The sequence below is a fragment of the Segatella copri genome (genome assembly GCF_002224675.1).
Lineage (GTDB): Bacteria > Bacteroidota > Bacteroidia > Bacteroidales > Bacteroidaceae > Prevotella > Prevotella copri_U.
In genome coordinates, this window is the sequence record NZ_NMPZ01000016.1 from 1 (window position 1) to 57,671 (window position 57,671).

36 protein-coding genes (1 of these 36 running past the window's edge) are annotated in these 57,671 nt (G+C 46.8%); 15 read left to right on the plus strand and 21 right to left on the minus strand.

Annotated elements, in window-relative coordinates; all coding sequences use genetic code 11:
- The first annotated feature begins 485 nt into the window (after window positions 1-485).
- Window positions 486-791, plus strand: a complete 306-nt coding sequence (locus tag CFT61_RS10380; protein ID WP_089544424.1) for a helix-turn-helix domain-containing protein — start codon at window positions 486-488, stop codon at window positions 789-791.
- Between the two features lie 862 nt (window positions 792-1,653).
- On the opposite strand, the gene CFT61_RS10385 is transcribed toward CFT61_RS10380, so the two are convergent.
- On the minus strand, window positions 1,654-2,067 hold the full coding sequence (locus CFT61_RS10385) for a PD-(D/E)XK nuclease family transposase (RefSeq protein ID WP_089544362.1): 414 nt from the start codon (window positions 2,065-2,067) through the stop codon (window positions 1,654-1,656).
- A 415-nt stretch (window positions 2,068-2,482) separates the two neighbouring features.
- Here CFT61_RS10385 and CFT61_RS10390 point away from each other — a divergent pair, with 415 nt between their 5' ends.
- Complete coding sequence (locus CFT61_RS10390) at window positions 2,483-4,924, plus strand: alpha-L-arabinofuranosidase C-terminal domain-containing protein (protein ID WP_089544363.1); 2,442 nt, start codon at window positions 2,483-2,485, stop codon at window positions 4,922-4,924.
- A 161-nt stretch (window positions 4,925-5,085) separates the two neighbouring features.
- Here the strand turns inward: CFT61_RS10390 and CFT61_RS10395 are convergent, their stop codons facing one another.
- From CFT61_RS10395 to CFT61_RS10455, 13 genes are all read right to left on the minus strand, one after another.
- On the minus strand, window positions 5,086-6,390 hold the full coding sequence (locus CFT61_RS10395; protein WP_089544364.1) for an NCS2 family permease: 1,305 nt from the start codon (window positions 6,388-6,390) through the stop codon (window positions 5,086-5,088).
- 241 nt (window positions 6,391-6,631) lie between these two features.
- Window positions 6,632-7,564: a family 43 glycosylhydrolase gene (locus tag CFT61_RS10400; protein WP_254918944.1), complete on the minus strand. Its 933-nt coding sequence runs from the start codon at window positions 7,562-7,564 to the stop codon at window positions 6,632-6,634.
- Window positions 7,565-7,835: 271 nt separating this feature from the next.
- The gene (locus CFT61_RS10405) at window positions 7,836-9,530 is read right to left on the minus strand and encodes an arabinan endo-1,5-alpha-L-arabinosidase (protein ID WP_089544366.1); all 1,695 of its coding nucleotides are present in this window, start codon (window positions 9,528-9,530) and stop codon (window positions 7,836-7,838) included.
- A 126-nt stretch (window positions 9,531-9,656) separates the two neighbouring features.
- Window positions 9,657-11,396 carry a hypothetical protein gene (locus CFT61_RS10410; RefSeq protein WP_142990613.1) on the minus strand — a complete coding sequence of 580 codons (1,740 nt, stop codon included), beginning with the start codon at window positions 11,394-11,396 and terminating at the stop codon, window positions 9,657-9,659.
- Window positions 11,397-11,481: 85 nt separating this feature from the next.
- The gene (locus CFT61_RS10415) at window positions 11,482-13,239 is read right to left on the minus strand and encodes a RagB/SusD family nutrient uptake outer membrane protein (protein WP_089544368.1); all 1,758 of its coding nucleotides are present in this window, start codon (window positions 13,237-13,239) and stop codon (window positions 11,482-11,484) included.
- 49 nt (window positions 13,240-13,288) lie between these two features.
- Window positions 13,289-16,492 (minus strand): SusC/RagA family TonB-linked outer membrane protein, encoded by a 3,204-nt coding sequence (locus tag CFT61_RS10420; RefSeq protein WP_089544369.1) that lies wholly within the window; start codon window positions 16,490-16,492, stop codon window positions 13,289-13,291.
- A gap of 319 nt (window positions 16,493-16,811) precedes the next feature.
- Entirely contained in the window at window positions 16,812-19,781 is a 2,970-nt protein-coding gene (locus tag CFT61_RS10425) for a two-component regulator propeller domain-containing protein (RefSeq protein ID WP_089544370.1), read from the minus strand.
- Window positions 19,782-19,900: 119 nt separating this feature from the next.
- On the minus strand, window positions 19,901-21,826 hold the full coding sequence (locus CFT61_RS10430) for a glycoside hydrolase family 13 protein (RefSeq protein WP_089544371.1): 1,926 nt from the start codon (window positions 21,824-21,826) through the stop codon (window positions 19,901-19,903).
- 52 nt (window positions 21,827-21,878) lie between these two features.
- Entirely contained in the window at window positions 21,879-23,849 is a 1,971-nt protein-coding gene (gene pulA, locus CFT61_RS10435) for a type I pullulanase (RefSeq protein ID WP_089544425.1), read from the minus strand.
- Between the two features lie 145 nt (window positions 23,850-23,994).
- Window positions 23,995-26,130 carry a glycoside hydrolase family 97 protein gene (locus CFT61_RS10440; RefSeq protein ID WP_089544372.1) on the minus strand — a complete coding sequence of 712 codons (2,136 nt, stop codon included), beginning with the start codon at window positions 26,128-26,130 and terminating at the stop codon, window positions 23,995-23,997.
- A 217-nt stretch (window positions 26,131-26,347) separates the two neighbouring features.
- The gene (locus CFT61_RS10445) at window positions 26,348-29,026 is read right to left on the minus strand and encodes a 4-alpha-glucanotransferase (RefSeq protein WP_089544373.1); all 2,679 of its coding nucleotides are present in this window, start codon (window positions 29,024-29,026) and stop codon (window positions 26,348-26,350) included.
- A gap of 143 nt (window positions 29,027-29,169) precedes the next feature.
- Window positions 29,170-30,483, minus strand: coding sequence for an MFS transporter (locus CFT61_RS10450; protein ID WP_089544374.1), 1,314 nt, complete (start codon window positions 30,481-30,483; stop codon window positions 29,170-29,172).
- 26 nt (window positions 30,484-30,509) lie between these two features.
- Complete coding sequence (locus CFT61_RS10455) at window positions 30,510-31,535, minus strand: LacI family DNA-binding transcriptional regulator (RefSeq protein WP_089544375.1); 1,026 nt, start codon at window positions 31,533-31,535, stop codon at window positions 30,510-30,512.
- 283 nt (window positions 31,536-31,818) lie between these two features.
- On the opposite strand from CFT61_RS10455, the gene CFT61_RS10460 reads away from it, so the two are divergent.
- The 8 genes from CFT61_RS10460 (at window position 31,819) to CFT61_RS10500 (ending at window position 45,871) form a co-directional block, all read left to right on the plus strand.
- Entirely contained in the window at window positions 31,819-34,860 is a 3,042-nt protein-coding gene (locus CFT61_RS10460; RefSeq protein ID WP_089544426.1) for a SusC/RagA family TonB-linked outer membrane protein, read from the plus strand.
- Between the two features lie 20 nt (window positions 34,861-34,880).
- Window positions 34,881-36,566, plus strand: coding sequence for a starch-binding outer membrane lipoprotein SusD (susD, locus tag CFT61_RS10465; protein ID WP_089544376.1), 1,686 nt, complete (start codon window positions 34,881-34,883; stop codon window positions 36,564-36,566).
- 38 nt (window positions 36,567-36,604) lie between these two features.
- On the plus strand, window positions 36,605-37,795 hold the full coding sequence (locus CFT61_RS10470; RefSeq protein ID WP_089544377.1) for a SusF/SusE family outer membrane protein: 1,191 nt from the start codon (window positions 36,605-36,607) through the stop codon (window positions 37,793-37,795).
- A gap of 17 nt (window positions 37,796-37,812) precedes the next feature.
- On the plus strand, window positions 37,813-39,207 hold the full coding sequence (locus CFT61_RS10475; protein ID WP_089544378.1) for an Outer membrane protein SusF domain-containing protein: 1,395 nt from the start codon (window positions 37,813-37,815) through the stop codon (window positions 39,205-39,207).
- A 569-nt stretch (window positions 39,208-39,776) separates the two neighbouring features.
- Complete coding sequence (locus tag CFT61_RS10485) at window positions 39,777-41,030, plus strand: ATP-binding protein (protein WP_089544380.1); 1,254 nt, start codon at window positions 39,777-39,779, stop codon at window positions 41,028-41,030.
- Between the two features lie 808 nt (window positions 41,031-41,838).
- Window positions 41,839-42,954: a PDDEXK nuclease domain-containing protein gene (locus CFT61_RS10490; RefSeq protein WP_089544381.1), complete on the plus strand. Its 1,116-nt coding sequence runs from the start codon at window positions 41,839-41,841 to the stop codon at window positions 42,952-42,954.
- 208 nt (window positions 42,955-43,162) lie between these two features.
- On the plus strand, window positions 43,163-43,369 hold the full coding sequence (locus CFT61_RS10495; RefSeq protein WP_089544382.1) for a hypothetical protein: 207 nt from the start codon (window positions 43,163-43,165) through the stop codon (window positions 43,367-43,369).
- A gap of 474 nt (window positions 43,370-43,843) precedes the next feature.
- Entirely contained in the window at window positions 43,844-45,871 is a 2,028-nt protein-coding gene (locus CFT61_RS10500; RefSeq protein ID WP_089544383.1) for an alpha-amylase family glycosyl hydrolase, read from the plus strand.
- Window positions 45,872-46,152: 281 nt separating this feature from the next.
- Here CFT61_RS10500 and CFT61_RS10505 read toward each other — a convergent pair whose 3' ends face one another.
- A complete protein-coding gene (locus tag CFT61_RS10505; protein WP_089544384.1) occupies window positions 46,153-47,043 on the minus strand; it encodes an NAD kinase in 891 nt (296 codons plus the stop codon).
- A gap of 87 nt (window positions 47,044-47,130) precedes the next feature.
- Between CFT61_RS10505 and CFT61_RS10510 the strand changes: the two genes are divergently transcribed.
- The 5 genes from CFT61_RS10510 to CFT61_RS10530 all read left to right on the plus strand — a co-directional run bounded on the left by CFT61_RS10510 (window position 47,131) and on the right by CFT61_RS10530 (window position 52,184).
- A complete protein-coding gene (locus tag CFT61_RS10510) occupies window positions 47,131-47,703 on the plus strand; it encodes a DJ-1 family glyoxalase III (protein ID WP_089544385.1) in 573 nt (190 codons plus the stop codon).
- 20 nt (window positions 47,704-47,723) lie between these two features.
- Window positions 47,724-48,395: a 2-C-methyl-D-erythritol 4-phosphate cytidylyltransferase gene (locus CFT61_RS10515; protein WP_089544386.1), complete on the plus strand. Its 672-nt coding sequence runs from the start codon at window positions 47,724-47,726 to the stop codon at window positions 48,393-48,395.
- 88 nt (window positions 48,396-48,483) lie between these two features.
- Window positions 48,484-50,580 (plus strand): ATP-dependent DNA helicase RecG, encoded by a 2,097-nt coding sequence (recG, locus tag CFT61_RS10520; RefSeq protein WP_089544387.1) that lies wholly within the window; start codon window positions 48,484-48,486, stop codon window positions 50,578-50,580.
- Window positions 50,581-50,613: 33 nt separating this feature from the next.
- Window positions 50,614-50,967, plus strand: a complete 354-nt coding sequence (locus CFT61_RS10525) for a hypothetical protein (protein ID WP_089544388.1) — start codon at window positions 50,614-50,616, stop codon at window positions 50,965-50,967.
- Window positions 50,968-51,236: 269 nt separating this feature from the next.
- Window positions 51,237-52,184, plus strand: a complete 948-nt coding sequence (locus tag CFT61_RS10530; protein WP_089544389.1) for a M23 family metallopeptidase — start codon at window positions 51,237-51,239, stop codon at window positions 52,182-52,184.
- A 100-nt stretch (window positions 52,185-52,284) separates the two neighbouring features.
- Here CFT61_RS10530 and rseP read toward each other — a convergent pair whose 3' ends face one another.
- The 6 genes from rseP to tsaB all read right to left on the minus strand — a co-directional run.
- A complete protein-coding gene (gene rseP, locus CFT61_RS10535) occupies window positions 52,285-53,667 on the minus strand; it encodes an RIP metalloprotease RseP (protein ID WP_089544390.1) in 1,383 nt (460 codons plus the stop codon).
- 89 nt (window positions 53,668-53,756) lie between these two features.
- Entirely contained in the window at window positions 53,757-54,920 is a 1,164-nt protein-coding gene (locus CFT61_RS10540; protein ID WP_089544391.1) for a 1-deoxy-D-xylulose-5-phosphate reductoisomerase, read from the minus strand.
- 46 nt (window positions 54,921-54,966) lie between these two features.
- Window positions 54,967-55,488: a ribosome maturation factor RimM gene (gene rimM, locus CFT61_RS10545; protein WP_089544392.1), complete on the minus strand. Its 522-nt coding sequence runs from the start codon at window positions 55,486-55,488 to the stop codon at window positions 54,967-54,969.
- A 31-nt stretch (window positions 55,489-55,519) separates the two neighbouring features.
- Window positions 55,520-56,830 (minus strand): UDP-N-acetylglucosamine 1-carboxyvinyltransferase, encoded by a 1,311-nt coding sequence (gene murA / locus CFT61_RS10550; protein WP_089544393.1) that lies wholly within the window; start codon window positions 56,828-56,830, stop codon window positions 55,520-55,522.
- A 48-nt stretch (window positions 56,831-56,878) separates the two neighbouring features.
- Window positions 56,879-57,484, minus strand: coding sequence for a DUF4290 domain-containing protein (locus CFT61_RS10555; RefSeq protein WP_089544394.1), 606 nt, complete (start codon window positions 57,482-57,484; stop codon window positions 56,879-56,881).
- An 80-nt stretch (window positions 57,485-57,564) separates the two neighbouring features.
- A protein-coding gene (gene tsaB / locus CFT61_RS10560) for a tRNA (adenosine(37)-N6)-threonylcarbamoyltransferase complex dimerization subunit type 1 TsaB (protein ID WP_089544395.1) crosses the window boundary here: on the minus strand, window positions 57,565-57,671 show its final stretch. The gene runs 586 nt beyond the window's last position; the window shows 107 of its 693 coding nt (coding positions 587-693); its start codon lies beyond the right edge, outside the window; its stop codon occupies window positions 57,565-57,567.

Sequence of the window (57,671 nt, forward strand, 5' to 3'; positions counted from 1 at the left end):
CAGCGGATTGCAAATCCGCTGGGACGCCTAGCGGAAGACAGCCACCTCACGCATTGCAAATTCGTCGGGACGCCTAACGGAAGACAGTCACCTCACGCATTGCAAATTCGTCGGGACACCTAGCGGAAGAAAGGAAGATTTAAAATAAATATCCGCCCACCAGCTGTTGTGCGGCTGGAGAGATAGGCTTTTCCGGCTTATACTATTAGTTCTTCTGGCAACAAGTAAAGGTTACTCCGAAGACTATTTACGTTAAATCGATGCAGCAACGATAGTACTTACAGGGCACAGCGATAGTACTTACAAGATGCAGCGATAGTACTTACAAGATTCAGTGATAGTACTTACAAGACAGCAACAAACGAGATAACTTCGAAAAATAGGAAGATAGGATTAGTATAATTTTCATTAAAAAAGCAACCTAAAAGTTGCAACAAATCGTTTTTATTCATATCTTTGCATTATACACTATGCTGCATAAAAATATGAAAGAGAAAACATTAAGATTCTTAGAGGCACATGAAAGCCATGAAGCCTCTTCATTTGTAGATGAAGCCAAGTGGAGACAGGAAAACAATGCCTGGATAAGATGGTCGCAGAGCATTGCGCTAAAAATTGTCGATTTCATGCAAGAGAACAATTTATCAAGAGCTGATATTGCTGAGCGGTTGGGATGCACTCCACAATACGTAAGCAAAATTTTGTCCGGAAAGACTAACTTCTCGTTCAAAACCATCGCAGAAATTGAACGCCGACTTGGTATTTCTTGTATGGAAAAAGCTTTTGCATAATGCCTGAAAACTCTCGCAACCCACTCTTCACCTGAATATTTTTTCATCGGATTACGCTGAGTTAACAGAGCATTCTTGTTCCACGGATTACGCACGGATTCCGTCAGGCGTCTGTCTTCCGTGAGGCGTCCCAGCGGATTTGCAACCGTCAGGCGTCCCAGCGGATTTGCAATCCGCTGTAAAAAAACGTTCGACCTATGAAACCGGGGGATTTGCAATCCCCCCTCAATCTATAAACAGCTAGCGAAAAAATCTGGGGTGAAGAGTGGTGAAGAGTCGAGCGCACTCTTCACCCTACCAAATCAGCTCATACACAAATACTTACACCACTCCGGTGAAGGGTGAAGAGTATTTTTGAAATTGGCGGATAATCATTACAAGTTACAGCGGATTACAAATCCGCAAAGAAAAGGTCGAACATTTTTTAACAGCGGATTGCAAATCCGCTGGGACGCCTAACGGAAGACAGCCACCTCACGCATTGCAAATCCGCTGGGACGCCTAGCGGAAGACAGCCACCTCACGCATTGCAAATTCGTCGGGACACCTAGCGAAAGAAAGGAAGATTTAAAATAAATATCCGCCCACCAGCTGATTTCCACTTGCACAACAGGTGTTGGGCGAGCGCATATCAGCTGTTATGCAAGCGCACAACAGCTGTTGTGCGGCTGGAGAGATAGGCTTTTCCGGCTTATACTATTAGTCCTTCTGGCAACAAGTAAAGGTTACTCCGAAGACTATTTACATTAAATCGATGCAGCAACGATAATACTTACAAGGCACAGCGATAGTACTTACAAGATGCAGCGATAGTACAGTTATCTATCGCCTGGCTTATGGGGAGAACTTGTATCTGATAATTTTATGATTTCAATTGATGCAATTGCTCATGGGTTAAGCCTGTCAGTTCCATGATAGAGTCATCATCCATACCCTTTAATAGCATTTTCTTCGCTATATCAAGACTTTTGTGATAACTACCTCTTGCTTCACCTTTGGCAAAACCCTTAGCTTCTCCTTCATCAATACCATTCATGTAATAGCTCATTAAGACACCATAGTAATCATCGGCGGCCTTTAAGCTTTCATCATATTTCTCTTGCTCTTCCTGACTCAGACAGCGGGAATCTGCCAGTTCAGCTAGACGCTTGAAAATCTTCTTCTGTGCCGTAAACGGCATTCTCTCTAATGCTTCCATATGCTTTAATACATAAATCCATTTGTCAAAATCACTTTCACATTCTTCAGCCTTCTTGTCAAAGAAAGGAAGAGACAAGTAGATGTGAAGGGGTTAATATATTTACCCATGGCAAAATATTGAGATAATTGATATCTGATGGCAAATTTACGATTTTTCTCTGAAAACTCCAAGAAAAAAATGCAAAAAATTGAAAAACCATAGAATTTACCTCTATTGAATAACAAAACTATTCCGCCTCGCCGGATATGTCGTTCATCCACGTAATCCGATGAATAATGACACACCCTCACAGAGGATAAAAAGGTGGATTTTCAGCAGAAAATCCACCTTTTACACTATATTCTCCGTTTTGTCCACCTCTTTTCCGTGTATTTTGTGTACTTTTGCGGCTGTGTATGAATCGCAGCAGGAAGTAACTTCCAAAAGCTGCGGCTTCATGCTACCAGCAAATAACAAGCAACAAAATAAAAACAAGCCTAAAGAATAAACAATGAATAAGAAAAGACATTTTTTACTCTCGGCTGTGCTCGCCACAACATTGGCAGCCAACGCCCAAGTAACCATCAACGTAGATGCCTCTAACCCAGGCGTCAAGGTTTCACCTAATTTATATGGTATCTTCTTCGAGGATATCAACCATGCTGCCGATGGCGGACTCTATGCCGAACTCATCAGCAACCGCTCCTTTGAGGATGACGACAAGAACATCCCTACTTGGAAAACTTCCGCTCAGGAAGGCGCAAAAATCCAGACACAACTCATCAACAAGGGTCTGCTCAACAAGGCACAGGGCAAGGCTCTCCAGCTTACCATCGCGGCAAAGCCTGCTGCCACAGCCTCTCTCATCAACGAAGGCTTCTGGGGCATCAACGCCGTTCAGGGCAGAACCTACAAGCTCTCTTTCTGGGCAAAGGGTAGCTACAAGGGCGGATTGAAGGCTCGCCTCACCAACGCAAAGGGCGACAAGGTTTATGCAGAAACATCCCTCAATGCCAAGGTGGGCAAGAAGTGGACAAAATATACAGCTGAACTCACAGCCAATGCCAACGATGCGAAAGCACAGTTTGAACTCGTAGCCAACGGAAAGGGTACCATCGTTCTCGACGTGGTTAGCCTCTTCCCTCCTACTTTCAAGAATCGCGAAAACGGCTTGCGCCCTGATTTGGCTCAGCTTCTCTATAACATCCATCCTAAGTTCGTCCGCTTCCCAGGCGGTTGCTACGTAGAGGGACAGGAATCTCCTGAGAATGCATTCCACTGGGAGAAGACCATCGGTCCTATCGAGGAGCGTCCGGGACATAAGAATGTGAACTGGCGCTATCGCACCAGCGACGGTATGGGATTCGACGAGTATCTGCAGTTGGCTGAGGATTTGAATGCCAAACCGCTCTATGTAGTAAACGTAGGTTTGTGGCATGGCGGTATGACTCCTGTGGATAGCATCCAGCCTTGGATTGACGAGTGCATGAATGCCCTGGAGTATGCCAATGGTCCTGTTACCTCCAAGTATGGTGCGCTGCGTGCCAAGAACGGTCATCCGGAACCATACAACATCGAGTATCTGGAGATTGGTAATGAGAACAACCAGCCGGATCCTGCGGCTCAGAGCGACCACTACTACGAGCGCTTCAAGAAGTTTAAGGATGCCGTTCTGGCGAAATATCCTAAGATGCACCTCATCGGCAACGTGGTGGCTTGGGGCGATGATAACCCTAAGTGGGAAAGCAACGAGAGCGTAGAGCTGCTCGATGAGCACTACTACAGAAACCCAGCCTGGTTTGCAGAGAACTTCAACAAGTATGACAACTACAACCGCAAGGGCAGCGAGATTTATGTAGGCGAATATGCCGTAACCCAGGGCTTCGGCAATATGGGTTCGCTCGATGCAGCACTCGGTGAGGCTGTCTATATGATGGGCATCGAGAACAATTCTGATATTGTGACCATGGCATCCTACGCTCCTATCTTCGCCAACCTCAACAACCGTATGTGGGCACCGGATATGATTCAATATACATCTGATAAGGTATTCGGAACTCCATCCTACTACGTCCAGAACGTGATGGCGAACAACATCGGTACCCGTGTATTGAAGGTGAACCAGGAGAATCCATACAAGTATGATCAGGCTCGTGTAAAGCCAGCCATCTGCCGTGTGGGCATGGGAACATGGGGCACCCAGGTTTCTTTCGAGGACAAGGGCTACAGCGATGAGAACGGCAAGGCGCTGCCAATGACACTCCAGGAACTGCCTACCGATATCCATGGACAGTGGAAGGCAGACGGCAGCCTCATCAAGCAGACCAGCAACGAGGAGAGCTGCATCCGTCTGAACCCAGGCGAGATTACCAGCAACGGTTATATATATAAGGTACGCGCGAAGAAGGATGCCGGCAACGAAGGTTTCCTCATCATCTTCAACTACGTGGATAAGAACAACTACTGCTGGTTGAACCTTGGTGGCTGGAACAATACCCAGCATGGTGTGGAGTCTATTGTGAATGGTGCCAAGAGCCAGATTGCTACCTGCCCTGGCAAGATTGAAACCGGCAAGTGGTACGATATCGAGCTGAAGGTAGTAGGCGACAGCATCTTCGCCAAGTTGGATGGCAAGGAGGTATTCGCTACCAAGCTGAAGGCAAACACCCTTCCTGGCATCTTCTCTACAGCCACACTCGATGAGAAGACTGGCGAGGTAATCCTGAAGATTGCCAACACCAGCACCGAGCACACCACAGCGAAGATCAATCTTCAGGGCAAGGAGATTAAGGCTGGCAAACTCATCCGCCTTTCTGCCAAGAACGGTCTGGAGGAGAACACCATCGACAACCCTACCAACATCTATCCTGTAGAAAACTACGTAACTACAGAGAAGAATGGTGCTACGGTAGAGATTCCTGCCAGCTCGCTGAACATCATCAGATTGAAGTAGAAAGATTGAAACAAGAAACAAGCTACATCCAGGGCATCAGCCCTGGATATACCCAATATATTGATACATTTTTGAATAGTTGATAGAAAAGTTAGTTAGAAAATGGAAGGCGGCAACCTGCGTGATGCAGATTGCCGCCTCGTTGTTATCTATCGCTTCATTTAGCTGAAAACATAATTGAAGAGCAGGAAGATGCTCAGAATATAGAGCGTAAGATTCAGATCCTTGAACTTACCCACCATCATCTTGATGAGCACATAACTCAGGATGCCGAGGCAGATGCCATCGGCGATGCTGTAACAGAGCACCATCGTAATCATCGTGATGAAGGCAGGGAACGACTCGGAAATATCCTCCAACTCAATCTTCTTGAACGAATCAATCATCAATACACCCACCATTACCAGGGCACCACTGGTGGCTGCACTCGGAATCAGCAGGAAGATAGGAGCCAGGAAAATGCTCAGGATAAACATCAAACCCACAAAGAAAGATGTCAAACCCGACTTACCGCCCTCGGCAACACCCGAAGCACTCTCCACATAAGTGGTAATGGTAGAGCTGCCCAGCAGGGCACCCGCCGTGGTACCGATGGCATCACTCATCATCGCCTCCTTCACACCAGGAATCTCACCCTTCTCATTCTCCTTGATACCCAACTTGGAAACCAATCCCAACACCGTTCCGATGGTATCGAAGATGTTGACAAGCAACAGGGAGAAAACCACCATAAACATCTTAGGTGTAAAGAAGCCCGAGAAATCGAACTGGCAGAAGATTGGAGCAATGCTGTGAGGGGTAGATACCGGCATCCAGTTGTCAGAGAACTGGGTTACGCCCATCGGAATACCTATCAAGGTAGAGATGATGATGGCGATGAACAGGGAGCCCTTCACTCTTCTCGCCATCAGACAGCCACAGAGCAGGATGCTGATGAGACCCAGGATGCTGACTGGCGTAAACTTGCCGAGCTGCACGAAAGTATCAGCATTGGCTGTAATGATGCCCGCATTCTTCAAACCGATAAAGGCGATAAACATACCGATACCTGCCGATATGGCAAAGCGGAGGTTTTTCGGAATGCACTCCAATATCTTGTCACGGATATTGAGGAAGGTGATGGCCAGGAAGATGATACCCTCTACGAGCAATACTGCCAAAGCCTGCTGCCAGGTCAAGCCCATTGCCTGACAAAGGGTGAAGGCGAAGAAGGCGTTCAGTCCCATGCTAGGAGCCTGGGCAAAAGGCAACTTTGCCATGAAAGCCAGCAGGAAGGTGGCAATGGCAGAAGCGATGGCTGTGGCAGTAAAGAGAGCCCCCTTGTCCATGCCTGTGGTGGCAAGGATGGTAGGGTTTACTGCCAGGATGTAACACATGGTCAAGAAGGTAGTCATACCAGCTATCAATTCCGTCTTGACCGTAGTAGTCTTCGGGTCGAAGCCCAATAATGCTTTTAATTTATTCATTTCTTATATTGCGATTGTTATTTCTCTTTTTTTCTCTATTTTCTCGTCCCCATTTCCACAACCCAATCCCATTGTTTTTTCGGGGCGAACAAAGATAAGAAAAAATAATGAAGAATGCCTTATTTTACATGTTTTTAACTACACAGAACGCCTTATTTTACAAGTTTCCGGATTTTAATATGCTGCCATATCATACAGAAGGCAAGCGACTGGTAAAAATCGGTATCAGCTTCGACATATCTTATTCCAGCGTCAACCAGCCATCTTTTGTCCAGTTGATTTTCTTCTGAACCAGGATGCTGGCACCATTCTTCGGCACGCTGTAACCATGGCAGAAGAAGAAATCGCCATCAGGGAAGGAGTAGGCAGAACAATGACCCATCGCCTCATATTCCTTCTTGTCGCCTTCCAGCAGCAGGGTGCCACCGCCATTGCGCATATCCTTGCCTTCTTTATCCAGATAAGGACCAGCCACCTTCTTGCTTCTGCCTACAGCAACACGGTAAGTACTCTTCATACCCTGGCAGCAGTAATCCCAACTGACGAAGAGATAGTAATAACCACCATGCTTCATGATGAAAGGAGCCTCGATGGCATTGGTGCCGGCATCACGGGAAGTAGGATTGGTAGGCACATCCATCTGATTGAGCGCATAACGGCGGGCAATGGTCTGAGGCTTGGCGCCCTTCTTCACATGCATCGTCTTCTTGTCTAAAGGAATAAGCTGGATACCATCCCAGAAAGAACCCCAGGTAAGCCAAGGCTTTCCCTTCTCATCAATCACAAAATTCGGATCAATGGCATTCCAGTTGTCTCTACCACCCTTTGAAGATATGAGGCAGCCCTCATCCTTCCATCCATCAGTATCGGCGAGCGAAGAATTGCTCAGCAATCCGATGGCAGAAGTATTCTTGCCAAAGGTAGAACAGGAATAAGCCATATACCACTTATTCTTATACCTGATGACATCCGGTGCCCAGGTATGACTCTCATAACCCGGCACACTATCATGGGTCCATGCAGGAAAAGCACCACGAGCCTCATCCTTCAATACACCCTGCGGATTCAGGGTCCAGTGCTGGCGGTCGGTAGAAGTCATCTGAGCCACTCCATGCCCCGTACAGTAAAGATAGTACTTGCCATTCTCGTAAGCCATCACGGGATCATGAACCATTGGTGAATCCACCACAACCGGCTGTGAAAGAGCCGTCTGCGCCTTTGCGGAAACGGCGGAAACGGCACAAGCCGCCACTAAGGGTATAGAGAGAACCCATACTCTTATATCTTTAATCAAAAAATTATTCATACGTCTTTTTGTTACTGTTTATAGGATTACTTACTAAGTTGAGTTATTAAAAAAGGGAGCTGAATGCTTCACAGCTTAGCTCCCCTTATGACTGTTAAAAAACCGCAGATGCGGTCATATTTAAAACTAACTAAAGATCTTAATTCTTCTTTCCCCAATAGCTTCTGTTGCCACTCACTCCCGAGTAAACGATGGTAACCTTGCGAGGACTTGCCTCCCAATCTACCTCACGCTGAACCTTCAGCTTGGTAGTACCGATGGTCAATGTGTTGGAAGAAGCATCGAAGCTCCATGCCTTGACATTGCTCCAGGCAGAACCACCCTCCATCACGCCATTGCTGCTGAGCTTGAAGGTCTTGCTGGTCTTCTGCTTGCCATACTCATAAGAGAGTTCGATACCTTCCCAGGTTCCCTCCAGTTCGCTGGCGGTGATTTTCGCCTGTGGAACAGCTCCATAACGCTCAGGCATCACGACTGGCCATCCGTTGCTATCCCACTGGATAGAACGCACACCACCCATCATGATGGCATTGCTGGCTGCAATACCTGCAACATTGGCAGGCATACGCTGCTGGGAAACATAATACCAGTTGCCTGCACCATCATCGAATACGGCACAGTGACTGATACCTACCCAACCGCTTCCTGCGCTGAACTTGTAAGGATGAGTCAGCACGGTAGGTTCCTCATTGGCACCCTTGGCAGCATCGGTAATCTTACCATTCATGGTCTCATACGGACCATCCACGTTCTTGGAACGGAGCACACGGGTATTGTAAGGAACATCCAGGGCATCGTAAGCAACGAAAAGATAATAATAGCCATCATGATATACAATCTCCGGAGCCTCGGAACCCTGCCAACGGTTATTCAACGTACGGGTAAAGATGGTCTTTCCGTAAGCAGCGATATCATCGGCTGTACCCCATGGGTTAGGCAAGGCAGCCTTGGTCTTACCCGTATTGGCATCAAGCTCCACAGCAGCGAAACCACTGTGCCATGAACCATATATCAGCCAATGCTTTCCTTCTGGAGTGATGACGTAAGTAGGGTCGATGGCATTATACTTGAAATAGCAGTTTGCCCAATCATTTGATTTTACCTTGTAATTCAATCCCTTGTCAGAAGCGTTGGTGATGACATATCCCTTATCTTCCCATTTGTTGGAAGCCGGATCGCTGGTCTCCATCAGTCCGATGAAGGCACGTTCACTCCAGGTTCCGTCACCATTGATGGTGCCAGGACAGGTGATGGCATAATACATACGGTAGAGATGGTCGTTGACCTTGCGCACGCATGGAGCCCAGAAACCGAAGTCCAGGTCATTGGCGAAATAGCTGTCAGGACGTTCAGCCACTCCCATACCCTTGCGGAATTCATTGAGTTTTGTCTTTACCCAGGAAGGCAAGCCCACCATGGTGGCTCCTACAAATTCCCAATCTACAAGATTCTTGGAACGACGACAGAAGAAGTGTCCGTGCTTGTTGCTGTTGCGGATATCCTTCTGATGTTCATTGCCATAGCTGGCATCAGTCTGATACATATAATAATATCCATCAGATGCCTTCACCACCGTAGGATCGTGCATATTGGCAAGATTCCACTTCGATCGCTGTATCCAGGCAGCCACCGATGTATAATTATCACTATAGGTAGGACATTTGTAATTAGCCAGATCCTCTGCTGTCTGATCACCAGGAGTTGGGGTAGGAGTTGGAGTCGGTGTAGGAGTTGGAGTTGGATTCACAGGAATCTCCGGATCATCACTGCTACTGCTGCATCCTACCGCCAGCGTACAAGCCAGCAAAAGGGCAAATATATGAAGCTTTTTCATTTTTCTTTTCGTTTAGTTAGTTTTATGATCTTCTTTTCTGAAAAAAGGCAGACCTATGGGAATGTGTTTCCGCATAGGTCATGCCTTTATTGTTTTCAAATATCTACATGAACCACGTTTTATGTTTTATCTGCGGTGAGCACGTGTATAGTGCTTGCGGGCAGAAGAAGCTGCATTAAACTTCAAGTGGCTGCTATCAACGGTGAAGGCTACATTCAAATCGCTAGGATTAATGGTGTTGATACCCAAGTAGCTCTGGGTAGTCACGCTACCATCATTACCTGTAACGATGGCCTGAATATCGGCAGTACCATTGTTACAGTTGGTTACGAACAGCTTCACCTTTGCACCGTTCATGGTTGCGAGCCAGGTAGCCAAATCACCCTGTGTTCCGATAGGAGTACAAGCTGCATAACCATCACCCCAGCCATAGTTATCGGCACGAACCACTGCATATTCTGCCAAATCAGCCTTGCGGAGGATGACCACATAGTTGTTCCAGTTGTTTGCACCGCTAGAATAGTTGGTGAAGTTGAACTCGAATGTCTCACCAGCAGGAATCTTCATATCCTTTGTAAATTCTGTCCACCAGGCAGTAGAGCAGTCCGCTGCACCAAGAGAAACCGGACTTGGAGTAACCGCCTTGACAGCAGACTTAGCCACATTTACTTCTACGGTAGCAGTACGGCCATTCTCTGTAGTGATAGTCACCTCGTGCTTACCCGCAGTAGCAGGGATTCTTGAGAATGTCAACTTAGAGTTATCGAGAACAGCATCCTCGCCTTCCACATACTTGGCAGTAACCTCCATACCTGTAGGATCGAAAGCCAAGGTGTGGTCAACGCCCTCAAGAGCAGAAGAGTTGAAGAAGTAGTAATTGGTATGTTCAGGAGCCTTGGTTACGGTAATGCTCTTAATACCAGCCACAACGCTGAACTTAGCATTGGCACTGATGGTCTTATCAGCAGCCTTGCCCAAAAGGGTCTTGTTCAATGTTGCAACAACATACTTCTCTCCCACCGTCTTCATATCAGGAACAACGATGAATTCAAGATCACTGGCAGGAACTTCCTTGACAGCGCCATCAGAGTAAGTAACCTTCGCCTTCAATGTAGAAGTGAATTCCTTCACAGAAGTTCCCTTGTCAACTTCGGCTGGAACATCAAGCAATTCCATTGACTCAGGCTGCTGATCCTTTACATCAGCCACATCCATCTCTGCCTTGTCGAATACATAGTGACAACCATCGGTAGTGAAGTCGAGATAGAGGTCTGCACTCTCAACTGGAATACCCAGATATTTCTGGGTAGAAGTCAATCCTTCAGTACCGGTAACCTCAGCTACAACATCTGCTGTATTATCACCATAGTTGGTTACGGTTACGGTTACCTTGGCACCATTCATCTGAGCCAGCCATGCTCCCCAATCATCTGATGCCGAGTTACTATGGGTAATAAGAGGACCACCATTTCCACCAACAGCATCACCCCAACAATAATCATCAGAACGCATTACTGCATACTCTGTCTTATCAGCCTTGCGAAGTACTACAACATAGTTGTTATAGTTATTTGCACCAGAAGTATAGTTGGTAAATGTCGTAGAATAAGACTTATTACTTTCAATCTTGACATCAGCATCCAGGTGAGATGTCCACCAGGCATCGCTATTATCAGTTGCACCAAGGGTAGTTGGCGAGATGGTAGGCGCAGTACCTTTGTTGCTATTGGCGATTGAATCTATCTTTTCAGAAAGCCAATCAGGTCCATTGACACTAAACATGTCACTTCCCTCGCATCCTGTCAGTGTAGTCAAGCCCATGGCTGCCACGCAGAAGACAGATGCTAATTTATTTAGGTGTTTCATATTTTATATATTCTATATTGTAAATATATGATTTTTAGGTTATCTCATGGGCAGGAGATGCTGCACCATGAGATAAGCCATATTGTTATTTGCCCAAGTTTACTACTGGGTGAACTGTCCAACCTCTTCCGAAGAAATCAGTAGAGTTGTCTGTATTGGTATTCGCAGAGTTACCAGTCAGGTTAGGGTTGTCGTTCAACAAGCCCTGATAGATTGGCAGGAACTCATGACCCGGTACGTATGTATCGTAAGAACTCTTCACCTCAGGATCAACACCTACCAAAGAGTAGCTGACTGCTTCCTTAGCCTTGTATGGAGAACGGCGGAAAGTTCCGTGTTCCTTCAACTGAGCCAAACGACCCTGATCATAGAAGAATCCCCAACGAATCAAATCGTAACCACGACCATACTCACAACCGAACTCCTTAGGACGCTCTACATTGGCAATCTGCTCGAAGAGCTTATCCTTGCTATTGAAGTCTGAAAGCTTCAAGTCTGCCAGGTTAGCACGCTCACGAACCTGGTTAATCCAGTCGATAGCCTGCTGTGTTGGACCATTCACCTCGTTCTCACACTCTGCAGCACGAAGCAATACATCTGAGTAACGCATCATACGGAGGTTGATACCGCAATGCAAACCTGTTGTCACTGTACTGTAAAGATTGGTACGGAAGTTAGTCCACTTAGCGATAGGAAGACCTCCATAGTTGTTATTCGTTACAACTGTATCATTAGGAGTCATCTGGGTGGTATAAGCCACGTTACCATTTTCGAATCCTTCCCAATCACTCTCGTAAGTACCGATGGTCCAATAGAGTCGTGGATCCAACTTACCTGCTGTGGTTCGCTCCTGCTTGAAGAGGTTGTACAACCATGGAGATGCAGAAAGGTCTGCCCATCCACCGAATCTACCTGGAGCGAAGTTAGACTCTACGGCATGACCCTGTGTAGCGTTAGGACTGGTATTGACTGGAGTCCACTCATCATCCACACCCTGTGAACCATAGTCGAGATACTGAATCTCGAAGAGGCTCTCGGCATTATTCTCGTAAGCAGAACCCTCACGGAAGTTGTCGCCATAGTTAGCCATCAGCTTGTAAGAGCCATACTTCTTGTTCATGATGTCCTTGAGTACGGTGAGCGCATCGCTATACTTATGGCGCTGCATCAGAGTACGGGCATAGTAACCGGCAGCGGCACCGCAGGTAGCACGACCCTTGGCCCACTCACCACCCTCATCACGGGATGGGAGGAGCGTCATCGCCTCAGAGAAATCCTTCTCCACCTGATCGAGCACCTCATCATAAGTACTGTTCTTGCCATAGAGACCATCCAGAGTAGAATAGTTGGCATAATCAGTAATCAGCGCAGGATTCTGGTAATATCCTGCCAATGTATAGTATGAATAACCGCGGAGGAAGAGAGCCTGTCCCTTGATTCGCTTCATGCTTTCGCTGAGCGAAGCATCATCACCTGTGGTACGTGAAAGGATGAAGTTACATACATTAATAGTATAGTAAGCCTCACGCCAAGGCCACATGGAGATTTCATCTGTCACTGGGTCGTCCATGTCATCGAATGGCATGTACCATACCTGTGATGAGTTCCATACCTCATCGCCACGTGTCACATCGAGGGTATAACCCACACGTGCCGAAGAACCTTCCATACGAATATGGTTGTATGCTGCAATAACGCACTCTTCCAGATCATCAGCATTGAAACCGAAGGTTCCGGTGGTCTGCTGGTTAGGATTGGTAACATCCAACTTGTCCTCGCATGAGGTGGTAGCCATAGCACCGAGGCCAAGGAAGAGAGCTAATGATAATTTATATAGTTTCATATCAAATGTTCTTTTAAATAATGATTCTTATTCTTGTCTATTCTCATTATTAGAATGTGAAATGGAGACCACACATAAACGTTCTGGCACTTGGGAAAGAGCAGAAGTTGTAACCTGGGGTAAAGGTACCGCCGGCGTAGTCTACATTATATCCATGATAGCCTGTGAAAGTGTAGAGGTTCTGTGCTGATACATAGAGACGTACGCCACTAACATATCCACCAAACCACTTGTCTGGGAAGTTGTAGCCCAATTCTACGTTGGCAATCTTCCAGTAAGCAGCATTCTGAATCTTGCGAGAGCTGAAGAGGTCGTTCCATGCCAATGTTGCATTGTTGGCAGCGTAGGTACGTGGAACACTTGAAAGGTAGGTACCATCCTCTGACCAGCGGTTGGCATCCAGCATGCCTACTTCCTTGTTACCATAACCGTAGCAAGAGTTCAAGCTATTATAGATATCATCTGATACATGATAGTTCAAAACTCCGTAGGTAGAAATGTTGAGGTCGAAGCCCTTATACTCCATGTGGGTGCTCAAACCGAAGTTAACCTTTGGAAGACCACTGCCCAATACGGTCTGGTCGTATGCATCGATTACACCATCAGGAGTTCCTTCTGGACCAGAAATATCCTTATAGAGGCAATCACCTACATTAGCACCCTGCTGAGTTGCGTGGTTGTCGAGATCTGTCTGTGTACGGGCGATTCCCTCGTAAACCCAACCATAGAACTGACCGATCTCCTGACCTACGTAGGTAGCGTATGCACCAGAGATGTAAGAGTCCTTACCGATACCCAGAGAAGTTACCTTGTTCTTCAAGGTACTCAAGTTGGCACTGATGTCATACTTGAAGGCGTGGTCACGGTTGCGATAGGTTGCGCTGAACTCGAAACCACTGTTCTCCATTGAGGCAGCGTTCATGGTTACAGAGGTGTTGGATACACCAGTCTGTGCAGGAACAGGAACAGAGTAAAGCAAGTCTTCTGACTTGTTCTTATACCACTCGGCTGTGAACTCCAGGCGGTTGTTGAACATCGCGAGGTCGATACCCACGTTGGTGGTCTTCTTCTTCTCCCATGCGATATCGTTGTTCACGAAGGTAGAAACGGCAGAACCGGTTACAGGACTGTTGCCGAAGCTGTAAGTCATGTTGTTACGGTTCATGGTAGCCATATACTGGTACTCACCGATATTCTCGTTACCGAGCTCACCATAGCTGGCACGAATCTTGAACATGTTAACGATATCCTGACTGATTGGGAAGAACTTTTCCTTATCGAAGCGCCAGCCCAAAGATACAGATGGGAAGGTTGCCCAACGGATGTTCTTGCTCAAGCGGGAGCTACCATCACGACGTACTACTGCAGAAATCAGGTACTTCTCTGCATAGTTATAGTTCAAACGGCCAACGTATGATGCCAGACTATGCTTATACTCGTATGACTCTGAGTAAGTGTTCTTGGCATTCTGAAGCTGGAGGAAGTAAGGCTCTGTGAAGTTGATACCCCAACCTGTCAAGAGGTTGGTGTTCTCTTCCTCGTAAGTCATACCAGCGAGCAGGTTGATGTTGTGCTTACCGATTGTTCCATTGTAGGTAATGGTATTCTCAACCAAGGCGTCGCTGTAGTTGCGTGAGCCCTTGGTAAGGCGCTCATTCTCCTTGGCAAGATATACACGGTTGCTCTGAATCCAGGAAGGAATCCAGGTCTTATCCTTTGCCTCTGTCTTGCTGTAAGAGAGGTTTACATTATAGTGAAGACCATGGTTCTTGCTCTTGATACCTACCATACCCAACAAATCTACGTCGGCAGAAGCGGTACCTACGAAGCGGTCAACCAAGGTGTTGCGCTGCAGGAGGTTATTAACCAGCAATGGGTTGGATGCAGAGATGTCACCATGTACGCTGTCATAGTAAACACCATAACCGTATGCATCGTAGCGATAACCGTTGGCTGCACCTACCTTGTCATCGAGAACCCATGTTGACTTATCGTAAGCCTTGATAGTTGGCTGCATCAGAAGTGTACCACGGAGCACGTTGGTTACATCACCATAAAGACCCTGAACATACTCTGAGGCATTAGAAAGACCCATGTTGTCCTGGTTGGAATGAGAATAAACCATGCTGGTGCGGAATTTCACGAACTTGGTGTCCATGGTGTTGTTCACACGGGCTGTATAACGCTCGTAGTTAGGACCTGCACCCTGCAATGTACCCTTCTGGTTATAGTAGTCGAGAGATACATTATAAGTACTGTGAGAGCTACCACCGCTGAGGGCTACGTTGTGATTCTGGCGGATACCAGTCTTGAACACTTCGTCAAACCAATTTGTATTGGTAGCATCCTGGAAGTGATACTTGCCATCCTCGCCCATCTTGTAACCACCAGGCAGAGGAGTGTTGGAGTTTGAGCAAGCCTGACCCAGATAGTTGCTATACTGGTCGGCATTCATCACGTCATATACATCGCCAGGAATCTGGTCAACACCGAAGTAACCAGAGTAGTTTACCTTCAGAGGCTGGTCTTTCTTACCATTCTTGGTAGTGATGATAACGACACCATTAGCTGCACGAGAACCATAGATGGCACCCGCAGAAGCATCCTTCAAGATCTGGATGGTCTCAATATCATTAGGAGAGAAATCACGGATAGTGGTACCCATTGGCACACCATCGATGACATAAAGAGGAGCTGTGCTACCGAAAGAACCGATACCACGGATACGTACGCTTGGGTCGGCACCTGGCTGACCATCGGATGTAATCTGCACACCAGCTACCTTACCTTCGAGCATGGTAGAGATGTTGGAGTTAGACACCTTCTTCATCTCCTCTGCATTGACGATAGCTACAGAACCGGTAAGGTCTGCCTTCTTCTGGGTACCATAACCCACTACGACAACCTGTTCGAGCAACTGATTGTCTGAAGAAAGCTGGATAGGTTCAAGGATAGCGCGTCCGCGAACGGCAATCTGGCGCTCCTTGAAGCCCAAATAGCTAACCAAAAGAGTAGCGTTAGCTTTTACTTTGATCTCGAAGTTACCATCGAGGTCAGTTACAGCACCGGTCTTGGCATCCTTGGTCTTCACTGTTGCACCAATCAGAGGTTCGCCCTGATCATCTACAACCTGTCCCTTGACTGTAATCACCTGATCCTGTGCTACAGCAGCCATAGCGGTCATCGGGGTTACGAAAGAAGCACCACCGACTGCACCTAGGCATAGCATCATAGAGAATAATTGTTTCCTCATTGCTTAAAACTTTTTAGGTTTATGATTTTGTTTATTCTAATTTTCTATGGTTTGTTAATTTTCAAACGGTTTGTTTGTTATCGCAAATCGGTTTGATCGTTAATTTTCGGTGGCAAAAGTACAATTAATCACTATCAAGCAGGTGGACAAACGTAAATAATAGGTGGACAAAACGCATAAACAGTAGATTTTTCCGTTTATTACGCACTTATCCACTAGTTGTGCTCCCACACATACAAAACAAGGAGTTGCTTGACTTAAATCAAGCAACTCCTTGTTGTATTTCGGTTTCTTAACAATTATATACTTCCAAACACACCTACTCGTCGAGCGAATCCTTATAGGAAGAAGGCGACACACCATACTGCTTGGTAAAGCAACGGGTAAAATACTTCGGATCATTGAAGCCCACACGATAGGCTATTTCCGTGATGTTCCGGTTTGCCACTTTTTCTGTAATCATCTTCTTCGCGATGTCGAGACGATAGTTGCGGATAAACTGGGCGGTAGGCTGACCAGCCTCAGCATTCAGCATCTTACTGAGCACACTGCGGTTCATACGCATTTCATCAGCCAACTCCTGTACACCGAACTCCGAGTTATCGTAGTTCTTCTCCATCACCTCCATCACGATATCCATAAACGGTCGCTCCTTTTCGGCTACCTGTTTCCTGTCAGCTTCTATCGACTTCTTCTGACTATCCTGATAGCGTTTCTGGTTCTCCAGAATCATCTGGATGCGACTCTGCAACTTGCCCGGTTCATCACTATCCTTCAGAGCTGCCTCTATCGGACGATAGAGTTCCTCCACCTCGCGTTCGCGCATCTTCTCCAGTCTGCTGGTATAGATGTAGAGCAGGAAGGCGATGAAGGCTATCACCATCAAGGAGACAAACCACCAGCTCTTCCAGAAATAAGGAGTCACCTTAATATCTACGGATATAACCTGCTCCTTATCGGAATCGAAGGAAGGAATATACTTCACTTCAAACTGATAGCTGCCCGCCGGCAAGGTAGAATAGCGCACACTGTGCTGCCCCGGTTTCAGCTGAACCCAATCGTTCTCATATCCCTTCATGCGATAGAGATATCCCCCCTGACTCTCGCTGCCATAGTTCAAGGCTGAAAAGAAGATCGTAAACGACTTGTCGCTCTCATGGATGCACAACCTTTTGGCAATGGATATATCATCGTCCAGATAATCACTGCCGGCAAACACCGGCTGGTTATCTACCAGAAGTTCGGTAAAACGCAGTCTGGCTAAGTTATGAACCGCATGGTTCACACCCGTAACCGCCATCAATCCCTCATCGGTACCCAGGTAAATCTTACCCTTGGCATCACGGATGGCACCATTGAAATAGAACTGCGAACTGAGCAGTCCGTCCTCACGGGAATAACTGCTGAAAGTCTCAGTCTTCGGATTGAAGATGGAGAGTCCATTATCCGTGGCTATCCATAACATACCCTGGTTATCCTCTACAATACCCTTCACGGTATTGTTGGCTAATCCATTATTCGTGGTGAAGGACTTCACGTATGTCTTTCCCTCCTTATTATAATTATAGCAATACAAGCCGTAGCCATTGCTGCCCAGCCAGATCTTGCCATCCTTCGCCAGACAGAAAGAGAGAATCTTGTCTATCACGCCACTCTCTGGGGCATCCAACTTATACGGATGATATTCGACGGCAAACTCGCCCTTTCCACGAGAACGGGACTTCAGATTGATCTCCACCATACCCTGCACACATCCCATCAGGAGCTTTCCATCTGGTGTAATCAGGTTTCCGATGCAGCCACGCACATCCAGACAGCCCTTGAAAGGCTCTATCAACTGCTGACGCTTCAAATCGTAGAAGAAGAGACCATCATTGGTTCCCAGCCACATACCATCATTGATAGGATCATACACCAGTGCTCCTGCAAAATTCAGAAAATGCTGATGCTTGGCATCTACCACAAGAGGAATGATCCTGCCCGGCTGCTGGAGATTCATCACAGCCATGCCCATACCCCAGGTGCCTATCCACAGATTCCCCCGGTTATCGGCAGCAAGCGTGGAAACACTGTTGTGGGGCAAACCGGAATTTGCCGTCGTATAATGGGTAAAGTTCCTGCTACCAGGAGCCAGAGCATTGAGTCCGCCCTCTACGGTTCCTACCCACAGGGTGCCATCCGGGGCTGCATACATCGAATTCACCGCATTCGGAGAAAGACTGGCAGGATTCGCTGCATCGTGCTTGAAAAATTCCAGCTGCAACTGGCGTGGTGCCAACTTGGTGATACCACCCGTTTCGGTACCTACCCAGATCTGTCCATCCTTAGACAACAAGCTGTTTACAAAGTTACTACTCAACGGATTCACACTGCTACAATTCCAATGCTCGATCGTACCAGTCTTATCATCTATAATATCCACACCACAGAGAGTACCCACCAGAAGCTTATCATCCTCTGTGATGGCAAGACTCGTTACCACCTCATGCTGGAGTGAATGAACTGTGCCTGAAGCATGAAACTCCTGCTTGGCACTATTATACAAGCCACGGTTGGTTCCCAACCAGATTTTTCCATGATAAGAAATGACGGCTCCCGCATATCGGTAATCAAGCGGTAAGAACATAGAACTGATGTTCTTTGCCACCAATCTGTTGTTTTGAACAGAGAATTCACTCACTACTCCATTATTACACATCACCACCGTGCCATTGCGATACACATCGCAAAGACCGAGATCAGGAGCATTGTAAGGGTATCTGACAGACAAGACACTATTCACCTCGCCCTTCTCATTGAAGGAGAATCGGGTTAGGAGATTGATGGATACCATCCATACATTTCCCTTGGCATCACAATACATTCGGGTGCAAAGATTCTTGAGTGCCTTGTTGAGCTGAGCTTCTACTTTTTCATTCTCACAAGGTGGAATGACGGGCTGCATCGTTTTGAGGTCGAGCACCTGCGGACCTTCCTCGAAAGCTATCCAAAGGCGCTTGAAATGATCTTCATAGACATTGCGACAGCTATTGCTTCGCAGACTGATACCGGATGAGCCCAGATTGAAGTTCATATAATTGAATCCATCATAACGTACCAGTCCACCACCATGCGTACTGATCCAGACGAAACCGTATGAATCCTGGAAAATATCATCCGCAAAATTATTAGGCATTCCTGCCGCCATATTGAGATAGCTTACATTAAAGCGACTAGGAAGGCTGCCTTGCGCAAAACTGCTCAAGGTTATGAATAATGCTGCTATGATGGAAAAAATGTATCTAATCATTTGTTCTATATAGGTTCTGCTGCAAAAGTACGAAGAATAATCGAAACAAAAGAATAAATACAAGAAAAAAGTGCCTATCAGTGTAAAAATACACCGTTAGGCACTTTCTTGAGTTTTTTCTAGAATTCGAGTATCATAGTCTGGCGAGGACGAAGCTTCACGTTCTTGTTGATCAGAACGGTACGGCCATTCGTTACATCCGTAGCCTTCTCGGCATTGCCGATAATCTCTGCATAGCGGGAAACATTCAGTTCGTTGGCTTCCTTCTTGCCATTGATGATGGTCATCACGCTCTTTCCCTTATACTGGCGGGCAATGACATACACACCCTTCTGCGGACAGAACTGGGTCTGCTTACCTTTGGTGATGACCTCGTTGCCCTGGCGCCAATGCAATAATCGGCTGAGCCAGTCGAACATCTGGTTTTCAGCCTGAGTTCTTCCTTCGGCAGTAAAGGCATTGTGCTTGTCACCAGCCCAACCTCCAGGGAAGTCCTTGCGGACATTGCCATCGGTTACGCTCTTGGTACCATTCATCAGCACCTCGGTTCCGTAATAGAGCTGTGGGGTGCGGTTGACGGTGAGGAGAAGTGCCAGCGCCTGCTTCAATGCCAGGGTATCCTTGCCTTCACCCAGGAAGCGGTCGGTATCGTGGTTCTCTACGAATGCCATCACGCTCTTTGGGTTCGGATAGAGATAGTCGTAGCAGAACACGTTGTAGATGCGGTTCATGCCGTTCCACCAGTCATCAGTCTCCTCGTTCTTCGCACTGTTGATGCGGTCGAAGAAGGCGAAATCCATCACGGTAGGCAGATAACTGTTCTTTTCTGAGAGCTTGCTATCCTTTTGCCAGGCAGCAGTATAGGCAGGTTCGGTTACCCAAGTCTCGCCCACGGTATTGAAGTGAGGATACTCTTCGCCCAGCACCTTCATCCAGTGTGCCATCGCATCACGGTCGGCGTATGGATAGGTATCCATGCGGATGCCGTCGATGCCCACAGTCTCTATCCACCACTCACTGTTCTGAATCAGATATTTGATGACGTGCGGATTGCGCTGGTTCAAATCTGGCATACTTGGCACAAACCAGCCATCTACGGTTTCTGTAAGATCTACCTTGCTGGCGTATGGGTCGAGCACAGGAGTCAACTTATAACTGGTCTGCAGATACTTGTCGTTTACCTTGGCAGCACCATCCACGGTACCTATCTTCTTCTGATGTTCCGGTGTCTGGTTTTCCGGAGCAAGCCATTCTGGAGCATTGAACCAATCCTTTGATGGCATATCGGCTACCCAAGGATGATCGAAACCGCAATGGTTGAAAATCATATCCATCACCACCTTCAATCCCTTCTTATGAGCCTCAGCAGTAAGCTGCTTGTACTCCTCGTTGGTACCGAAGCGTGGATCTACACGATAGTAATTGGTGGTAGCGTAACCATGATAGGTACTGTTCTTGCCATCATTAGGACTGTCATTCTCCAAGACCGGAGTAAACCACAGGGCGGTTACGCCCAACTGGTTGAAATAATCCAGATGCTGGCGGATTCCCTCCAGGTCGCCACCATGACGAAGACTTGGTGCCGTGCGGTCGCAGGTCTTGTCACGCATGTTCTTGAATGCATCGTTCTTCAGATTGCCATTGGCAAAGCGGTCGGGCATCAGCATGTAGAGCACATCCTCGTTAGAGAAACCGATGCGCTTGTCCCCCGCCATCTCGCGGTTTTTCAACACATACTTCACCTTCTTCGACTGCTTGCCCTGCTTGAAGTTGAGTGTCATCTCTCCTGCCTTGGCACCATCGAGATTGAGATACACCAGCAGGTAGTTAGGAGAATCGAGGCGGGCGATGCTATCCACCTTCACCCCCGGATAATCTACCGTAACATCGGCATTCTTGATATCCTTGCCATACACCATCAGCTGGAGCGAGGCATCCTTCATGCCCACATACCAGTCGGTAGGTTCAATGCGGCTTACATTGACTGCCGCATTCATACTTATTGCGCTACCCATAAGCACTAATGAAGCTATTATCTTTTTCATATTTACACCTTATTATATATATAGACTATTCTTACACATTATTATATATAGACTATTTCTGATAAAGAATCAAGGCAGACTGAGGGGCAACCTCTACTTCCTTGCCAGAAATGAAGCCCAAACCTTCCTCGTTGATGACACCATTGCAGCAAGCCACGGTGTAATTGCCCTCAGGAATCTGCATCTTCTTTGCCTGCTTGTTGAAATTATAGATGACTACAATATGCTTCCAGGCATCAATGCCCTCCAGGCTCTTGAGCTGGAAACCAACGAGGCAAGTCTGCTTGTTGCCATTGGCATCCTGACTAGGCAGGAACTCCAGATGCTGACGCACCTTATCGCCTGTAGAAAGACGGAAGGCTGGATGGTTCTTGCGAAGCTGAATCAGATTCTTATAGAAGGTGAATGCCTGTGGATACTTCTGCAGATTGGTCCAGGTAAACTGGTTGATGCTGTCTGGAGAATTGAAACTGTTATGCACTCCCTTCTTGTCGCGAAGCATCTCCTCACCGGCAAGGATGAAAGGCACACCCTGCGAAGTGAACACGCAGGTCTGGGCAAGCTGGTCGATGCGGAGCAATTCGGCAGTACGCATCTCTTCAGAGATTTTCTTGTCTGTCAGGGATGGGATGCTCGCTTTCAATCTATCTACCAAGCACATATCATCGTGGCAGCTTACATAGCTGATCTGCTCGGTTGGGTTGTTGGTCCAAGGCTTCTTGTCATAGTTCACCTTGGTCATATCTACCTGCGGATGAGCAATGCCACCCACGATACCGAACTTCAGACTCTCCTCCTCGCCAGGAAGACCAGCCAGGAGCGCACCCTTATGGTCATCAGAGAAAGGACCACGAAGAGCATCACGCATATCATCGCTGAATGCACCGATACCCTTCAACTGATGGGTATTCGCCTTCATGGCAAGTTTCTCGGCAGGATAAGCGCAGCTGCCTGCACTCCAGCCCTCACCATAGATATAGATACTAGGATCGATGCGGTTAACCATCTCACGGATAGCCTGCATGGTCTCGATATCGTGAACACCCATCAGGTCGAAGCGGAAGCCGTCGATATGGAATTCATCAATCCAGTACTTCACGCTCTCCAGCATAAACTGGCGCATCAAAGGCTTTTCAGAAGCTGTCTCGTTGCCGCAGCCTGAACCATCGCTATACTTTCCATCTTTATTCTTGCGATAATAATAATCAGGATAAGTACGCTGGAAGTTGCTGCCGTTGATATCGAAGGTGTGATTATACACGGCATCGAAAATCACTCGGATACCAGCCTTGTGAAGTGCCATCACCATCTCCTTGAACTCCTTGATACGGGTTCCTGGAGAATATGGATCGGTGCTATAGCTGCCTTCCGGCACATTATAGTTCTTCGGATCATAGCCCCAATTGAACTGAGGCTTGTTGAGCTGGGTTTCATCTACGGATGCGTAATCGAACACCGGCTGGAAATGGATGGCATTGATGCCGAGGTTCTTGAGATATTCGATAGCCTTAGGTTCGGTAAGGGCGAGATACTTGCCCTGATACTTCAAACCCGATGTAGGAGAAATGGAGAAATCACGCACGTGAAGCTCGTAGATGACGAGGTCGGCTGGCGACTGGATGGCAGGACGCACATCCTTGTCCCATCCCACAGGGTCAGTATCATAGAGATCAACGATAGCGCCACGGTTTCCATTCACACCTACCGCCTTGGCAAAGGTTCCCGGCGTTTCGCCCTTACCGATATCGAAGGTATAGAACTTCCCCTTCAGATCGCCCTTCACGGTAGCCCCCCATCGTTCATCGCCCATCTTCTTCATCTTCAGCGTCTTGTAAGCCTTACCTTTTTGTCCATCCTTATAAAGACGGATGGTAACAGAAGACTTGCCGGCTGTTGGAGCATTGAGAACGAACATGGTTTTCTCCTTGGAATACATCATCTCATTGAATGTCTGCTGAGCACTCAATGAAGTTGGTAATATCGATGCTGTCAATGCTGCAATTATTAGTTTCTGAATGTTCATATTATTTAAGTTCTTGTTAGTCATTAAACTATAGTTATAAAACTGTAGTTTTAAAATGGGAAAAGGAATTCAAGAGAAATCAGGAAATCATCCTCATAACACGAGGTTATGGTCTTATCCCTGACATCTCTCAAATTCCCAAAAATTATTTAGCGAGCAGTGAGATGGCGAAACCACCACCACGTGCTTCATTAATCTTCAAGACATCACCCTTCTTCACAGTCTTGTGGATGATCTGGTAAGATTTAGGATTTTTCTCGTAATCTGCATTCTTGCCGTCCTGATAGATGGCGCAAGCATACTTCTTTCCCTTATCGAGGAAGTCGAGCTTTACTACGGATGTGCGGGCTGCATCAGTCTTGCCACCAACAAACCAGTTATCGGTACCCTTAGCCTTGCGGGCTACGGTGATATACTTAGCTGGCTCTGCCTCCAGGTACTTGGAGTCGTCCCAGTCGCAAGCTACGTCGCGGATGAACTGGAAGGCATCGTCGTACTTCTCATAATGCTCTGGAAGATCAGCTGCCATCTGCAGCGGACTGTACATCACGAGATAGAGAGAAAGCTGACCACAGAGTGTGGTATGAACATAGCTCTTGTTGTTGCTCCACTCAGAAAGCTTGGTCTCGAAGATACCAGGAGTGTAATCCATCGGACCACCCTGCAGACGGGTGAATGGCAACATCACGGTGTGATAAGGCTTGCTGCCGCCAAATGCCTCGTACTCTGTACCACGGGCACTCTCGTTACCCACCAGGTTAGGCCAGGTGCGGCAGATACCAGTAGGACGGGTTGCCTCGTGGGCATTTACCATGATATGATGCTTGGCAGCTGTTTCAACCACACGCTGATAGTGATTGTTCATCAACTGGCTATAGTGATACTCACCTCTTGGGATGATATCGCCCACATAACCGGTCTTCACGGCATCATAGCCATATTTGTTCATCAGATTGAAAGCATCCTCCAGATGGCGCTCGTAGTTGAGAGCAGCAGAAGAGGTCTCGTGGTGCATCATCAGCTTCACGCCCTTGGAATGAGCATAGTCGTTGAGCATCTTGATATCGAAGTCAGGATATGGAGTTACGAAATCGAAGACATCGAGCTTCTGATGGCCGAACCAGTCTTCCCATCCTTCGTTCCAGCCCTCTACCAGCACCTCCTGCAAACCGTTCTTGGCTGCAAAGTCGATATAGCGTTTTACTTCCTCGTTGGTTGCACCATGAGTGCCATTAGGCTTGCACTTGCTGTAATCTGTTACACCGAGGCGAACAGATGGCAGGTCGTTGGTATAGCTCCAGGTCTTGGTGCCAACTATCATATTCCACCATACACCGCAGTACTTGGTAGGATGAATCCATGAAGTATCCTCGATCTTGCAAGGCTCATTGAGATTCAATGTCAACTTGCATGAAAGCATATCACGGGCATCATCGCTTACCATCACGGTACGCCAAGGTGTATTGAATGGAGTCTGGATGAATCCCTTTCTGCCTACGGCATCAGGAGTCAACCAAGACTCGAAAGTCAATGTCTTTTCGTCGAGGTTGAGGTGCATGGTTGGATAATCCAGACAGGCAGCCTCGTGGATATTGATATAGAGACCATCCTTGGTCTTCATCTGGAGAGAGGTCTGAACGCCGGTATCCGAGAAGACGGTAGTAGATGAATTGCTCTTGTAAGATTCGCGGTTCTTGGCGATGATTGGACGGATGCCGGTCAATGGAGTAATGTTGTAGTCATACTCCTGGGTATCGTAATCACCAGGAATCCAATAGGCAGTATGATTGCCTGCCATGGCAAACTGTGTATGTTCCTCCTGAATCACGAAATAGTTAAGGCTTTCCTGCTGAGGGAACTCATAGCGCAAACCCATACCATAATCATATACGCGAAAACGGATAGTGATGTTACGCTTGGAAGATGCCTGATTCAGGTTTACCTCCATCTCGTTGTAATGGTTGCGGATGGTAGCAGTCTCACCCCATACAGGCTTCCAGGTCTCATCGAAGGTCGATGTCTTGCTACCGGTCTCTGTGAAACCATCCATCAGACTGGTTTCTTCCATGCCCTTAGAGGCATGCTTATCCTTAGCCAGCTCCAATCCGAGATGAGATGGCTTACATACAGTCTTTCCCTTATAGCTCATCTCGTAGGTAGGCTGTCCCTTTTCGGATAAAGAGAAAGTTACCGAGACGTTGCCGTTAGGCGACTTGACGGTCTGGGCTGCTGCCAACATCGGGAGCAAGAGACCCATCACTAATAAATTCAGTTTCTTCATTCTGTTTACCTATTGTTTATTCTTTAGTTTATTCGTTAGACTATAGGATATAGCAGCACCGGCAATCAGGAAAACAGCTTCCGTTGCACGCACTTGCATTATTGCTTGCAAAGATACGAAAAACAAAAATACCCTCCTAAAAATAGAAGGGTATTTTGATGTATAACAATGTGCAAACGGTTGCACACCTTTATTCCTTGTTTGAAGAGTCACCCGCTTAATTGCGTCCGCCCTGTGCCACAAGCTCTGTAATGTTAGCCATAAACTCCCTGTTGGCAGCCAACTCCTCCAGACTGAGGTGCATGCGATAGCGCCAGTAGTGCTTTGGATTGGCAGGAATGTTGATGCGCTCGGCTTCAGCATCCGGCAGACGGAGCTTCTCATCAATGGCGAGCCAATCCTGTACGCTCAATACGCAGAGCATGGATGGAGAGGTCAGGTGACGGGCGATGATGTCTCTTGCCAACCAACCTGGGAGCGGATGAGGAGCTGGTCCCTCACGATAGAGCATCGTGTTGTAATACTCCTGGGTGCGGGAGATGTTCTCGTCCCACCACATACGCAAGGTTGGCATATCATGGCTGGAGATGGTGCAGACTGAGCGGTATGGATTACGGCTCAGATGACCGAACTTAACCGTTGGGTCCTTTGGCATGCTCTGAAGCTCCAGGCTCAGAATCTTCAACTCGTTCATCACCCATGGCACGCAATCAGGTACCATACCCAGGTCTTCAGCACAGACCAGCATACGGGTAGCCTGAACCAGCTTAGGCAACTTCTTCATCGCCTCGCCATACCAGAACTGGTTGTTGCGACGGTAGAAGTAGTCGTTGTAAAGGCGATTGAACGCAGCCTTGTCGTTATCATAGAGCGACTCGTAGATGAAGTCGAGCTGTGCAGAGATACGTGGGTGGAAGAGCTCAGGATCCTTACGGTCACGCACAAAGAGCACATCGCTGATCAGGGCATACAAGCCATCACGCAACCAGATTTCCTTCTCATCAGTTACATCCTGGAAGAGAGCCTCTACCTTGCGCTGGGTATCTACCTCAGGCTTCATCTGATAGCGCTCATCATCCAGACGGTCGAGATATTTCTCCTTCACTTCGTCGGCACGCTCATGGAACATACGGTCCAATACCCAGTCTGTAATGAACGGACGTGTGAAGCGGTCCTCCTGGAAGTTCAAGCCGTAACTCTGGATCTCACCACGGGTCATGGCGAGAGCTGGCGCAAACTGTCCGAGCAAGCCATGCACGCTATGCACAGGGATTTCCCAAATTCGGAAGAAGCCGAGCACGTGGTCGATGCGGTAAGCATCAAAGAACTTCGACATATTCTGGAAGCGGCGGGTCCACCAGAGGCAGCCGTCCTTCAGCATCTCATCCCAGTTGTAGGTAGGGAATCCCCAGTTCTGTCCATTGACAGAGAAATCATCCGGTGGAGCACCCGCCTGACCATTCAGGTTGAAGTACTTAGGCTCCATCCACACATCACAACTATGGCGATGCACACCGATAGGAATATCACCCTTCAGGATGACACCCTTAGCCTTGGCATGCTCGTGTGCCTCCTGCATCTGCTTGTTCAGAATGAACTGCACGAAGTAGAAGAACTCCACGTTCTGGTATGCCTCGGTTTTTGGGTTGGTCAAATCCTTGCGCTCAGCCTCATCCCAGACATTATGGTCTGGCCACTGAGAGAAGTCGGCGGTGCCATTCTTGTCGCGCAGGTACGAATACTGTGCGTAAGGCACGAGCCACTGTTGTGTTTCCTGAAAGAAAGCCTTGAAATCGGCTCCCGACATCATCTCTTTACCTTCCTGTGCAAATATCTGTTGCAGATAATCCTGCTTGAAATCATTCACCTTCTCATAATCAATCTGATGCAAGGCATTGAGCTCCTGGCGGGTCTTCTCTGCCTTCTCGCAAGCCTTCTTGTCCTTCAATGCAGGTAAGGCATTCAGATCGGCATACATCGGATGGATAGCAAAGACGCTGATGCAGCTATATGGATAGCTGTCCGTCCAGGTATGGGTAATGGTGGTATCATTGATAGGCAGAAGCTGAAGAACCTTCTGACCGGTAGTTGCCACGAGATCAATCATCGTCTTGAGATCGCCGAAATCGCCCACACCGGCACTTTTCTCACTGCGCAGAGAGAATACCGGCACCTGTGTTCCGGCAAGCTTGCGGTTGTAAAGGGCGAAGAATGCCTGATCCAGTTCGTAAGTGATGGCATCACCGGCTTTCATCTCAGGAAGGTCGATGGTGCGGTTCATGGATGTTTCCCAGATCAGCGTATCCTTCTTTTCATTGTAAGCCACAAACTTGAATTCCATGTGGCGAGTCTGCAGATGGGCAGCATCCAGTTCTGCAACCCATTCATTATAAGAGTGCTGAGTCATCTTCAGCATCTTCTTGGCATTCCATGCGCCCAACAGGTTATCAGCGCCCACAACACCTAAGCGATCACCGTCGCGAAGTTGGGGAGCACGCACCACGAGGCGCACGGTCTTGGCATTATTCTGCTCCTTCATCTCTTCTGGAGCCTGATGATTGATACAGTCTGTAAAGGCACTGCTATAGAGATATGCATCCTCTGGAATCACCTTCCAATGATCATACTGGGTCAGATTATTAGCCTTCAGGGCTGTAAGTTCCAGACGATGCTTCACGAGAAGCCACTCGGTCTTAACCACCACGCCATCGCGCTCTACACTATAATAATAGGTATAAGCTTTGGCGGGTTGTTTTACACACCAGTCAACCGACCACTCCTTACCATTGAGAGTAGCCATCGGAATTTTCAATTCCTCTTCATCATCCTCCTGTATGTTCAAGACGAGTTGCTCGCCGAACATTGTTCCGTATTCGATATGAAAATGTATCGTCATAAGAGTTCGTTAGAAGTTAGTTTATATTTAATTTTATTATTTTCAGTGCGAAATTAGCAAAAAAAATCGTAAGTATATAGTTTCTATTTGCACAATTTCAGATAAAACCAATGCAAACGTTTGCATAGGTTTTATCTATACACTTATTCATGACCTTTGATAATGCCGACAGACAAAGCTCCGGCGATAAGCAACACGCCAGCCACAATCATCATATCGCTCTGATGAGAACCAACCAGACCCAGAATAGTACCACCGCAGATGGCAGCCACAATCTGAGGAATACAGATGGTTCCGTTGAACAAGCCCAGGTAAGCGCCCATGTGCCCATAACCCTGCAGAGCATTGGTCACGAAAGTGAAAGGCATCGCCAACATGGCAGCCCAGCCGGCACCAATCATCAGGAATGGAATAAACTGCAGATACTGATCATGCAGGAATGGGATGAGAGCGAAGCCCACACCACCTATAATCAAGCTCACACTATAAGCCATCTTGGTATTCTTGAACTGAGGAAGAACCACTGCCCAGAGCACACTACCTACTGCCTGAACGGCAAAGAGGATGCCTACCCAGTTGCCTGCCGCCTGGAACTCTGCCGACTTAGGATCGGTGGTATTCCATACAGTCTCGGCGATGGCACCTGTAGAATAGTTCCAGAGATAAAGGAAAGCAGCCCAACAGAAGAACTGAACCAGTCCTACCTTCCAGAAAGTAGAAGGTGCGTTTTTCAAGAGGGTAATCCAGTCTGCCTTGCCCTCTTCTTCCTTTTCTACCTCGCCAGCTACACCATTATAGGCAGCATACTGCTGAGGATTCCACTCCTTCACCTTCATCGTGGTATAGATGACACAGAGGATGAGGATAGCGGCACCTACATAGAATGACCAGATGACGGAATCAGGCACCACGCCTTCTTCGGCTACATTCTTGATACCCAGGAAGGTAAAGAGGAATGGGAAGATATATCCGGCTACAGAACCGGCATTGCAGAGGAAACTCTGGATAGAGTAAGCCTTTGCCTTCTGCTTCTCGTTTACCATATCGCCTACCAGCATCTTGAAAGGCTGCATCGCCATATTGATGCTCGTATCGAGGAACATCAGGGCAATCAAGCCGAAGAGCATCGCTCCGCTTACCGTCAGACCGAGAGAACCGGAATTCGGCAGCAGGCACATCACGAGTACGGCTATCGTGGCTCCCACAAAGAGATAAGGGATGCGGCGACCAAAACGGCACCAGGTCTTGTCACTCAATGTGCCGACAATAGGCTGTACAAGGATTCCCATCAATGGAGGGAGAATCCAGAAATAACTCAAGTTGTGTGGATCAGCACCCAACGTTGCAAAGATTCGGGAGATGTTGGCGCTCTGAAGAGCGTAGGCAATCTGCACTCCGAAGAATCCGAAGCTCAGGTTCCAGAGCTTCCAGAAACTTAAATCAGGTTTTTGTGTCATATTGTTGTTATTTAAATATTTCAATTTTATCTTGTTGTTCCTCGAACCACCAGACGAGTTCTTACCACTCGTTTCTCAACGTCATGCGTAGGGGTGGATCCTTCCACCTGTCCGATGAGAATATTGGCAGCCTCTTCGCCTACTGCCACTCCACGCTGTTCTACCGTAGTGAGCATCGGATCGCAAGCCTTGGCTCTGTCGCCATTGGTAAAGCCGCAGATACTGATGTCATTCGGCACATCGAAGCCCATTCGCTTGGCAGTATAGAGAATGCCTATCGCCGTATCATCATTGATGGCGAAGAAAGCATCCGGATGATTTTCCTCCCTCAATATCTCTGGTGTAAGCACCTCTGCCTGGGCACGGTTATCACAGATTCTCACCCAGTCGGGGTTCTCCGTCAATCCGTGCTTCACCAGTGCATCATGATAACCGTTATAACGGTTCTTGGAGATTTCCAGATTCATCGGCGAACCGTAGAAGGCTATCTTCTTGCAGCCCGTATCCACCAGATGGGTAACGGCGGTAAAGGCGCCCATATAGTCATCTACTACCACTCGGGAGCAGTTCACGCCCGTACAGATTCTATCGTAGAAGACGAGAGGCACGCCATTGTTCATCAACTTCTCGAAATGTGCGTACTGCTTGGTATCCTTCGCCTGTGATACGATGATACCGCATACCTTATTCTTATAGAAGTCCTCGCAGATGGCCACTTCCTTGTCGTATCTTTCGTTACTCTGTGCCACCATCACACGATATCCGCGGGCTCTCGCCTCCTCCTCTATGCCCGAAAGGACGGACATAAAATAATAATGTACGAACTCCGGCACAATGACTCCGATGACCTTCATCGGCTGTACCTTGCTATGGCGCAAAGCCTCACCAAGCATGTTCGGAAAGAAATTATGTTCACGTGCAAAAGTCTGAATACGCTCCTTCTGGGCAGCACTGATTCTAGGACTGTCCTTCAATGCCCGGCTCACTGTAGCAACACTGACTCCCAGTTCGCGAGCTATATCTTTCATTGTTATGTTGTTATTTTCGTTCATGTTGTCTTAAATCACACTGCAAAATTAGGCAAATATCCGCTATTTTGTACCTTTTTTGTTGACCTAAATCAAGCAAAAGGAATGCAAACGTTTGCGCACAAGAAATAACGGAATTAACTGAAAAATAGTACATCGTATCGAAAAAGACTTTAATTTTGCACCCAGAAAGAATAAACAATTAGACAACTCGACCTCTTTACATAAACAGGCCAGAGACTAAAAGCAGAATATTCATTTTAAGAATAACAATAGTATAAACATAAACTTAAAAATCGAGCAAATGATGAAGCAGGTAAAAATTAAATTGCCTCTCAGAGCGTTGACCCTAGCAAGCGGTCTGCTTCTGACGGTGAGTTCCTTTGCGCAGAGTAATGCAATTAAGGGACATGTGAAGGATGCTTCCGGTGAGCCTATCATGGGTGCTACCATTACAGTTAACGGTAAGGCAGTGGGCATTACCGACATGGATGGTAACTTCTCAGTTGATGCAGCGCCAGGTGCCAATCTTACTTTCACTTATCTTGGAATGACACCAAAAACAATCAAAGCAACATCTAACATGATGATTACCTTGGTTGACGACCAGAAGTCTTTGAACGAGGTCGTTGTCATCGGTTATGGTCGTGCTAAGAAGAACGACTTGACTGGTTCTGTTACAGCTATCAAGCCAGATGAGATGTCAAAGGGTATCACAAGCAGTGCCTCTGATATGTTGGTAGGTAAGATTGCCGGTGTTGACGTACAGACTGGTGGCGGTCAGCCTGGTTCTGGCGCACAGATTCGTATCCGTGGTGGTGCTTCTCTGAGTGCTTCTAATGACCCTCTCTACGTAATCGATGGTTTGGCTATTGATAACAACAACCTTACTGGTACAAGTAACGTCTTAGCGATGATAAACCCTAACGATATCGAGAGTTTCACCGTATTGAAAGACGCTTCCGCTACCGCTATTTATGGTTCTCGTGCATCTAATGGTGTCATCATCATTACAACCAAGAAGGGACGTTCTGGACAGAGACCAACTGTTACCTATAATGGCGATGTTACAGTATCTACCATCCAGAAGAAATATGAGGTAATGAATGCCAGCGAATACAAGCAGGCTCTTACCAATCTGGGTATTGACACTAGCGGTTTGGGAACTGCCGATACGGACTGGCAGGATGAGATTTTCCGTACAGCCATCTCTACCAAGCATAACCTCAGTATTCAGGGCGGCTTGAAGGATATGCCATATCGAATTGGTTTAGGTTTCGATGACAACAATGGTATCGTCAAGACTACTTGGATGAAGCGTTTCAATACTTCTGTCAATTTGGCTCCTTCCTTCCTCGATAAGCACTTGAACGTCAACTTCACAGCGAAGTATATGTTCGAGAAGGATCGCTATGCAAGTTTTGGTGATGCCATCGGTAATGCACTGACCATGGATCCTACACAGCCTGTTCGTGTAAGCGACCCTATGTACAATTGCGTAGGTGGATATTTCCAGTATCTGGACAATGCGGGTAACACAATTACTGATCCTAACTGGACAAAGATTGCCAAGGCTCAAGTACCTCAAAACCCTGTGGCTCTCCTCGACAACCAGAAGATAATGGCCAACACCAATGACATTTCATCAAATCTTGAGGTGGACTATAAGATTCATGGTTTCGAAGACTTGCATTTACATGCTGCTATAGGTGCACAGTACACAGATGCCAAGCAGCACAATGATATAAACAAGTATTCCTCTTCTAATAACTATTTTGGTTATTACAAGACAGACCATCAATACAAATACAGCATCGAAGGAAAAGCTTTTGCCGAATATGCCCACAAGTTTGGTGTACACGACATCGACATCATGGCAGGTGCTGAGCAGAGCCACTTCCACAGAGTAAGCTATAACTTCGGAAGCGGTATTGATGAGTACTTGAGAGATAAGGATCCAAAGATGGTTGATGGTGAATGGAACTATGTAAATAACCCTACATATCAGAAGAACACCATGTGGAAGAGTCACAACTCTTTGGTATCTTACTTCGGACGTTTCAACTATAACCTGTTAGATCGTTATCTGCTTACAGCTACATTCCGTGCCGATGGTTCTTCTCGTTTCAGAGATGGCAAGAAGTGGGGTTACTTCCCAGCTGCAGCTTTTGCATGGAAAATCAACAACGAGCCTTTCCTCAAGAATGTAAAATGGATTGACGAATTGAAACTCCGCTTGGGCTGGGGTAAGACAGGTCAGCAGAATGGTATTGATGACTTCTACTATGCTCCTGTATATACAGTCAGCGATACTTATGCACAGTATCCATTTGGTGACAAATATTACACAACAATGCGCCCATCCAAGTACAATCCAGACTTGACATGGGAGAAGACTACAACTTACAATGGAGGTCTCGACTTCACCGCTCTCAATGGCCGTTTCGGCTTTAATGTAGATGGTTACTATCGTAAGACTACCGACCTTTTGGCAACCGTTGCCATTGCCGGTGGTACCAACTTTGGCGACCAACTCTTGAAGAACATCGGTTCTGTAGAAAACTATGGTGTAGAATTGGCATTCAATGTAAAACCTATCGTTACCAAGGACTTCTTGTGGGATGTAACCTACAACGTAGGATGGAACCACAACGAAATCACTAAGTTGGAGGCTGGTTTACAAGACTGGACTTGGACAGGCAGCAAGGTGTCTCGTGGTAACAACACATTGGTACAGGTAAACAAGGTCGGCGAACCTCTCAATTCTTTCTATGTTTTCCAGCAGGTTTACGACGAGAACGGCAAGCCTATCGAGGGATTGTATGTTGACCGTGACGGTAATGGAAAGATTGATAATGACGACCGTTATTGCTACAAGAACCCTGCTCCTGATGTAATCATGGGTTTCACCACTAAGTTCATCTATAAGAACTGGGACTTCAGTGCAGCTTTCCATGCTTCTATCGGCAACTATGTGTATTACGATTTCCTGAACTCCAAAGCTGAGTTGATGAAAATCAATGAAACTAACCTCTTCAGAAACACAACTGCAGAAGCCGTCGAACTTGGCTTTAAGGGTACAACTGATCTCACGACCAATGCCAGCGACTACTTCGTACGCAATGCGTCTTACCTGAAGTGTAGCAACATGACTTTGGGATATAGCTTCCCTGCATTGATCAAGGCTGGTGCCGAGAAGATTTGCAGCGGACGTATCTACTTCACAGTTCAGAATCCATTCATCATTACCAAGTATAAGGGTATCGACCCAGAGGTAAGCAACGGTATCGATAGCAATCCTTACCCACGTCCAATAAGCTTCCAGCTTGGTTTGAATCTTAACTTCTAAAAATAAAAAAGGAGACAATTATGAAAAAAATATTTATAACGACTGCAATGGCAAGTATGTTGTGCATGGGCTTTGTCTCTTGCGCAGACGAACTGAATATCAAGTCCATTGACCCACAGTCTTCCCCAACATATACTGTAGAAGGTCTCTTGGCTAAACAGTATGCAACCCTTGGTCTTACTGGTCAAAAAGGCCCAGCAGGTTCAGCAGACTTGAGTGGCGACGAGGGTGAAAGTGGATTCATTCGTACCATTTTCAACCTGCAAGAGTTAATGACCGACGAGACAGCATGGGCATATCAGAACGATAATGCTATTGCCCCTATCACCAACTTCAGTTGGAATAGTGGTAATGACCGTGTGAACTGGGCATATCAGCGCCTCATTTTCGACATCACACTGTACAACCAGTTTATTTTCGAGCAATCAGGTAGCTTGAGCGAAGACAGAATCGCAGAAGTTCGTTTTCTCCGTGCTCTGAACTACTATTATTTCCTTGACCTGTTTCGCAAGGCTCCATTCAAGGACACTTTCGACAACAATCTCCCTACCGAGAAAAGCGGCAAGGATCTCTATGAGTGGTTGGATAATGAGTTGACCACCATCGAACCTATGATGGCTGAGGTGGGTGCTTATAATAACAGTGAGAATTTCGGACGTGCCGACCGTGGCGCAGCATACGCACTCCATGCCCGCTTGGCTCTTAACTCTGAAGTTTATACCGATGGTCAGGTAAAGGACTACCAGAAGGCTATTCATTATTGCGACGAGATTATCAACAGCGGTAAATACGATCTTTGTCGTGCAGAAAAGAATGGCTGGAGCGGTTATCAGCAGCTGTTCATGGGCGACAATGACTGCAACCCTGAGGCTATGAAAGAAATCATCTTCCCTATCCGTCAGGATGGTTTGAAGGCTCGTGCGTATGCAGGTACCACATACCTCGTATCAGCAGCTACTATAGGTGGTATGCCTTACGCAAGCACACAAGACCCATGGAAATGTATGTTTGCCCGCGAAAACCTTATTGAGAAGTTCTTCCCTAACAAGGACATCCCAATGGCTAAAGTTGATGATGTTTTGAGCAATCCTACACAAGAAGAGGTGAGAGCTAAGGATAGCGAGAAGGGCATCGGTACAGCAGACGTAATCGCAAAGGCTGGAGACGACCGCGCCCTGTTCTATATGGGTGTAGGTGGCTGCGAAACAGGAAAAGTTCGTACTATCAATCCAGGTGAGAACATCACAGGTCCTCTGAATGGTGCATCTTTTGTAAAGTGGAGCAATCTCCATGCAGATGGTTCCACACAGCACGATCAGAACTATTCAGATACAGACTTCCCTATGTTCCGTTTGGCAGAAATCTATCTGACCCGTGCAGAGGCTAAGTACCGTCTCAACGGCAGTCACAGTCAGGAAGGTTTGGCTGATATCCAGTATGTTCAGGACCGTGCCCACCGTCAGTTAAGAGCTACATCAGTAGATGAGCAGACCCTTATCGATGAATGGTGCCGCGAGTTCTTTATGGAAGGTCGCCGTCGTTCAGACTTGGTTCGCTTTGGCTTGTTCACAGGTTCTAAGTACCTCTGGAGTTTCAAGGGTGGTGTAGAAAAAGGTGCTGGTACTCCAGCATACTACGACATCTATCCAATGCCAGACAATGAGATCAAGAACAACCCTAACTTGCATCAGAACCCAAAATACTAAATTGTTAGGAAACAAGATTTAATTTAAAGAAATCAATTATGAAAAAGATATTCAAATTAATGTTGCTGCCAGCGTTGGTACTTCCTTTGCTCTTTACATCCTGTGATGAAGACAGAGACAGCAACCCAACATTGGATCTGAGTCATCTTGCTGAGGGATTTGTATTGAACACTCCTGCTCTTGCAGAAAACAATACCTATGATCTCAAGAGTGCAAAAAACCTTGTGCTTACATGCTCTCAGCCAAATTATGGTGATGCACCTTACGCAGTGAAGTACTATGCACAGGTTTCTATCGACCCTGCATTCGCCAATGATCCTACAACCACTCATACAGAGTTGGCGACATACGCAGAGAATGCAAGCAACTTGGAATTTAATGCATCCGAAGCAAACGATGCTATCGTATCACTCTTCCAGGCAGCCAATCCAGACACAAGCGTTCCTGAGGAAATGCCTATTTACGTCCGTCTTCGCGGAGTCATTAGCGGTACTTTGAATCAAACCTTGGGCGAGACCTATTCAAATGTCATTACCCTGCCTTCTGTCAAGGCTACCTACGAGGCTCCTGACGCTAAGTTCACAGATAACCTCTTCTTGATTGGAAGTTCTATCCAGACTCCATGGCAGAGTTGGAAAGCTATTCCTAAGGTAGAAGGCTTGGATGGCAATTACTATGGTATCATCTACGTGCCAGCTGGTGGCGAATTCAAGTGGGGTACCGAGAACAATGACTATCGCGGCATCAACCGTATCACCATAGACGATCAAGCCGAAGCAGGTATCTCTGAAGGTGAAAACCAAAACATCAAGGTGGCCAACGCAGGCTGGTACACACTCCACTTCAAGGGTAAGATTACCGAAGATAAGAAGAACATCGAATGGACAATGACTATTTACAAAACTCAGGTTTACCTGATTGGTGGTTGTATTGGTCAAAGCACTTGGGGCCATGCTGACGAAAATGCTCTGACTCCTCCAGCTGAACCAACTGGTGAATGGGTTTCTCCTGCATTCACAGCCAGTGAAGAGCTTCGTGTTTCAGTCAAGGTCGGTAGCATCGACTGGTATCGCACAGAGTTCACGGTTCACAATGGCGATGTGTTCTGGCGTAAATATAATATGCCAAACAACTGGGCTGAAACCATGGGTGCAGATTACTCTGTTAAGCCTGCCGTTGGCACGAAGTTGTATGTCAACTTTGATACAAATAAAGCAGAAGTTAGATAATTTAAGATCAAAGCAAAATGAAAAAGACATTTTTATATAGCTTAGCAGTCTTGGCAAGTTTAACACTTGCCAGCTGCAACGGCGACTACGATGATTGGGCTCAACCTCAGACCAATCCACAGGAGGCCTCAGCTGCCAAATACGGAATTACTTTCGCAGCAGGTACTGAAGCTGAAAGTAGCTTGCCAGACAATGACGGTATTATCAATCTCGTCACAGTCAATTCATCAGATGCAGATGTTACAGGTTTCACACTCAAAGACTTGAAAGTAAATGGCGAAGCCATTAAAGGCGAAATCAACGGTAACAGCATTCAGGTAGACGCAACAGAATTGGAGAAGATTCTCTGCAGCCAGAACAAATCACGCGCAAGCGTTGCTCGTGACATCAACGTTGAGTCTAAGGTTTCTGTCAACTTGGCATCAGGTGATGCCGTTGCCATCAATACCGTAGGTACGACTACAGCCAAACTTAAGCCATCCCCAACTCCTGCTATTGATGAGAAAGGTTACTACATGCTCGGTGAAGTTAATGGCAATGGATGGAAGCCAACAAAACCTGTATGGATGAACAAAGTGTCTGATGGTGTTTACCAGCTCAAGGTCACCACAGAGAAAGATAAGAACTATTTTAAGTTCTACGAAGGTAGCAAGTGGGATGAAACCGGCAACTGGGATGTTATCAACACAGGTGTCTTGGGTTGCGAGAAAGACGGTAGCGAAGATGCTTCTGGTACAATCTATTATACTGGCGACAGCTGGGGTACTCCACAGACAATGGTTATCGCAGGTACGGGTACATGGATTGTAACTCTCGACATGAACAATCTGTCTTACTCTGTAGGCAAGCCTATCCTCTATATGGCAGGTGATGCTAATGGATGGGCTACAAATGACTACCTCGCAGGTGAGGATGGTGTACACTTTACTGGTTTCATGTTCTTGAACCAGAATGGTTTCAAGTTCTGTACTCAGCCAGAGTGGAAGGGCACCAACTATGGCGCGAACTTCGACACAGCTCCTGATGCAGCCAACATCACTATGACAGAAGAAGCCGGTTACTACAAGGTAGATGTTGATTTGGGAAGCAAGAGCTATGTTCTGACTCCTATCACAACTATCGGTATCATTGGTAGCGCATCACCTAATGGTTGGGATTCTGACGTAGATATGACATATGTTCCTTACAATGCAGAAACCAAAGAACTTGGCTACTGGGAAATCAAGGACGTAACATTTACATCTGGCGAAATCAAGTTCCGTGCCAACGATGACTGGGCAATCAACTGGGGTGGCGATACAAATGCTCTCACCCAAGGCGGTGATAATATCTCTGTAGAAGCTGGCACCTACGACATCAAGCTCTATGCATGGGCTAATGGCTATGCAAAGTGTGAACTGATCAAGAAGTAAGTATCTGTTTCATCATAACAAACACATCATAATAATAGGCGACTCTCCATTCGAGAGCCGCCTATTTTCGTTTCATCCTCCAGTATTTCAACGTAAGCCATCGGCAGAAAGAACTATATGTTCTGTGGAAACCACGATGGGGCTGAGCAGCGGGTGCAAAGGTACTACTTATTTGAATCCACCAATTTTTAGGGGGATAAATTTGCAGAAAATATTTAAGGTGAATCATAAATCTCCTTTCACGGAATGTGGATTGTATTGAAAATAAGAGAGTTAAGTATGAAAGGAAAAATCGGTTCAGGGGAGATTGTCCATGGATAGACAATCTCTTCTGAACCATTTATGTCATTTTTTGGGAACTAGAAAATGGGAAAGTGACGAAAAGTGGTAAAACTACCACTTTTTGCTTGTAAATCATGGTAAAAGCCTTCGTTTGAGCCTTTTTAGTGACGAAAAACGGTAAGTTTACCACTTTTTGATAATAAAGTTGCGCATTCTTAGATATTTTTTGTATCTTTGCAGTGACGAAAAGTGGTAATGTTGCCACTTTTTGATAATATAGTATAATTATGGATATTAAAAGACAACAATATTTAGACCAACTTATCGCAAGCCAAAGGAATGGCTTGATTAAGATTATTACAGGTATCAGAAGATGTGGAAAGTCATATCTTCTGTTCAAGTTATTTCATGAGTATCTAAATTCGCAAGGGATTTCAGATGACCATATCATAGAGGTTGCCCTCGATGATCGTACCAATAAGGAACTGCGTGATCCTGATAATCTGTTGAAATACATCAAGGAGCAGATAACAGACAAAAATCTCTACTACATCATGCTTGATGAGGTACAGATGGTAGATGAGTTTACAGATGTATTGAATAGCTTGCTGCATATATCAAATGCAGATGTATATGTTACAGGCAGCAACTCGCATTTTCTATCGACGGATGTAGTGACAGAGTTCCGTGGTAGAGGTGATGAGATACATTTATTTCCATTGTCATTCTCTGAATACTGTGAAGGATATAAAGGGACAATAGACAATGCATGGAAAGATTATTATACATACGGAGGGCTTCCTCTTATTTTGACGCTTGATACAGATAAGAAAAAAGAAGATTATCTGAATAACTTGTATAAGAGTGTGTATCTCGTAGATGTGTTGGAACGCCATAAGATAAAAAACATGGGAGAGTTTGATGAATTGCTGCGAATTATCGCCTCTTCCATTGGTGCTCCATGCAATCCAACGAAGCTTGCCAATACATTCAAGAGTGTCAAGAATGTGGCCATTCATCATCAGACGATAAACAAGTATCTAGGTTTTTTAGAAGATGCGTTTCTTGTGGAAAAGTCCATCAGATATAATATCAAGGGGAAGAAGTATATCAACACCTTGGCAAAATATTACTTTTCGGATCTTGGAATCAGAAACGCTCTCTTAGGCTTTCGCCAGCAAGAAGAGACACATATCATGGAGAATATCATATACAATGAATTGCGTACGAGAGGATATCATGTAGATGTGGGTATGGTGGAAGTCAGAGAGCCAGACAAAAGTGGCAAGTTGTTCAGAAAGCAGTTGGAGGTGGATTTTGTGGTGAATCAAGGAAGTCAGCGATATTACATTCAGTCAGCTTTCGCCATGCCAACATTAGAAAAAGAGGCGCAGGAATCGGCATCACTATTGAGAATTAAGGACTCTTTCAAGAAAATAATCATTGTGAAAGATGATATCAAGCCCAAGAGAAATGAAGATGGCATCCTTACAATCGGGCTGAAAGACTTCTTGTTAGACAAAAACAGTTTAAATTATTAATGCTCAAAATATAGAAAAGTGCCATTCTTCAGGAATGAACTAATGTATATAACTCAAAAAGCGATTACCAAGAATGGAAAGAAAAAGGCTCAGGGGAGATTGTCTTATCCACGGACAATCTCCCCTGAGCCGAAAAATCTCTTTATTTTGAGATGGTAATTGATGGCTAAGCTTAAATATGGCGATGTACCTTGCTCCAATAGGGAATAGTGGGTGTTTTGATAATGAATAGTGGGTGTCTTTGTTATGAATGCTGGGATAAAGGATAGTAACCAGAAGGATGAGGGATAGATATTGGCAGGAGAAAAGGGGTGAGTTATCGGCTGGACGACTAAGTTCGTCTATATGGATGACTCGGGTCATCTATATGGCTCACTACCGTCATCTATATGGATGACCCGGGTCATCCGATACAAAGAAGCCTTTTCTATTCCTTTTGTGATAGTTGCCTTCTCCCTTAGACTAAGTTGCTTTCTCCTTATATGAATAGTTCTTTCTGCTAATTATTATTGTTGTTTCAGTGAATTCTCCTTTCACACTTAAGTAACTGATTATAAGTATATTCTGATGATTGTGAAAGGAGAATGAAATTTTAATTGTTATTTTTGAGAAGCTATTTCTGAAGGTAACTTTATGTTGAAACCCTCATTTTCATTATCATCATCCCTACATTTTTCCCAAAAACCTTGGAAGTTACGAGGAAAAGTCGTATCTTTGCAGAAGAAAAGCTGCACTCGGCAAATTGAAAGCAAGCTTTCTTTGCGCTCGTTTGCATTTTCTTTGCAGATTGAAGCTAACAATCTTCTATATGAAACAAGAAATTGAACAAAAAGAATTAGGCATGGGAAACTTCCAAGGTTATCCATCTTTGTTGAGACAAATCAAGCATCGTGTTTCTTTTGCCCAACAGAAAGCCATGTACGCAGCAAACGAGGAGTTGCTCCGTATGAATTGGGACATCGGTGAAATGCTTACCAAAAGCCAAGAGACTGATGGTTGGGGCAAGAAGACTCTACAGCGCCTAGCTATAGATCTAAAGAATGAGTATCCTGAGAGGAAAGGATTCTCCGTAAGAAACATGCAGTGCATGATGCAGTTCTATAATGAGTACAACAAGGAGTTGACCATGGCTAAAGTTAGAAATATCCCAATTACGCAATCAATGATTGCGCAATTAGGAAACGCCCCGATCGAGCTACCTATCAAGCACTTATCTTGGACTCACAATATCATTCTCATACAGCAAGTAAAAAATATTCAAGCAAGATATTGGTACATGATACAATGCATTATAGGGCATTGGCAGACAAGATACTTAACAGAAGCCATCAAGCTCGATTATTATGGTAAGCATGGCGCTCTCGCCAATAACTTCGACACAACGCTCCCTGCTACAGAAGCACTAGAGGTAAAAGCATTATTGAAAGACCCTTATATTTTCGACATGCTCACTTTCACCGACCAATATGACGAAAGAGACATCGAGATTGGGCTCATCAAACATATCGAAAAATTCTTGGTCGAAATGGGAGCTGGCTTCGCTTTTATGGGAAGACAATATCACATTGAGGTCTCAGGTGATGACTATTATATCGATATGCTGATGTATAACACCTTTTTGCACAGGTATTTAGTTATAGAATTGAAAGCCACTGACTTCATGCCCGAATACATCGGTAAACTCAATTTCTATTGCTCTGCCATAGATGACACGCTTTGCAGAGAAGGCGACAACAAGACTATCGGCTTGCTTCTCTGCAAGACCAAAGACAGAATAAAAGCAGAATATGCACTTCGTGATATACAGAAGCCAATTGGTGTATCTGACTATGAATTAGGTCAAGCTCTGCCGAAAGATTTTCGCAGTAGCCTTCCTTCCATTGAAGAAATCGAAAAGGGACTCAACGAATGGAATCAAGAATAATATTCAATAGGCGGCTCTCAATTCCGAGATCCGCCTATTTTTTCTTTATCATCATCCCTACATTTTTCCCCAAAACCTTGGAAGTTACGAGGAAAAGTCGTATCTTTGCAGAAGAAAAGCTGCACTCGGCAAATTGAAAGCAAGCTTTCTTTGCACTCGTTTGCATTTTCTTTGCGGCAAATTAGAAATAACATTAAAGTAAAGCAATATGGATGTAGCTATAAATAATACAACAACAACTATAACTGTTCCGCAAGTTGACTTCAACTTATTAAAGGAACTGGCAAAGAAGTTTGGCTGGGTTATTCAAACCGAAAAGAAAAGTGGAATTGAAGAAGCCCTAGAAGATGTAAAAGCTGGCAGAGTATATCATGCAAAAGATGCTCACGACTTAATCAAACAGTGCTTAGAATGAAATACTCTATTGGCATTACAAACTCTCAACAATAGAACCCATAGCGATTTTTTAGCCACAAATAACTTTACAAGTTAAATACGGTGAAAAAATCTCTTAAGGGAAGATTTTATTTCCCTTAAGGAAAAAAACATTTTCCCTTAAGGAAAAAAATAAATATCCTTAAGGGAAAATTTTCAATCTCTTCTTTCCCCATTTTCCGGGAGTTTCTCCTCGATTGTCTCTTTTAGGAATATTATTTACATATCGTAATCTATATGCCAGCAGAATGATAGAAGACCTATGATGTGATTCCCCCTCTCACCAGCCACTTCGCAAAGAAGCGGTCGCTTACTAATCGGTTGCTAACGCAGATACAGATGCAAACGTTTGCGCATTTCTTTTGCTCAATTTACACCAGTTGGAGAAACAACTCACCGATTTTCATCGTAACTTTGCAACAGTTATCAAAGCAACAACTCTAACTGAATAAATATGAAGAAAATCTACTTAACACTCGTTGCCCTACTGGCAACCATCAATATGTTCGCACAGGGTTGGCCTGCCAACTATAGCGGCGTGATGCTGCAGGGATTCTACTGGGATTCCTTCAGCGAATCCAAATGGACCAAGCTAGAAGCGCAGGCTCCGGAACTGGGTCAGTACTTCAACCTCGTATGGATTCCACAGAGCGCCTACTGCGGCAACAAGTCAATGGGTTACGACGACCTCTACTGGTTTTCCGACTACGAAAGTTCTTTCGGAAGTGAAAGCGAACTCCGCTCTCTCATCAAGACCTTCAAGAATAACGGCATCGGAACCATCGCCGACGTGGTGATCAATCACCGCAAGAACGTATCAACCTGGTTTGACTTCCCGGTAGAAAACTACAAGGGAGTGACCTACGAGATGAAATCTACCGATATCTGCGCCAACGATGATGGCGGTAAGACCAAGAAAGAGGCAGACAAGCAAGGCGTAAAGCTCAGCAGCAATAATGACACGGGCGACGACTGGGACGGAATGCGCGACCTCGACCACAGCAGCGAGAATGTGCAGACCATCGTAAAGGCTTATCTCGATATGCTCCTCAACGACTTCGGCTATGCCGGATTCCGCTATGATATGGTGAAAGGATACAGCGGAAAGTTTACTGGTATCTACAATACCGCTACCAAGCCTTCCTATTCCGTAGGAGAATATTGGGATGGTGATGTCAGCAAGGTGAAGAACTGGCTCGAAAGCACCAAGGTGAACGAAGAGATTACCAGTGCTGTCTTCGACTACCCTATCCGCTACGTGGTACGCGATGCCATCAATGGCAAATGGTCAAACGTAAAGACAGATGGTCTGGCCAACGATCCAGCTTACAAGCAGTATGCCATCACCTTCGTAGAGAATCACGATACAGAATACCGCTCATCCAGCGAACAGCAGGACCCTATCCGCAAGGATACCCTGGCAGCCAATGCATACATCCTGGCATCTTGCGGTACCCCATGCGTATTCTACAAGCACTGGATTGACTGCAAGCAGGATATCAAGGCGATGATCAATGTCCGTCAACTGGCTGGCATCACCAATACCAGCAATACTACCTTCAATGCTTATAAGGGCGAGGGATATAATGGTATTATGACCACCGGCACAAAGACTTCGCTCCTTGCCATCGTGGGCCCTAACGCCAACAAGTTTGAAGTGTCTAACGCATACGCTGAAATTCTCAACGGCTATCACTATCGCTATTTCATGTCCAAGAAGGCAAACGTGGCTTGGGTTAATCTGGCATCAGGCGAATACGAGGGTGCACAGAAAGCAAAGCTCGTGGCAGTAAGCAACGCAGACGATGCCCAATTGGTTTATACAACTGATGGCACCGAACCTACAGCCAGCAGCAAGAAGGCAAAAAGCGGCGAAGAACTGGAGATTCCTTTCGGCGAGACAACCCTGAAGGTGGGCTTACTGGTAGATGGCGTTGTGAGCGGCGTGCTGACCCGTACTTACAAGGTAGAAAAGCCTGCAGACTTCGACCCATACGATATCACCGTATATGCCAACGCAGACCAGGTAGGATGGAAAGATGGCTTCAACTTCTGGGCTTGGTGCGAGAAACCAGATGAGAATCTGACCGCCACTAATAAATGGCCTGGCGACAAGGTTACCCAGTGCAAGGAGATCGAAGGAAAGAAATGGTATTATCAGACTTACAAGATCAAGAGCAAGGACTATAAGGTTTCATTCGTATTCAGTACAGGTACCGGAACTCCACAGACCGTAGATTTTACGGATATCAACAAGGATACCTACCTGGAGGTTCTGAATGAGAAGAACAATGAAGGTCACTATAAGATCAAGGATGTAACTGCCGATATGCCAACAACAGGCATCACCGATGCACCGGTCATCGACAAGACAACAAGCACCAACAATGCCTGGTACACCCTGGATGGAATGAAGATGAATCAGAAGCCACAGCAAACTGGCATCTATATTCATCAGGGCAAGAAGATCGTTATCAGATAAAGTCGTTCAAGACTTTGTAAAATATAAGATATAGGTTTCAAAAAGGTTTAGATTTATTTTATAAAAGGTTTAAGATTGTTGATGAAAGATGTAGGTTCTAGTTTGAATAAGGTTTAAAGATTGTAGGGTATAGTTTTGGTTTGAATAAGGTTTAAGATTGTTGATAACAAGGTTTAGATTATTTAAAAACATAGGTTTAGTTTTCAGGGTAAACATCAAAAAGAAACGCCTGGCGTAGCAATTCTGAAAAAGCTACACCAGGCGTTATTCTTTTTATATTACTATCTCTGCCTCTGATCTGCTCCCCACATCAGCTTTTCTCTCAGCGTAGAGAAATATCGCTGGTTGCGCTGCTTCACAATCTTGATAGAGTGAGGCGCCTTGCGGATAATCAGGCGGGTCTGCTCGGTCATGCGTTCGCTTCTGCCATCAATCGCCACGAGATAATTATGGCTTCGGCTCTCCACATCCAGCACGATCTCTGCCGTATCATTGATTACGATAGGGCGGATGTTCAAGCTATGAGGTGCCACAGGAGTAAGACAGAGACTGCCACTCTGCGGAATGATGATAGGTCCGCCATTAGAGAGATTATAAGCCGTAGAACCCGTAGGCGTGGTCACGATAAGACCATCCGCCTGATAGGTAACCAGAAACTCGCCATCCACCTGCGTGCGGATGGATATCATCGAAGCATCATCACGTTTCAGCACAGCGATGTCATTCAGGGCAAAAGGATAGCCCGCCAAGATGCCGCCCTCTGCCTTCACCTCGATGATGGCATGTTCCTCTATCCTGCATTCGCCGGCATAGAGACTATCCAGCGCTGAATCTATCTCGCCAGGCAGCACATCGGCAAGGAATCCCAATCGGCCCATATTCACGCCGAGGATAGGCGTTCCCTTGGCTCCCACACGGCTCGCCGCCTTGAGGAAGGTACCGTCACCACCCATCGAAATAACATAATCTACATCAAAATTGTAATCCTCGAATACACCTGCTGCCTGCACTTCAAGGTGCTCCACCTTGGTAAGAAAGTCGTAGAAGAGACTTTCGATATACACTTCAGCCTCTCTTTTCTCCAGATAAGAGAGGATTCGCATGATGGAAGCACTCTTCTTGGCCTGATATTCATTGCCAAATATAGCAAATTTCAAATGTTGTTGTGCCATTATTTTGTTATTTCAATTATTATTCTTACATTTGCAGTTGCAAAAATAGCATTAATTATTGAATTACGCAATAAAAAAGATAAAATTATGGCTAAGGTATATGAATTTCTTGCCAACGGCTTCGAGGAAATCGAAGGATTGGCTCCTGTTGACATCCTGCGCAGAGGTGGCGTGGATATCAAGACAGTAAGTGTCACCGGAACTGAATGGGTAGAGACTTCCCACGGCATCACCATCAAGGCTGACCTCAAGTTTGAGGACATCCAGAGTTTCGAGGATGCCGATATGCTCCTCCTGCCTGGCGGAATGCCTGGCAGCAGTCATCTCAACGAGCACGAGGGTGTACGCCAGGCTCTCATCGCCCAGCACAAGGCAGGCAAGCGAATCGGTGCCATCTGCGCTGCCCCTATGGTTCTGGCAAGCACCAGTATCCTCGATGGCAAGAAGGCAACCTGCTATCCTGGATTCGAGCAGTATTTCAGCGACAGTACCGAATATACCGCTACCCTCTTCCAGGAGGATGGCAACGTGATAACAGGCGAAGGTCCTGCAGCTACCCTCCCATACGCCTACAAGATACTGAGCTACTTCGCAGGCGATGGCATCACTGGCGAATTGCAGAAGGGCATGATGTACACCCACCTGATGGAAAGCAAGTAAAAGAACAAAAAACAAGAAATATGGATTATGTAATCATAGTAGCCGGAGGCAAGGGCCTCCGCATGGGAAGCGAGATTCCCAAGCAGTTTTTGCCAGTAGCTGGCAAGCCTATCCTGATGCGCACCATCGAGCGCTTCTACGAGTACAGCCCAGAGTTGAACATCATCCTGGTGCTCCCGGAAAGCCAGCAGGAATACTGGCACCAGCTCTGCCAGGAGCATCATTTCAGCATCAAGCATCAGATTGCCAATGGCGGCGATACCCGCTTCCAGTCATCCAAGAACGGACTGGCGCTGGTTCCTGATACCGAAGACGGCGTGGTAGGTTTCCACGATGGCGTGCGCCCTTTCGTATCTACAGAGGTAATCAATGAATGCTACGAGACGGCACGCGAGGAGTATGCAGCCATCCCGGTATATGCCGTTACCGATACCCTGCGCTACATCGACCAGCACGGAGGCGGAAAGAATGTACTCCGCAGCGACTACCGTGTGGTTCAGACTCCCCAGACCTTCGACATCGGTCTAGCCAAGCAGGCATTCAACCAGGAGTACAAGGAGCAGTTCACCGATGATGCATCGGTAGTAGAGAGCCTCGGCTGCCAGGTGGCAATGGTAGATGGCAATCGTGAGAACATCAAGATTACCACCCCCTTCGACATCAAGATTGCCGAAGCCCTCCTGAATCAATAGCCCGCCAGCGCAAGCCCGCTATCAGCAAGCTAGCCCCCCGTTCCAGGCGATTCCATCGCCTGTCCCCCATATCAAAACCATCACAAACATGAGCAGTATTCTAGATCAAGACATCCAATTCCTACCTAGCGTAGGCACCAAGACGAAAGAGATTCTGAGCAAAGAGCTCGGCATCCGCTCGTATGGTGACCTGCTGGAATACTACCCCTACAAATACGTAGATCGCTCAAAAATCTTCCATATCAGCGAGTTAACTTCAGATATGCCCTTCGTACAGCTTAAGGGCAAGATCCTGAGCTACGAGGAAGTCGATATCGGCAAGCGCAACAAGATGCTCGTGGCGCATTTCTCCGATGGCTACGGCGTGGTAGATCTGGTATGGTTCCGCAGCGCCCAGTACATCATCAAGAGCTACAAGATAGGCACCGAATACATCGTCTTCGGCAAGCCGTCCGCCTATAACGGCAGATTCCAGTTTGCCCATCCCGACATAGATGATGCAAGCAAGCTGCAGATTTCCGAGATGGGAATGCAGCCCTTCTACGGGTTGACAGAAAACATGAAGAAGCGCGGTTATACCTCACGAAGCATCGAAAGGATAACCCGCAACCTGGTCAGCATTCTCCCACCTCTGCCCGAAACGCTCCCCGACTTCATCGTCAACCGCCTGCATCTCGTATCCCGCGATGCCGCCCTCCGGATGATCCACTATCCCCATTCCCACCAGGAAATGCAGAAGGCGCAGGTTAGACTGAAGTTCGAGGAGCTGTTCTACGTGCAGCTTAATATATTAAGGTACGCGAGCGACCAGCGACGAAAATACCGCGGCTACATCTTCAACCGCATCGGAGACATCTTCAACGGCTTCTACGCCCATCATCTTCCGTTCGAACTCACGGGTGCCCAGAAACGGGTGATGCACGAGATCAGGGCCGATATGTGCAGCGGCAGACAGATGAACCGGCTCCTTCAGGGCGACGTAGGTTCGGGCAAGACGCTCGTAGCCCTGATGACTATGCTCATCGCTCTGGACAACGGCTATCAAGCCTGTCTGATGGCACCTACCGAAATCCTCGCAGAGCAGCATCTGCAGACTATCCGCGATTTCCTGCAGGGCATGGACATCCGGGTGGAACTCCTCACCGGCATCGTCAAGGGCAAGAAACGGAAGGAGATACTCGACGGACTTGCCACCGGCGATATCCAGATACTGATAGGCACGCATGCCGTGATAGAAGACCCTGTGGCTTTCCATCGCCTTGGCGTAGCGGTAATCGACGAGCAGCACCGGTTTGGAGTGGCGCAGAGAGCCAAGCTCTGGGCGAAGAGCGAGAATCCGCCCCATGTGCTGGTGATGACCGCCACCCCTATCCCCCGCACGCTGGCGATGACCATCTATGGCGATCTGGACGTGAGCGTAATAGACGAGTTGCCGCCTGGCAGAAAACCGATTCAGACACTGCATAAGTTTGATAATCAGCTCACCAGTCTCTATCAGAGCATCCGCCGGCAGATTAATCTGGGCAGACAGGTCTATATCGTCTTCCCGCTGATCAAGGAGAACGAAAAGATAGACCTGAAGAATCTGGAAGAAGGTTATGAGACGCTGAAGCAGGCTTTTCCGGAGTTCCGCCTGAGCAAGATTCACGGCAGGATGAAATCTGCCGAAAAAGAAGCTGAGATGGAGCAGTTTGTGAAGGGAAAGACCCAGATTCTCGTTGCCACCACCGTGATAGAGGTAGGCGTGAATGTGCCGAACGCCTCGGTGATGGTAATCCTGGATGCCCAACGCTTCGGACTCTCGCAGCTGCATCAGCTCAGAGGACGAGTGGGACGTGGCTGCGACCAGAGCTACTGCATCCTGGTAACCGGTTACAAACTTTCAGAAGAAACCCGCAAGCGAATAGACATCATGTGTGATACCAACGATGGATTCCGCATAGCCGAAGCCGACCTGAAGCTCCGTGGTCCGGGCGACCTGGAGGGCACCCAGCAGAGCGGAATGGCATTCGACCTGAAAATAGCGAATATAGCCCGAGACGGCCAACTGGTGCAGCTAGCCCGTACCGAGGCCCAGGCCATCATCGATGCCGATCCACAATGCGAGCATCCTCAGAATTCTCTTCTCTGGAACCGGCTCCGGGAGCTCAAGAAAACCCATATCAATTGGGCAGCCATCAGCTAGCAGAAAAAGATCAAAAAATAAAAAAGCAAAGAAATGGATAAAAGACGCAAACCAGCCATCCGGGAGCCTCGTCCCCACCTCACCATGGAGGAGATGAGATCCTATCTCACATCCCTAAAGAAAATAGAAAGCGTAACGGGCATCCGCTACATCAAGCTCCACGTTACCGCCAAGATGATTATAGGTATCCGCGAAGCATCGGGCAAGGAATTCACCATCAATCTCGATGATCTTTTCCGTGCCTACAACGAGTGCCTGCGCTTTACAAGCCCAGAAGTCAAGAAGTACATCTTCATGGGCCATTCACCCGCCGTGGCGCTGCTCAGAAGACTGCAAAACCGGCAACCTGTTGATACAGAATCTTTCCACGAAGAAGAAAAGAAATGAAAAGGTGCTCCGGAAAGCCTATTTGTCAAAAATATAAAAAAGAAAATCCTAACAAAGGTTAAAAACAAAAAGTCAGCGTTAAATATCAAGCAGATAGCGTTAACAACCTTGGTTTTTTGGAATATTCTTGTTATATTTGCAACGTCTATATAACAAAATCACATCTTAAGGCACTTGCTTTAGTGGTTTTGGCAGGATTTTTTGCTATATTACGTTCTGCACTTATTGACACAATGGACCTAAAAAAGAAAATAGAATTTAAAAGTAGTATGAGTTTTAGAAAGCAAATAAAGAAAATTTCGGTCGTGGCATTGTTGGCGTTAACAACTGTACCCGTTTGCGGTCAGGACTTATTAGCCAGACAAGCTCCAGTTGACCATCGAATGAAATCATTGGATACTCTCGCAGTATCGCATTATCGACTGATGGAAGATCGAGAAAACCCTTCTGCAGAACTGTATGAGGATTTCTCCAACAAGTATGCCCACAAGGCAACCACATTGCCTGAGCGCTACCGTATCGACCTCCGTCACTTCTGTATGCCAACTTCTAGTCGTGTTGTCACAAGTAACTTCGGTTACCGTGCTAGCTTTGGCCGCCAACATAAAGGTATGGACATCAAGGTTTATATTGGCGACTCAATCCACGCAGCCTTCTCAGGCAAAGTTCGCATAGTAAGATACGACCGTGGTGGTTATGGTAAGTTCATCGTAATCCGTCACAACAATGGCTTGGAGACCATCTATGGCCATCTCTCTGAGCAGCTCGTTTCAGAGAACCAGGAAGTAAGAGCCGGAGAAGTAATCGGCTTGGGTGGTAATACAGGTAGAAGTACAGGTTCTCACCTCCACTTCGAGACTCGTCTCTGCGGTGTAGCCCTGAACCCAGCCCTGTTCTTCGACTTCCGCAACCAGGACGTTACCGGTGACTTCTACAATTTCAACCGTGATACTTACGAAAGCGAGTATGCTGAGGCAAATGCAGCCCGTGGCAAGATTGGCAACGGCGGCTATACCCGAGAGCAGGTAAACGGTGGCGAAGTGGGCAGATATACCACAAGCGCATCTGGCGAGAAGCTTTACCACAAGGTAAAGGCTGGCGAGACTTTGACGAGCATTGCTGAAAAACGTGGCGTTAGCGTAGAGCAGATTTGCCGCCTCAATGGCTATCGCAAGGATAAGAAGCTGTCTCCAGGACAGATTATCCGCTACTCTTAAATTACCAGTAAGTTATAATATACAAACAAAAAAAGAGATAAGCATCACGAAGTGCTTATCTCTTTTTTTTGTCTGTATCTATTATATTCTCCAGCGGCCATTACATCAAGCCGAAGAATCGCAATACATCGTTCAGATTCGCTACAACAAGCAGCAGCAGGAGGATTCCGAATCCTACGTACTCTGCACGTTCCATGAACTTATCGCCAGGCTTACGACCCGTAATTACCTCGTAGAGGAGGAAGAAAACATGACCACCATCCAATGCCGGGATAGGCAGGATATTCATGAATGCCAGAATAATGCTCAGGAATGCTGTCATCATCCAGAAGGCGTGCCAATCCCACATAGAAGGGAAGAGGCTACCCAGGGCTCCGAAACCGCCCAGACTCTTGGCGCCCTCCTTGGTGAATACATATTTCATATCGCCTACATAACCCGAAAGCACATTCCAGCCATACTTCACACCAGCTGGGAAACTCTGGAAGAAGCCATAACTGATATGGGTTACCTTGTAATCGAGCATCACAGGATGATTATAGAAGCCGAACTTCACACCCTCATCGCCTGACTGAAGCAATACGCTGTTCTTCAGGGTATCGCCAGAAGCCTTCACATACTCAACACTGGCTGTGAGTGCCTTCACGCTGTCCTGATGAGAGGTAGCAGCGGTAAGCATATCGTTCACACGGCCCATCTCCAACTGGAAATCGTTGAAAGACTCCACTTTCTTGCCGTTTACGGTCAGGACCTTGTCACCCTTCACCAATCCCAGTTTGCTGGCAGGCGAATCCTTCATCACACTGTCTATCTGCAATGGGATATACACCTCAACGAATCGAGGGCTCTCCTTGATCATGCTCAGCATATCAAGATCGCCAGGCAGATTCAAGCTCATCGGCTTGCCGCCACGGATGATATTCACACGGGTGGCTGTAGAGAGATCGCGATACATATCGCCATCATAGGTCTTGAACTCGCCCTTGTCGGTACCAACCAGGATATCGTGATCCTGGAAGCCCAAAGCCTTGGCCTCTGTATTGAACTTCATTCCCTGGGTCATGTGCTTGGTAGCCACATAGTCGTCACCCCAATGGAAAAGAATCATGGAATAGATGAAGAGCGCCAGCAAAAAGTTGACCAGCACACCACCTATCATGATCAGCATTCGCTGCCAGGCAGGTTTGCTTCGGAACTCGTATGGCTGCATAGGCTGCTTGAGCTGCTCGGTATCGAAACTCTCATCTATCATACCCGAAATCTTGCAATATCCGCCCAATGGTAGCCATCCCAAACCATAAGTGGTATCAGAGTTCTTTGGCTTGAACTCGAAAAGGTGGAACCATGGATCGAAGAACAGATAGAACTTCTCCACTCTTACGCCAAAGAGCTTGGAGAAGAAAAAGTGTCCGCCCTCATGGAGCAGCACCAGGATGGAAAGCGATAGCATCAACTGCAACGCTTTGATCAAAAATACTTCCATTTATTTACTTTGAACTGTGAACCTTGAACTTTGAACTTGATGATTAGTCCTATATTCTGCGTTCATTTTTAACTATTAACTATTAATTATTAACCATTAACTTTCATCAACTCTGCGGCAATACGGCGCGCCTCGGCATCAGTCTGCAGATAGACATCAAGATCAGGATTGCTGTCGAAAGTGGCCTTTGCCATCGTCTTCTCGATGATATCCGCCATCTGCAGGAAACCGCATTCGCCCTTGCGGAAGCCGGCATTCACAATCTCATTGGCTGCATTCACGATGCACGACATATTGCCACCCTTCTTGATGGCATCAAAGGCAAGCTGCAGACACTTGAACTTCTTGTAATCAGGCTCAAAGAACTGCAAGTCTTGAGCCTTGAAGAGGTCGAGACGATCGCCATTGAGATGCAGGCGCTGTGGGAAGGAGAAGGCATACTGGATAGGCAGACGCATATCCGGCACACCCAACTGAGCCTTCACGGCACCATCAGCAAACTGTACGGCACTGTGTACGATGCTCTGTGGATGAATCAGCACCTGAATCTTCTCGGCAGGAACGCCGAAGAGCCACTTAGCCTCTGTCACTTCGAAACCCTTGTTCATCAATGACGCAGAATCGATGGTAATCTTGGCGCCCATATCCCAGGTAGGATGCTTCAGCGCATCGGCAGCGGTAACCTTCTCCAGCTGCTCGTGGGTAAAGTTGCGGAAAGGACCGCCAGAGCAGGTAAGGAGGAGCTTCTCTACCTCGTTATCGCCCTCGCCCACCAGACTCTGGAAGATGGCGCTATGCTCGCTATCCACAGGAAGGATAGGCACGTGATATTCCTGGGCAAGATTGCAGATCAGCTCACCTGCCACCACCAGGGTCTCCTTGTTGGCAAGACAGATCTTCTTGCGAGCCTTGATGGCATGGATGGTTGGCTCCAGACCGGAAAAACCTACCATGGATGCAAGCACCATATCAATAGGCTCTGCCTGCACGATATCGCAGAGCGCCTGGGCACCGGCATAGACCTTGATATCAGGTTCATCGCTGAGCAGATTCTTCAACTCGTCGTAATGCGCCTCATTGGCAACCACTACAGCAGCAGGATGGAACTTATGCGCCTGCTCGGCAAGCTCCTTCACCCTGTTATTGGCGGTAAGGCAATATACCTCGTAAAGGTCGCTGTGCTGCTCGATGACATCCAGCGCCTGTGTGCCAATACTTCCCGTAGAACCGAGAATACATATCTGTTGTTTCATTTTATTTAGAACTTTGAAATTTGAACTTCTTCACTCTTCACTTAACTTACAAATCGAGCAGCCCCTCTGGGATTGCCATTCTGATTTCCTTTTTTTCAGCACTCACCTCTTCTATCAAGTCGTTGCTGGCAGGAATCAGCAGGTCATCACCTTCGGGGGTTGTTACCTCGAAAAGGAGATTGAGCGTGGAATCATCTACACGATCCAGAGTTCCCACCACCTTTCCGGTTACGGCATCCACCAGCTGGAAGCCGATGATTTCTGCCCAGGTCATGTTCTCTCCATCGCTATCCGAGAGGTGGCGAGGGAAAAAGACCTCACATCCGGTATAGTTGCGCGCCTGCTCCTGCGTATCGATATCCTCGAACTTCACGAGCACATTCTCATCGTTCTTGAAGCGATACTCCTCCAGATAGAAAGGCACCAGGATGCCATCGATATCAAGAACAAGATATTCTGCATCCACACGGTCGAAGACATCATCGGTGATGGCAAAGGTTATCTCGCCCTTCACTCCATGAGGCTTGCCCAGCTTACCTATCTTATATACTTCGTCACGTCTTATCATAATTTACTTGGAACTTTGAATTTTGTTACACCTAGTCGCTGACACGGGTAATCTTGGCACCCAACTGGTTCAGGCGCTGCTCGATATCCTCGTAGCCACGGTCTATTTGGGCGATATTAGCAATACGGCTGGTGCCGTTGGCGCTCATCGCAGCAATCAGCAGGGCAATACCGGCACGGATATCCGGACTCGTCATTCTGCCCGGACGCAGCTTCAGCTTGTGATCATGACCTACCACCACTGCACGGTGAGGATCGCAGAGGATGATCTGCGCACCCATATCTATCAGTTTATCCACGAAGAAGAGACGGCTCTCGAACATCTTCTGATGGAAAAGCACACTTCCGCGAGCCTGGGTTGCCACCACGAGGAGCACCGACAGGAGGTCTGGCGTAAGTCCTGGCCATGGTGCATCTGCCAGGGTCATGATGGTGCCATCAATGAACGAGTCGATCACATAGTGCTTCTGTTCCGGAATGAAGAGGTCATCGCCCTCTACCTTCACCTTCACACCGAGTCGGCGGAAGGCATCAGGAATGATACCCAGGTCCTTCACCGACACATCCTTGATGCGGATGCCGGCTCCACACATGGCAGCCATACCGATGAAGGAACCCACCTCGATCATATCAGGCAGGATGCGATGCTCGGCGCCATGCAGCTTCTCCACACCCACGATGGTGAGCAGATTGCTGGCAATGCCACTGATCTGGGCACCCATAGAATTGAGCAGGTGACAGAGCTGCTGGATGTATGGTTCGCAGGCTGCATTATAGATGGTGGTGGTTCCCTTGGCAAGAACCGCCGCCATGATGATGTTGGCAGTACCGGTAACCGAAGCCTCATCAAGCAGCATATAGCATCCCTTCAGCTTCTTGGCCTGTATCTGATATACATTGCGCTCCTCATCGTGTACGAAGGTTGCACCCAGGTACTTGAATCCCAGGAAGTGGGTATCAAGACGGCGGCGGCCGATCTTATCGCCACCCGGCTTGGCGATGGTAGCCTTGCCGAATCTGCCGAGCAAGGGTCCGAACATCAGTACACTGCCACGCAGCGAAGAACACTTCTTCACGAACTCCAGACTGTCGAGATAATCCAGTTTCAGCTCATCACTCTGGAAGGTATAATCATGACGGCTGTTTCGGGTTACCTTCACACCGATTTCCTGGAGCAACTTGATCAGGTTGTTCACATCCAGGATGTCCGGCACATTGGTAATGCGCACGGGTTCATCGGTAAGAATGGTGGTACAGATCACCTGCAGCGCCTCATTCTTGGCTCCCTGCGGGGTGATGGTACCTTGGAGCGGATGACCGCCCTCTATGATGAAAGACTCCATAAGCTTGTCTAATTATTATAATCTAATTATCTAAATTACAAAAAGTGATTACTTTTTCTTCTTATTATTATTGTTATTGCTGCGAGCTGGGGTCTCCTTTACTTTCTCGAAGACGAAATGCTTGAGATCGAGTTTGATCTTGCCATCGGTAAATCTCGCCAGATCGGCAGCCACCTTCTGCTCATCGCAGGAACCATGACTCCACTGCATCAGGTTGCGATGCATCTGGTTGGCTGTCAGCTTCACCAGTTCATCTCTTTCCTTGCCCGGCTCCATGTGCTTCAGCTTCTCGAAGATTTCGAAAAGCATGGCACCATAATGGCGCACGGGAATACGCAGGTTAGGATATTCCACGGTTTCGGGTTTCTTGGCTATCTTTGCAGCATTGCTTACATCGAAAGGATAATCGATGTCGAGTTGGAAATTGCTCATGATGGCGAGATGATCCCAGAGTTTCTGCTCATGGTTTTCCAAGCCTCTGTTTTCCGGAAACATACGATCCATGATCTTGATGATAGACTCGGCACAGCGCTGGCGCTCCTTGCGGTCTTCCAACTCTACACAGTAATCCACCATCTGCTGAATCTCACGTCCGTATTCAGGCAGCACGAGCTTTTCTCGCGTTGTATTATAGTCTAATCCTATTTTATTCATATTTACTTGCTTGTTTCTTTTATTATTCAGAGGATAACCCCACTATTCAAATCTGCGGATGCTCCCGCCATCCATCTCTCCTAGATAAGCTTTTTAGGCATCTTTGCCACGAAATCCTTGAGATAGAATGGTACGAAGTAAGCCACATCCTCAAACTTGCCCTCTACGAATCTCTTCTCGGCAAGCG

Coding starts and splice junctions, on each gene's coding strand:
- CFT61_RS10380 (WP_089544424.1), top strand. CDS start 486: ATGAAAGAGAAAACATTAAGATTCTTAGAGGCACATGAAAGCCATGAA.
- CFT61_RS10390 (WP_089544363.1), top strand. CDS start 2,483: ATGAATAAGAAAAGACATTTTTTACTCTCGGCTGTGCTCGCCACAACA.
- CFT61_RS10395 (WP_089544364.1), bottom strand. CDS start 6,390: ATGAATAAATTAAAAGCATTATTGGGCTTCGACCCGAAGACTACTACG.
- CFT61_RS10400 (WP_254918944.1), bottom strand. CDS start 7,564: ATGGTTCATGATCCCGTGATGGCTTACGAGAATGGCAAGTACTATCTT.
- CFT61_RS10405 (WP_089544366.1), bottom strand. CDS start 9,530: ATGAAAAAGCTTCATATATTTGCCCTTTTGCTGGCTTGTACGCTGGCG.
- CFT61_RS10410 (WP_142990613.1), bottom strand. CDS start 11,396: ATGAAACACCTAAATAAATTAGCATCTGTCTTCTGCGTGGCAGCCATG.
- CFT61_RS10415 (WP_089544368.1), bottom strand. CDS start 13,239: ATGAAACTATATAAATTATCATTAGCTCTCTTCCTTGGCCTCGGTGCT.
- CFT61_RS10420 (WP_089544369.1), bottom strand. CDS start 16,492: ATGAGGAAACAATTATTCTCTATGATGCTATGCCTAGGTGCAGTCGGT.
- CFT61_RS10425 (WP_089544370.1), bottom strand. CDS start 19,781: ATGATTAGATACATTTTTTCCATCATAGCAGCATTATTCATAACCTTG.
- CFT61_RS10430 (WP_089544371.1), bottom strand. CDS start 21,826: ATGAAAAAGATAATAGCTTCATTAGTGCTTATGGGTAGCGCAATAAGT.
- pulA (WP_089544425.1), bottom strand. CDS start 23,849: ATGAACATTCAGAAACTAATAATTGCAGCATTGACAGCATCGATATTA.
- CFT61_RS10440 (WP_089544372.1), bottom strand. CDS start 26,130: ATGAAGAAACTGAATTTATTAGTGATGGGTCTCTTGCTCCCGATGTTG.
- CFT61_RS10445 (WP_089544373.1), bottom strand. CDS start 29,026: ATGACGATACATTTTCATATCGAATACGGAACAATGTTCGGCGAGCAA.
- CFT61_RS10450 (WP_089544374.1), bottom strand. CDS start 30,483: ATGACACAAAAACCTGATTTAAGTTTCTGGAAGCTCTGGAACCTGAGC.
- CFT61_RS10455 (WP_089544375.1), bottom strand. CDS start 31,535: ATGAACGAAAATAACAACATAACAATGAAAGATATAGCTCGCGAACTG.
- CFT61_RS10460 (WP_089544426.1), top strand. CDS start 31,819: ATGAAGCAGGTAAAAATTAAATTGCCTCTCAGAGCGTTGACCCTAGCA.
- susD (WP_089544376.1), top strand. CDS start 34,881: ATGAAAAAAATATTTATAACGACTGCAATGGCAAGTATGTTGTGCATG.
- CFT61_RS10470 (WP_089544377.1), top strand. CDS start 36,605: ATGAAAAAGATATTCAAATTAATGTTGCTGCCAGCGTTGGTACTTCCT.
- CFT61_RS10475 (WP_089544378.1), top strand. CDS start 37,813: ATGAAAAAGACATTTTTATATAGCTTAGCAGTCTTGGCAAGTTTAACA.
- CFT61_RS10485 (WP_089544380.1), top strand. CDS start 39,777: ATGGATATTAAAAGACAACAATATTTAGACCAACTTATCGCAAGCCAA.
- CFT61_RS10490 (WP_089544381.1), top strand. CDS start 41,839: ATGAAACAAGAAATTGAACAAAAAGAATTAGGCATGGGAAACTTCCAA.
- CFT61_RS10495 (WP_089544382.1), top strand. CDS start 43,163: ATGGATGTAGCTATAAATAATACAACAACAACTATAACTGTTCCGCAA.
- CFT61_RS10500 (WP_089544383.1), top strand. CDS start 43,844: ATGAAGAAAATCTACTTAACACTCGTTGCCCTACTGGCAACCATCAAT.
- CFT61_RS10505 (WP_089544384.1), bottom strand. CDS start 47,043: ATGGCACAACAACATTTGAAATTTGCTATATTTGGCAATGAATATCAG.
- CFT61_RS10510 (WP_089544385.1), top strand. CDS start 47,131: ATGGCTAAGGTATATGAATTTCTTGCCAACGGCTTCGAGGAAATCGAA.
- CFT61_RS10515 (WP_089544386.1), top strand. CDS start 47,724: ATGGATTATGTAATCATAGTAGCCGGAGGCAAGGGCCTCCGCATGGGA.
- recG (WP_089544387.1), top strand. CDS start 48,484: ATGAGCAGTATTCTAGATCAAGACATCCAATTCCTACCTAGCGTAGGC.
- CFT61_RS10525 (WP_089544388.1), top strand. CDS start 50,614: ATGGATAAAAGACGCAAACCAGCCATCCGGGAGCCTCGTCCCCACCTC.
- CFT61_RS10530 (WP_089544389.1), top strand. CDS start 51,237: ATGAGTTTTAGAAAGCAAATAAAGAAAATTTCGGTCGTGGCATTGTTG.
- rseP (WP_089544390.1), bottom strand. CDS start 53,667: ATGGAAGTATTTTTGATCAAAGCGTTGCAGTTGATGCTATCGCTTTCC.
- CFT61_RS10540 (WP_089544391.1), bottom strand. CDS start 54,920: ATGAAACAACAGATATGTATTCTCGGTTCTACGGGAAGTATTGGCACA.
- rimM (WP_089544392.1), bottom strand. CDS start 55,488: ATGATAAGACGTGACGAAGTATATAAGATAGGTAAGCTGGGCAAGCCT.
- murA (WP_089544393.1), bottom strand. CDS start 56,830: ATGGAGTCTTTCATCATAGAGGGCGGTCATCCGCTCCAAGGTACCATC.
- CFT61_RS10555 (WP_089544394.1), bottom strand. CDS start 57,484: ATGAATAAAATAGGATTAGACTATAATACAACGCGAGAAAAGCTCGTG.